Genomic DNA, 56,196 nt, shown 5'->3' on the forward strand with positions numbered 1-56,196 from the left:
CGCCGCGAACGGCAGCGTCCGCGGCCCCTTCGGCAGCACCTGGAGCGCGGCGAGCAGACCGCCACCGAGCAGGAAGACCCCGCCGAGGCCGACTTCGCCGGTGTCGACGAACCCGAGGAAGTACTGCACGAGGCTGAGGCCGGTGACGACCAGGGCGAGCAGCAGCGGCAGGTTCTGCGGCAGGCCGCCGGGGCCCGACGGCGCCGGGTGCGCGTGGGACTGCTGCGCCGGGAAGCCACTGGACGGGGGACCGGGGGGCTGTTGGCCGCCACCCTGCTGGGGGTAGCCAGGCCCGCCGCTGGGGAAGGTCATCGGATGCACTCCTGTCGGTTCGACCGGCACTCCGGGGCACGCGGGCACCCGGGGGAAGACGAGGCGGCTTGTGTGCGCAGAACGCTAGCGCACTCGCAAGCCCTCAGCCCACCAGACGCGTGAATACCTCAGGAGGTTTCGTGCTCCAACGGAGGAGAGCCGGGCACCTTGTGAGTGCCCGGCTCCACCTGCGGTTACCCGCTGTCGTCAGCCGAGGCTGTTGTACAGCTCACGTGCGAGGACGGCGGTCTCGCTCGGGGTCTTGCCGACCTTGACGCCGGCGGCCTCGAGGGCCTCCTTCTTCGCGGCGGCCGTGCCGGAGGAGCCCGACACGATGGCGCCGGCGTGGCCCATGGTCTTGCCCTCGGGCGCGGTGAAGCCCGCGACGTAGCCGACGACCGGCTTCGTCACGTTCTCCTTGATGTAGGCCGCGGCGCGCTCTTCGGCGTCGCCACCGATCTCGCCGATCATCACGATGACCTTGGTCTCGGGGTCCGCCTCGAACGCCTCGAGGGCGTCGATGTGCGTGGTGCCGATGATGGGGTCACCGCCGATGCCGACCGCGGTGGAGAAGCCGATGTCCCGCAGCTCGTACATCATCTGGTAGGTCAGCGTGCCGGACTTCGACACGAGGCCGATCTGGCCCGGGCCGGAGATGTCGGCCGGGATGATGCCGGCGTTCGACTTGCCCGGGCTGATCACGCCGGGGCAGTTCGGCCCGATGATCCGGGTCGTGTTGCCCTTCGCGACGGCGTGCGCCCAGAAGTAGGCCGAGTCGTGCACCGGGATGCCCTCGGTGATGACGACGGCCAGCGGGATCTCGGCGTCGATCGCCTCGATGACCGCGTCCTTCGCGAACTTCGGCGGCACGAAGATGACCGACACGTCCGCGCCGGTCTCCTTGATCGCCTCTTCGACGGTGCCGAAGACCTTGAGGTCCTTGCCCTCGATGGTGACGGTCTGGCCGGCCTTGCGGGCGTTGACGCCACCCACGATGTTCGTGCCGGACTTCAGCATCTTGGTCGCGTGCTTCATGCCTTCGGAGCCGGTGAGCCCCTGCACGATGACCTTGCTGTTCTCGTTGATGAAGATCGACATCTCACGCACCTGCCGCGGCGAGCTCGGCAGCCTTGTCGGCCGCGTTGTCCATTGTGTCCACCACGGTGACGAGCGGGTGGTTCGCGTCCGCCAGGATCTGGCGACCCTCCACGACGTTGTTGCCGTCCAGGCGGACGACCAGCGGCTTGCTGGCCTCGTCGCCCAGGATCTTCAGGGCCTCGACGATGCCGTTCGCCACCGCGTCGCAGGCGGTGATGCCGCCGAAGACGTTGACGAAGACGCTCTTCACGTCGGTGTCGTTGAGGATGACGTCCAGCCCGGCCGCCATGACCTCGGCCGACGCGCCGCCGCCGATGTCGAGGAAGTTCGCCGGCTTCACGCCGCCGTGCTTCTCGCCCGCGTACGCCACCACGTCCAAAGTGGACATGACGAGGCCCGCGCCGTTGCCGATGATGCCGACCTGGCCGTCGAGCTTGACGTAGTTGAGGTTCTTGGCCTTGGCCTTCGCCTCGAGCGGGTTCTCGGCTTCCTTGTCCACCAGGGCTTCGTGACCCGGCTGGCGGAAGTCCGCGTTCTCGTCGAGGGTGACCTTGCCGTCGAGGGCGATGATCTTGTCCTGCGGGTCGCGGACCAGCGGGTTGACCTCGACGAGGGTGGCGTCCTCGGAGACGAAGGTCTCCCAGAGCTTCACGACGACGTCGGCGGCCTCGTCGATGATGTCGGCCGGGAAGTTGCCGGCCTTCAGGATCTCGAGCGCCTTCGCCTTGTCGACACCGGCGATCGAGTCGACCGGGATCTTCGCGAGCGCTTCGGGGCGCTCGACGGCGAGCTGCTCGATCTCCATGCCGCCCTCGGAGGACGCCATCGCCAGGAACGTGCGGTTCGCGCGGTCCAGCAGGAAGGAGAAGTAGTACTCGGACGCGATGTCCGAAGCTTCCGCCACGAGCACGCGGCGCGTGATGTGGCCCTTGATGTCGAGGCCGAGGATGGCTTCCGCCTTCTCCTTCGCCTCGTCCGGCGTCTGGGCCAGCTTGACGCCGCCCGCCTTGCCACGGCCGCCGACCTTCACCTGCGCCTTGACGACGACCTGGTTACCGATCTGCTCCGCGGCGGTCTTGGCTTCTTCGGGGGTGCTTGCCACCGAGCCCGGCAGAACCGGTACTCCGTGGGCGGCGAAGAGATCCCTCGCCTGGTACTCGTAGAGGTCCACTACTCCAGTCTCCTGACGACACGCCACTGTGGTGGTCCGCGTTACCGGACCGCGCTGTCGGACCAGTCGAGGTTAGCGACCTGCGTGAACGGCGGGGACTCCGCACCTGGTGAAGTCGGTCACCGTGCGCGGTCAGACGGTGTTCCCGAGGTGTGAGACCGCCCACCGGGCAGCCATTCCACGGCTTCTTCGGGGGTCGTGAAGACGGCGAAGTCGCTCAGCGCGGCCTCGAGTTCCGCCGAGGGCGCGTCGCCGAGGACGCCCACCGCGTCCGGGTCCTCCTGCTCGGCGGTGCGCAGGATCTGCTCTTCGGTGGCCAGCGGTCCGGCGTGGACGACCTCGACGCCTTCGTCGCGCAGGAGGCGGCCCAGCGCGACGGCGGCCGGGTCGGGCCGGGCGAACTCGACGAGCAGCACCCGGCGGCGCTCACGCGTCACGGCGTCCGCCCGCGGCGGCCAGCCCGGCCGCGATCAGCAGCGCGACGGCGGCGGCGAGGGCGAGCCAGAACCCGGTCGCCGGGCTCGCGCCGCCGAGCGTCCCGCCGACGAGCGGCAGCTCCGCGGCGTGCAGGCCGGTGAGCACGGCGGCGCCGGCCAGCAGCGCCGCCGCGGGCTTCGGCCGGGACCGCAGCGCGAGCGCGGCGGCACCGACGACGGCCACGGCGGCGGTCAGCAGCCCCCACGACGGGGTGTCGAAGTCCGACCACAGCCCGGGCGCGACGTAGCCGGGCACGGTGAAGACGGGCAGCCCGAAGCCGGCGACGGCCAGCACGGCCCCGGCGACGACGGGCGTGAGCACGTTCTTGTCCGCCTCGGCGGCGCTCCCGGCGTCCTCGCGTTCGACGACCCCGGTCCCGACGGCGGCGAGGGCGGTCAGCACGGCGAGCACGAGCGCGGCGAACGTCCAGGCGGCGCCGGCCCCGAGGTCGTAGCTGAAGGCGGGGGCGGCGGTGCCCCCGAAGCCGCCGAGGTTGCCGGCCTGGGTGGCGGTGAGCGCGGTGTTGAGGACGGCGGTGCCCGCGAGGACGATCCCGGCCCAGAGGAGCCCGAGCAGCGGCCGCGCGCCCGGCGCGGTTTTCGGGACGAGGACGCCGAGTGCGGTCACGGCCAGCACGACGGCGGCGACGAGCAGGAACCAGCGCGCCGGACTTTCGGCGGCGGCGCTGACCGGCGCGGTGGCCCCGGGGTTCAGCGCGGTGACGGCGACCTGCGGCGCGAAGCTGCCGATCAGCGCGGCGACCGCGGTGACGAGGCCGAGCAGCCCGGTGACGAGCCGCCACCAGAAGAGGCCGGGGATCTTCAGGTCGGCCTCGTCGTTCGCGGGCCGTTCGGTGAGCCGGGTGAAGGCGAGCGCGCCGATGACAGCCGTCGTGAGGAGGACGAGGACGGGCCCCCAGGTGACGCCGAGGTCGGCCCGCAGGAGCCCGGCGAGCACGGGCGGCACGGCGACGCCGAACGCACCGGCGGCCAGCCCGAGCAGCGCCCCGCGCGCGGTCCGTTCGGCGGGCGCGGCGAGCGCGAGCGCGGCGGCCAGCGGAAGCGCGGCGGCGAGCAGGAGGTAGCCGCCGAGGGCGGGCCAGGGTCCTTCGAAGGACGAGCGCGCGAGGAGGAAGCCGTTGGCGGCGGAGACGGGGGCGGTCAGCAACCCGACCGAAGCGGTGACGGCGAGCAGCGGCACGAGCAGCCGCCACCGCCGCCGTTCGGGTTCTTCGGCGGACCGGCTCGCCCGCCAGGCCGCGACGCCCGCGGCCACGGTGAGCAGGTGCCCGGCGACGAGCAGCCAGAACCCGGCACCGACGGCCGAGCCCCCGACGAACCGGTCGGCGAGGTAGAGCTCCGGCCGGACGGCGAGCGGCCCGTTGACGGCGAACTGGAGGTCGAGGACCAGCCGTCCGGGCGCGAGGGCGGCGAGGCCGAGGATCAGGCCCCCGGCCAGCGCGGGCCGTTTTCCGGCGGCCCAGATGGCGGCGGCGACGGGGGCCAGCGCGAGAACGGCGAGCCAGGGCCAGCTGGTGAACCCGGGAGCGGCGTCCGGTGAGACGTGCGCGACGGCACCGGCGGCGAGCGCGACGGCCCCGGCGGCGGCGAGCCCGAGGGCGAGGGTCTGGGGGCGGTCGTCTTCGGCCCAGGTCTGCGGTGGGGTCCGCTCGCTGGTGGGACGGGCCGCGGGAGCCGGCGGGGTGGCCGGGGCGCCGGGGGTGCTCCGGCCTGGGGGTTCTGAGCGTGGGGGCATTGCTGGCGACGCTAGCAAGGTTGGGCGGAGCGGGAGGGACCAGCGGGCCACGAGTCGGCGAACGGGCCCGGGTGGAGTGACCGTGGACGCGGTGGGGGCAGGCGGAGGAGGGGGTGGGAGGGGCGGGCACGGGAAGCGGCGAACGGCGCGGGCGACCGGCGGGGGGGTGTCCCTATGGGGTTGTCAAGCCGCAGCCGGGGCTGGGGTGGGTTCGGGGTGTCGGTAGTGGGTGCCGTTGCGGAGCATGGCGTAGAGGACATCGCAGCGTCGGCGGGCCAGGCAGATGAGGGCGGCGTTGTGCTTCTTGCCCTCGGCCCGTTTGCGGTCGTAGTAGGCCCGGCTGGTCGGGTCGGACAACGAGGCGAAGGCGGCGAGGAAGAACGCCCGTTTGAGCTGGCGGTTGCCGGTCCGGGCCGGATGTTCGCCCTTGATCGATGTTCCGGAGCTGCGGGTGACCGGGGCGATGCCGGCGTAGGCGGCCAGGTGCCCCGAGCTGGCGAAGTTCGTGGCGTCGCCGACCTCGAGGAGGATGCGGGCTGCGGTCCTGACGCCGATGCCGGGCATCGAGGTCAGGACCCCGGCAAGAGGGTGCGCATCAAGTATCCCCTCAACCTGCTCAGCAACCTGTTTGCGTTGCTGCAGCACGGTTTTCAAGCTGTCCGCCAGCCGCGGCAAGACAGTGTCGGCAGCGGCGGTGCCCGGGACGGTGACGGTCTGCTCGCCGAGCGCGGTCATGATCGCCTCGACCAGCCGCTCGCCCATGCGAGGCGCATGGACCTTCGCGATCGCGGTCAGTTTGCGGCGGCCGGCCTGGGCGATGCCGGCCGGGCCGCCGCAGCGGGAGAGGATCTCCAGCACCGCCGGATGCGAGATCCGCGGGCCGATCGCGTGTTCGAGGGCGGGGTGGATGCCGGTGAGCAGGCCGCGGATGCGGTTGCTGATGCGGGTGGCTTCGCCGGCCAGGTCGTCGTCGAACCCGACCAGTACCTCCAGCTCGGCCAGCGCGTCGTCACCGACGTCGACCGGGCGCAGCGTGTGCGGCAGCGAGCGGGCGGCGTCGGCGATGATGAACGCATCGCGGGCGTCGGTCTTCGCCCGGCCGGGGTAGAGGTCGGCGATGCGGCGCATCGCCAGCCCGGGCAGGTACGCGACCTGGTGCCCGGCGGCGCGGGCGACCGCGACCGGCAGCGCCCCGATCGTGGCCGGCTGATCGACCACGACCAGCAGCGGCCCGTGCCCGGCGAGCTTATCGAACAGGGCTCGCAGCTTCGGTTCGGTGTTGGGCAGCGGCCCGTCATGCAGCCGTTTGCCGGCCGGGTCGAGCCCGACGGCGTGATGGGCGTCTTTGCCGACGTCCAGGCCGAGGAACACGCTGAAAGTGCTGCTCATCCACCATGCCGTTCGTTCGCCGCGGGTGGTCACCGGTCTGGCATCGATGGCCGGCACCCACGTTACGACGAGACCTACCTTCTGGTGGCCGTGTCCCTATTCAGCGGTCCCTCGATGCCACCAGGCCCGGTGACACCACCCCCCGGATCATGGAAGCGACTGGGGGCGTTAGTCATGCCGGACCTGGTGACCACAGCTCCTTGATCAGGAACTACGAAGACGGTAACGGGGGCGGCGGGCCGGAGAGCGCGGGCAACCCGGGGGCGCCGGATCGGCGAAGCCGCAGGGCACAGGCGACCTGGGGCGGGCGGAGCCGGAGAGCACGGGCGACCTGGGGCGGGGGGCCGGCGGAGCCGGAGAGCGCGGGCGCCGGATCGGCGAGGCCGAAGGGCGCGCATGACCGAGAGCGCCAGGCCAGCGAGGCCGAAGGGCGCGCATCACCGAGAGCGCCAGGCCAGCGAGGCCGAAGGGCGCGCATCACCGAGAGCGCCAGGCCAGCGAGGCCGAAGGGCGCGCATCACCGAGAGCGCCAGGCCAGCGAGGCCGAAGGGCGCGCATGACCGAGGACGCCAGGCCGGTGAAGCCAGAGGGCGCGGGCAACCCGGGAGCGCCGGATCGGCGAAGCCGCAGGGCACAGGCGACCTGGGGCGGGGGGCCGGCGGAGCCGAAGAGCGGGCGCCGGATCGGCGAGGCCGAAGGGCGCGCATGACCGAGAGCGCCAGGCCGGCGAGGCCGGAGAGCGCGCATGACCGAGGACGCCAGGCCAGCGAGGCCGGAGGGCACGGGCAATCCGGGGCGCCCGGCCGGCGAGCGCGGACCACCGAGGACGCCAGGCCGGCAAGGCGCGAGGGCGCGGACCGTAGAGGACGCCGGATCGGCGAGACCAGAGGGCGCGGACCGCCGAGGACTCCCGGCTGGCGAGGCCGAAGGGCACGGGCGACCGAAAGCGCCGGACCGGCAAGGCCGAAGGGCGCGAGAGAGCGAGGCGGGTGCGGGAAGCTCCAGGAGAGGTGGGCACAGGGCCTGGCGAGGTCAGGCGAGAGGCGCGGAGCCTGGCTGGCGAAGCCCGTAACGAGAGGAAAGGGCCAGCGGGCTACGAGTCGGCGAACGGGTCCGGGTGAAGTCGCCGCCGGTCAGCTTGAGTCGGGTTGTGCGCGGACCGGCGAGGTGAGGCGCGTACCGGGCCGGTTCGGGCGCGAGTCGATGATCAGGCGAGGTGCGCGAGAAGCCTCGGGCCCGCGAGAGCTGCATCGCGGATCTCGGGCGCACCGCGCGTGCCTCTGGCGCGCGATCACGGGTGCACAAGGGGACAAATCCGGCAGTCAACCGCGATCTTGCTCAATCAGTCGGCGAGCGGTTCTCCTGCGTCGATGAACGGTCGCATCCGCCCGCGGCTCAACCCGCCTGCGAGCAGGCCGGAAAGGCTCCCCGACCGACCCGATGGAGTCGAAGATGTTTAAACATCCCCTGGCAAACCCTTATTCCGACCCTCAGGGGCCTCCCCGGACCTTGGTTGGCTTAAACCGCCCGCAAGAGCTGTAAGGCAAGTCACAACCAATGCAGTAAACCCCCTCTAACTTTGGGTAATTGTCACAGGTGAGCGTCGCCCGGCTGCCACCCGATCGGCCGCCGGATGAGGCAGATCTTGCCGATAGCGGTGCCCCTTCGTTACTGTCCCGGGGTCCCCATTACAGTCAGGTCACGAAGTAGGACACCGAGCGAACCACCCCCGAGGTTGGCTCACCGGGTTCCCCCGCCCGCAGTCCTCGACCCGGCTCCCCGACGATGGAAGGCCCTGTCTTGGCTTCACACCGCTCCCCCGGCGGCCAAGCTCCTTCCCCGGCACTGAAGGACGCACTGGAAGGTGCGGTCGTTCGTGTCCGGGGTGCGCACCGCATCGCCCCGCCCTCCTCGGCCCTTCGCGGCCGTGTCGTGGTCGCCGCTGTTGCTGCCGGAGCGTTCGCTGCCGCAGCGGCAGGGCAGACCCTCAAGACCGTCACCGACTCCGACGCGGCCGTGACGCCGCTGGCCAACAGCCAGGACGCCAGCGCTTCGCTCACCGCGGGAGGTGCGGGCACCGGGGGCGCCCCGGAACTCCTGCCGACCGGCCACGCCGTCGACGCTTCCGCCGAGGCCGCCAAGATCGCGGACTCCGCCTCCATCACGCAGGCCCGTGAGCAGCGCGAAGCCGACGCCGCCCGCAAGGCCGCCGAAGAAGCCGCTCGCCCCAAGACCTGCCTGCCCGCGCACGGCACCTTCACCTCGGGCTTCGGTGCCCGGTGGGGCACGAGCCACCTCGGCATCGACATCGCCAACGCCATCGGCACCCCGATCTACGCCGCCTCCGACGGCACCGTGATCGAGGCCGGCCCGGCCAGCGGCTTCGGCCTCTGGGTCCGCGTCCAGCTCGACGACGGCACGATCCAGGTCTACGGCCACATGAACAGCTTCTCCGTCAAGGAGGGGCAGAAGGTCAAGTGCGGCCAGCAGATCGCCGAGATCGGCAACCGCGGTCAGAGCACCGGCCCGCACCTGCACTTCGAGGTGTGGCAGAACGGCACCAAGAAGATCGACCCCCGGCCGTGGCTGGCCGCGCGCGGCATCGTTCTCTGATCCGTTCCCACCCCGGCCGCCCCTCGAGGCGGCCATACCCCGGCCATCCCTCGGGAAAGCCGTACGCGCAGTGGTCCGGACCTCATCGGACGCGGAACCGGCCTCAGCACCGCCGGAACCCACCGGAACGTCCGGAACCACAGCGGGGCCGCGAAAAGCCCGCCACCGGCTTCTCAGCGCCCGCAACGCCTTAGCGGTACCCGCCCGGCAACCGGCGGAGGAAATACGCCACCGCGACCTGCCGCACCGAGCACAGCTCGGTCGGCCGTCGCACGGGCAGCCAGCCCCAGGGCACGACGCCCCGTGCGCCCCCCGCGGAGCGGACACGCGCGGCACTCCGGGCCCTGGTCGTCCAGCGGCGTCCCCGGCCGCAGGTGACGCAGTGCCCGTCCGCGCCGAGCTCGTGCTGCCTGAGCAGCGCTCGCCAGGCGGCGGCCAGCCGGCACGCCTCCGCTCCCGCACGCGAGGCGCTTCCTGAGGCCCCCGAAGGCTCCGGACCCCGATCCGAAACCGTCGTCCGCAGGACTCCTCGCAGGTATTTTTGTACCCCTTCGGCCAACAGGTGAAACAGCACCGCGTCCACACCACACTACCCCCTCCATCGAACCTTTGTTCGATTACGGGGTCAGTTGTACCGGGTGGGTACGACGATTCCGGCGGCGATCGCGGGGATCGCCGCCGGATTCACTCGTCCGGGTTGCGCTAGAGCTTCACCATCGGGACGCTGCCGATCAGCATCAGGCGGACCTTGCCCGCCGCGCCGAAGTCGATCGTCGCCGTCGCGCGGGGGCCGACGCCGTCGCAGGAGATGACCGTGCCCAGGCCGTACTTGTCGTGGCTGACCCGGTCGCCGACGTCCAGCTTCAGCGCCACCGTGTCCTTCCAGCCCTTGCCGAACGACGGCGTGCCCGACGAAGCCGACGGGGACGAAGTCCGCCTGCCGCCCCACGTCGTCGCCGCGCGCGGGGTGCCACGCGAGCCGCCGCCGAAGCCGAAACCGGGGCTGGACGGTTCCAGGCGCCGCCAGTCCACGAGGTCCGCCGGCAGCTCGTCGAGGAACCGCGAAGCCGGGTTCATCGACGGCTGGCCCCACGCCGAGCGCGTGATCGCGCGCGAGACGTACAGCCGCTTCCTCGCCCGCGTGATCGCGACGTACGCGAGCCGCCGTTCTTCGGCCAGCTCCGTCGGGTCGCCCAGCGCCCGCATGTGCGGGAAAACGCCGTCCTCCCAACCGGTGCAGAACACGACCGGGTACTCCAGGCCCTTCGCGGTGTGCACGGTCATCAGCGTGACCACGCCCGCGCCGCCGTCGCCTTCCTCGCCGCCGTCCGGCGAAGGCACCGAATCGGCGTCCGCCACCAGGGAAACGCGCTCCAGGAACGCGGGCAGCGAACCCGGCGCCGGCACCCCGGGCTCGACGACGAGCTCGGCGTTCTCGTCCGCGACGACCTCGGCGGTGATCTCGGTGAACTCGCGCGCGACCGTGACGAGCTCGTCGAGGTTCTCCACGCGCGTGTGGTCCTGCGGGTCTTCCGATTCCTCGAGTTCGATGCGGTAGCCGGTCTTCTCCAGCACGGCTTCGAGGACGTCGTGCACCTCGGCGCCCTGCTCGACCAGCAGCCCCAGTTCGTCGAGCAGGCCGACGAACCCGGTGATCGCCTTGACCGAGCGCGGGTTCAGCAGCGGCACCTTGCCTTCGACGGCGTCGCGCAACGCGGCCGCGAACGAGATCCGCTCGCGCTCGGCGTGCGTCGCCACGACGGCTTCGGCGCGGTCGCCGATGCCGCGCTTGGGCACGTTCAGCACGCGCCGCAGGCTGACCGTGTCCTCCGGGTTCGCCAGCACGCGCAGGTACGCGATCATGTCGCGGACTTCGCGCCGCTCGTAGAACCGCACGCCGCCGACGACCTTGTACGGCAGGCCGAGCCGGATGAAGATCTCTTCGAAGACGCGGGACTGGTTGTTGGTGCGGTAGAAGACGGCGACGTCGGAGTAGTCGGCCTCGCCCCGTTCCGCCAGCGCGTCGATTTCGCCCGCCACGAACGCGGCTTCGTCGTGGTCGTTGTCCGAGACGTAGCCGACGATCTTTTCGCCGTCGCCCGAATCCGTCCACAGCCGCTTCGCCCGGCGGTTCGGGTTGCGCTCGATGACGGCGTTGGCCGCGGACAGGATCGTCTGCGTGGAGCGGTAGTTCTGCTCCAGCAGGATGGTGTGCGCGTTCGGGAAGTCCCGCTCGAACTCTTCGATGTTGCGGATCGTCGCGCCGCGGAAGGCGTAGATCGACTGGTCCGCGTCACCGACCACGACCAGCTCGGCCGGCTCGACGCCCGCGTCGTTCGGCACGGTCCCGGCCAGCTCGCGGACCAGCGTGTACTGCGCGTGGTTCGTGTCCTGGTACTCGTCGACCAGCACGTGGCGGAACCGGCGCCGGTAGTACTCGGCGACGGCGGGGAACGCCTGCAGCAGCGAAACCGTGCGCATGATGAGGTCGTCGAAGTCGAAGGCGTTGGCCTGGTTGAGCCGCCGCTGGTACTCGGCGTAGACCTCGGCGACGCGGCGCTCGAGGTCGTTGCCCGCGTTCGCCGCCGCCGTCTCCGGGTCGGTGAGCTCGTTCTTCAGGTTCGAGATGTGGATGGCGAGCGTGCGCGCGGCGTACCGCTTCGGGTCGATGTCGAGGTCCCGCGCCACCAAGGTGATCAGCCGCTTGGTGTCGTCGGAGTCGTAGATCGAGAAGCTCGACGACATGTCGAGCGTTTTGGCTTCACGGCGCAGGATCCGCACGCACATCGAGTGGAACGTCGACACCCACATGGCGTTCGCGCGGCGCCCGACGAGCGCGGCGACGCGCTCGCGCATTTCGGCGGCGGCCTTGTTGGTGAACGTGATCGCCATGATTTCGCCCGGGTGCACGCGGCGTTGCCCGAGCAGGTAGGCGATCCGGCGGGTCAGCACCCTGGTCTTGCCCGATCCCGCGCCCGCCACCACCAGCAGCGGGCCACCGGCGTGGGTGACGGCTTCGCGCTGGGCGGGGTTGAGGTCGTCGAGCAGCTCGGCCTGCCCGCCGGCGGCGGGCTTGCGCGCAGGGGTCGCGGCGGGGAGATCGAAGAGGGTGTCCATCGTCCGTCCACGCTACCCCGGGCGGGCAGGAGGACGGCAGAGCGTGCCCGGCGCGGGGCCGCGGTGTCGGGGTTCGCGCGGGGGCGCGTGTGCGGGCGGACGCGTGTCCGCGCGCGAGGCGGCGTGCGCCGCTCGGTTGCGGGCGCGGGGCGAAAGGTGGCCGGGCTTGGAGTACCGAGGCGGTCGGGACGCGGGCTGGCGGCGGCCCGGCGAGGCGGGCGCCACGGGGTGCCCATCCGGCGCCGGAAACCCGGGTACCGCGCCGGGCGTAGCGGGGGAATGTCGCCTGCTGCCCGACGCGCCGACGCCGCGCCGCGCGGAGCATCGGTGGGCATGAACGCACCGAACCCCGCCCGCATCCGGGCCGCCGACGCCGATCGCGAGCGCGTCGCCAAGACCGTCCAGTCCGCCGGTTCCGAAGGCCGGCTCACCCTCGAAGAGGTCGAAGAGCGCCTCTCCGGCGTCTACGCCGCGCGGTTCACCGACGAACTGACCGCGCTCACCACCGACCTGCCGCGGCCCGCGCCGCCGCGGCCGGGGTTCCCGCTCACCCGGGACGCGTTGCGGCGGCACCCGGCGCTGCGCTTCCACCTCGCCGTCGTGGTCGCGCTTTCGGTGGTGGCGATCGTCCGGTGGGCGGTGCTCGGCGCCGGCTTCTTCTGGCCGGCCTTCCCGATGTTCTGGCTCACCGTCAGCCTCGTGGTGCACGCGGGCGCGCGGTCGTTCCGGGAGCGCGCCGGTGCCCCTGTGCCATACTGAGCGCATGCGGCACCACGCTGAGCGATTTTTTTACGGGACCCGGACTCCGGCTCCCGTGATCGCGTAGTGCCACTACCGCCATCACCGCCAGCCCCGGAGTCCACGGACCCGGGGCTGTCGCCGTCCCTGGGGCCGGGTCCGGGATTCGAGGAAGAGGTCCCGATGAACGCACAAGCGACGAACGCCGACGGCCAGCCCGCCGAGCACACCCCCGCGGGCGACGACATCTCGGCGCTGCGCGAGGAGATCGACTGGCTGGACAAGGAGATCCTGCGGCTGGTGAAACGCCGGGTCGAGGTGTCCAAGACGATCGGGGCCGCGCGGATGGCCGCCGGCGGCACGCGCATCGTCTACAACCGCGAGATGGACGTGCTCGCGCGCTACCGCGAACTCGGGCCGGACGGCCGCCAGCTCGCCATGGCGCTGCTGAACCTGGGCCGGGGCAGGCTCGGCCGGTAACGGTTGGCCGAATTCGGGGACTTCCCGGAGGCACCGGTGGCCCGGGCACAGGCAGACTGGGCACATGGACTCGCTCGTGAACCTCATCGCCGTCATCGTCGCGCTCGCCGGCGTGCTGGCCGCACTGGGCCATGTGGGTTATCTGGCGCTGCTGAACAGCGCGGCGGGCAAGCGCGGTGCCAGCGGGGCCCCGGTCGGGCAGTACGTCCGCAGCCGGTGGGCCGTCGCCGGCGGCACCACCGCGGCTTCGCTCTTCGCCTGGTTGCTCACGGCCGGGGGAACGACGCTCGACATCGTGGCGATCCTCATCGCCGCGGGTAGCGGTGCGGTGGCCACGAAGGCCCTGCAATCCACCCGGGACCGTTACCGCACCGGCGGCTGAATCCCCTGAACTGGCCTGATGGCGCAGCGTGAAACTTCATAGCGTCACCTTCGCCCGATCGGTCGCGCCCGACCGAGTGAAACCTCTGCAACTTGCAGGTTTGGGGGCGACTTTCGCCGCCGGATGCTTTTAGGGTTGGCGTCGTGAGGACCCTTGCGTCTGGGTCGGGCGATGCCCGGAAGACGCGCGGGGGCACCGGCCCCGCGCGTCCACTGTCGCATGCGCGTGCATCTGCGCAGGATTCCGAACGCGATTCCGCTCGTGAGGGTGCTCCGTTCGGGTCGTCCCGCCGCCGGATGGCGTCAGGACTCGTCGGCCGGGTGGTCGAGCCCACATGAGCAACGGCACGGAGTTCCACGGACGCGGCGCCGCTCCCGCGCACCCCGGACGGCACCGGCCCGGCGGCGCGGAAGACTGGACGCCGCCGCTGCCGCCGCACCGCCCGGTGCGCCACCGCGCGACCCCGGTCGACCCGCCGGTGTCCGGCTCGCTCCCCCTGTACCGCGCGGCGGCGCCGGACCCCGGCTCACGTCCCTTTCGGCGGCAAGGCGGACCGGGCACCCTGTCCGCCACGCAGCCGTCCGGCTCACTCCCGCTGCTCCCGCAGCCGGGGGGCGGTTCGCTCTCGGGCTCGCTCCCGCTGCCCCAGCCGCGAGACGGCGGGCCGCTGTTCCCCGCCGCGCACGGCAGCCTCCCGGTGGACACCGCCGCCGACGACCACGACGACTTCGAGCCCCCACCGGCCGAGTCCCGCGCCGACCAGGCCGCGCGCCGCACCCGCGTCTCGCTGGCCGCGCCGCCGCCGCGCGGCGTCGACCTGGACGAAGACGACGTCCGCATCTACAGCGCGCCCCCGATCGACGGGCTCGGCGGCTTCACCATCGGCTCGGTGCCCGCGTCCGTGACGCCGCCGAAGACGTGGCGCAAGGCCGCCTGGTTCGCCACCGGCGCGTCCGGCGCCGTCGTCGTCGGGCTGCTGTGCGCCGGGTCCTTCCTCGTCGGGAAACCGCCGGTGGACCAGGCCGTCCAAGGGTCGTGGCCCGGTTACCAGGGCGTGCCGACGGTCGTCGACCCGACGGGCGGGGACCAGCCGCCTTCCGAGGGCGGTTCCGCGCCCGGGCCGGAGAGCTCGCCCCGGCCGGACAACGACAACGCCGGCGAGAAGAAGACCAGTGGCGGCAGCGGCCCGGGGCCGGTCGACGACTCGGCCTCCGCGCCGGGCAGCACCACCTCCGCCGGCCCCTCGGGGACGACGTCCGGCACGACCACGCCGACCAGCGCGCCGCAGAAGCCGCCGGTCACGCCCGCCCAGCGCGAGAACCCGGTCAAGCCGCCGTGGTGGTACTCCTTCCCGCCGGACGCCCAGACGATGGGCGACAACTCGGAGAAGTTCTTCAACACGGTCACCACCGACCCCGCATCGGCGTCGTCGGTGACCACCGGCGACCTGCACGACCAGGGGCCGCACGCGCTCGCGGAGCGGTACGCCGGCATCGCCTACTTCGAGGTCAAGAAGGTCAGCATCGACCAGCAACGCGGCGTCACCGTCAACACCGTCGAGGTCACCCACACAGACGGGACCAAGACGATCGAGGAGCGCACCTTGACGTTCGGCGACGGCGACAAGATCGCGGCTGACGGCCAGTAACCGTACGTGCACGTGCGGTTCGCCCGTTCTGATGCACGTGCGGATCGCCGAACGGTTATGCCTGGTCCGGGTGGGTGACATAAGCTGCCGCTCGTCGTATCGCGACGGCATTCCGGCGACAGAGCCTGGTGGTCGCCGTCCGCACAGGGTTACCTGACGACAGCGGATCCGGAACCGGCCACGAGTCGGCCGACCGGACCAACGGACGCTCAGCTGAACGGCCGAGCGACCGTCCCCGGAACCCAGAGCGAGGACTTTCGTGCTTGATCGGCAGCGCACACGGCGGGAAACACCCCACGCCGTCCGCGTCGAGGACGTCATCCCGGCCGAGATTCTCGACGGCGTCGGCGACGCCGACCGCGACTATCTCGAGCAGGTCTTCCGCGACCCGCAGAAGTTCCTGCCGCCGCGGCCCGAGCCGGTGCGCGAACCGGAGCAGGCCGTGGACGACGGTGAGCCCGAAAGCCGGTTCGCCCGCCGCGCCAAGCTGACCGGCCTCGTCGCCGCGGGCGCGCTCGTCGCCGGCGCGGTGATCGCCGCGCCGATGCTGACCGGTTCGCACCGCGCGGTGTCCGCCGGCGGCCAGTCCACCCCCGCCGGCTTCAGCGGCGCCGCTGAGCTCGGCGGCCTCGCCGTGCCGCAGCACCAGGCCGGTGGCGGCACCCCGGCGCGGCCCGGGCAGTCGACGGAGAGTTCGCCCGCCGACGGCGGCACGACTGCCACCAAGACGACCGAGGACGCGCGGCAGGAAACGACGCCGAGCACCGCCGAGCCGGTTCCGGACAAGGCGGCCGACGCGCGCAGCGCGAGCCGGAAGATCCAGGCGGTCAAGGACTTCTACGCCGCCATCGCGCGGGACTCGAGGGGCGCGCTCGCCCTGCTGAGCCCGGACCTGGCGGGCGGCGCGGCGGGCGAGCTCGTCCGCACCTGGAGCTCGATGGACGCCATCGACGTGCAGGAAGCCGACACGCAGATCAAGCCGGACGGCTCGATCCTCGCGGTCGCCACGCTGCACCGGCCGGACGGCGCGCTGGTGCGCGTCACCCAGCTGTTCCGGGTCGCCGACACCGGCGGGCTGATCACCGAGGCCGAGCTCGTTTCGGCCCAGTACATGTAGCCCTCGGCGATCATCCCTTCACCCCTGGTTCAAGTGCCCGTGCCGGATTCGTGTGCGCAGAGTGAGCGCCTAGCCTTGTCACGGGCCGGTCTCGGAAAAGCCGGCACAGAGCCCACGACATGTGCATACGCTCCAGCGACGCGGCGTGTTCGCGGCCGCGTCACCAGGCACCTATCCTCACGCCCTGGTGAAGTCGGAGCCCAAAGGGAGGTCGCGTGAGCGACGAGGGTCGTCTGGTCGCCGATCGATACCGCATCGTCGGCCGGATCGGCACGGGCGCGATGGGGGCCGTCTGGCAGGCGCACGACGAGGTCCTGGGCCGCACGGTGGCGATCAAGCAGCTCCTGCTCCAGCCGCACCTGGACGAGCACGACAAGGAAGACGCCCGGCAGCGCACCATGCGCGAGGGCCGGATCGCGGCGCGGCTGCACCACCCGAACGCCATCTCCGTCTTCGACGTCGTCACCGACGACAACGGCCAGCCCTGCCTGATCATGGAGTACCTCAACTCCACCAGCCTGGCCGCCGTGCTGCAGGAACGCCGCACGCTGCCGCCGACCGAGGTGGCGCGCATCGGCGCCCAGGTCGCCGCGGCGCTGCGCGAGGCGCACGCGGTCGGCATCGTCCACCGCGACATCAAGCCGGGCAACATCCTGCTCGCCGGCAACGGCACCGTGAAGATCACCGACTTCGGCATCTCCCGCGCCAAGGACGACGTCACGGTCACCAAGACCGGGATGATCGCCGGCACGCCCGCCTACCTGGCCCCCGAGGTCGCCATCGGCGGCGACCCCGGCCCGGAGTCCGACGTCTTCTCGCTCGGCTCCACGCTGTACGCCGCGTGCGAGGGCCAGCCGCCGTTCGGGCTGTCCGAGAACACGCTGAGCCTGCTGCACGCGGTCGCGGCCGGGCAGATCAACCCGCCGCGCCAGTCCGGGCCGCTGGCCAGCGTGCTGGCCGTGCTGCTGCACCCGGACGTCGAGCACCGGCCGACCGCCGAGGAGTGCGAGGAGCTGCTCGCGGCCGTCGCGCGCGGTGAGACGCCACTCGGCGGCCCGGCGGAGGAGACCATGCTGGCGCCGGCCGCCGGCGTCCTCGGCGGGGCCGCGCTCGCCGACCCGAACGCGACCCAGATGTTCGACGAGATCCCCGCCGGGCACTCGGGCAGCCTGCTCGACGGGCAGGCGCCGACGCAGGCCGTCCCGTACTACGACGAGGACGACTACCCGGAGGGCACCGGCTACCCGGAAGACGACTACGACGGGTACGACCCCTACCCCGAGGACAACCGCCACGGAGGCGTGCCGCCCGGGCTGGCCGCGACCCGCGCGGTGCCGGTGCCGCCGCACGGCCAGGACGCGTACGCGGACGACTACGACGATTACGACGACGAGCCGGCCCCGCCGCCCCCGCCGCGGCCCCGCCCGCAGCAGCGGCCCGAAGACGACGACGAGAAGCCCGGCGCGTGGAAGCGCCCGGCGATCATCGGCGGCGTCGTGGTCGTGGGCCTGGTCGCCCTCGTCGTCTGGCTGCTGAGCCCGAACAACCCGGAGGCCCCGGCCGCGCCGGTGTCGAGCAGCAAGCCGAAGCCCGCCGCGACGTCGGAGTCGCTGCCGTCGACGACGGACCTGCCGACCAGCACGGTCGACCTGCCGTCGAGCACGGAGGAAGCGACGTCGTCGTCGAAGAAGACGACGTCGCGGGCCACCGAGACGGAGAGGCCGACGACGCCGAAGACGACGCCGAAGTCGACTCCGCCGGAGACAACCACACCCACCACGCCGCCTGACACGACAACGCCGGCCGGGTCGACCACACCAGCCGCCGGCGGATGACCGAGGATCCGACTTGAGTTCTGAAGGCACCATCGTCGGCGGCCGGTTCCGGCTGGACCAGCCGATCGGCCGCGGCCGCGCGGGCATCGTGTGGCTGGCGTTCGACACGCGGCTGTTCCGCACCGTCGCGATGAAGCGGATGTACCTGCCCGTCGGCGGCGGTGACCGCGCCGAGCAGGCGCGCGCGGCCGCCATGCAGGAGGGCAAGGACGCGGCCCGGATCGAGCACCCGAGCGCGATCAAGGTGTTCGACGTGCTGCCGGAGGGCCAGGACGTCTGGCTCGTGATGGAGTACATCCCCTCGCGCAGCATGGCGACGTTCCTCGCCGAGCACGGCAGGCTCACCTCGGACCAGGCGGCGGCGCTGGGCATCCAGCTCGGGAACGCGCTGGCCGCGATCCACACCGCCGGGTTCGTGCACCGCACGCTCGAGCCGGGCACGGTCCTGCTGGCCGACGACGGCGGCGTGAAGCTCACCGACATCGGCATCAGCGGCGGCGGGCCCCACGCGGCGTACGTGGCGCCGGAGGTCGTGCGCGGGCTGCCGCCGACGCCGGCCGCGGACGTCTTCTCGCTCGGCGCGACGCTCTACACCGCGGTGGAGGGCGTGCCGCCGTTCGGCGACGACGGCCAGTCGTCCGAGCGCCCGCCGCAGAACGCGGGCGTGCTCACCGAGGCGCTGCGCAAAATGCTGCGCCCGGACCCGAAGACGCGCCCGACGATGGCGGACACCGTCCGCTCGCTGAAGGCGATCACCGAAGGCCGCGAGACGGCGTTCATCCCGCCGACCGCGCCCGGGATGCCGCCGCCCCCGCCCCCGCCGGCCCCGCCGTTCAACCCGGGGCTGGTGCCCGCGGCGCCGCCGATGCCGCCGTCGGGCCCGCAGTTCCAGCAGCAGATCCCGGTCCCCCCGCCGCCCCCCGGCTTCTCCGCGGCGGAGGAAACCCAGCGGATGCAGCCGGTTCCGCCGCCGGCGGCGCAGTACGCGCCGGCACCCGCCGCGCCGGCCCGGCCCGCCGAGGCTTGGAACCTGCCGGTGTCGAAGAAGACGCTGGTCACCGTGGCCGCGATCCTCGCGGCCGTGCTGGTCGGCATCCTCGTTTCGGAGCTGTTCTTCGTCTAGGCCACCTTGGCGGTCGCCGCACGCATGGCATCCAGCAGCGTGCGGACGGCCGGGTGGCCCGCCGCGCGCGACGCGACGGCGGCGTGGATCGCGCGGACCGGCTCCGGGTTGCGGATCCGGCGGACGACGACGCCGGGGTGCAGCGCCCCGAGGCCGAGTTCCGGGATCAGGCCGACGCCGATGCCGGCAGCGACGAACCCCTGCGCCGTCTGGTAGTCCTCGGACTCGACGACGACGTTCGGCGCGAACCCGGCGGACGCGCAGGCGCTGTCCAGGATGTCGCGGCAGATGCCGGGCAGGCCGTCGACGCCGACCCACGGCTCTTCGGCGAACTCCGTCAGGTCCAGCACGCGCTTGCGGGCCAGCGGGTGCGCCTTCGGCAGCACGGCGCGGTACGGGTCGTCGAGCAGGTGCATCAGCTCGACCCCCTTGCCCGGCGGGGTCTTGCGCGGGAAGACGGTGATCGCGACGTCGGCCTTGCCCGCCTCGACGTCCGTCATCGGGTCGTCGGGTTCGACGAGCTTGAGGTCGAGGTGCACGCCGGGGTGTTCGCGGCGGACCGCGGCGATCGCGGGCGGCACCAGCGACGCGCCCGCCGTGGCGAAGTAGCGGATCGAGACGCGGCCGGTGCGGCCCTCCTTGAGCTCGGCCAGCGCCGCCTCGGCCCGGGCGAGCTCGGTGCTCAGGGTCTCGGCGTGCTGGGACAGCAGCGCGCCCGCCGGCGTCGGCCGGACACCGCGGCCGACGCGTTCGAGGAGTTCGGTGCCGGCTTCGCGTTCCAGCGCGGACAGCTGCTGGCTGATCGCGGACGGCGTGTAGCCCAGGTTGCGGGCCGCGGCGGTGATCGACCCGCTGGTGATCACGGCGCGGAGGACCTGCATGCGGCGGACGTCGAGCATGGCCCGATCGTACAGCTGAGCTTAAGTGTTCCTGCAGTTAATTTCGCTTGTCCTTACGTCTGGTTGGCGTGAAGCTGACGTCGGATCATGAAGGAGGACCGGGTGGGCGAGACGAAGACCCTGCTGCGGATCGGCGCGCTGGCGTTGATGTGGGGCTCGAGCTTCTTCTGGATCAAGCTGGGGCTGGGGATGTTCTCGCCGGTCCAGCTGGTGCTGGCGCGGCTCGTGCTGGGTGCGGCGATGCTGCTGGTGCTGTGCCGGCTGCAGCGGGCGAAGCTGCCGCGCGACCGCCGGATGTGGGGGCACCTGGCCGTCGCGGCGTTCTTCCACAACGCGCTGCCGTTCCTGCTGTTCGCCATCGGCGAGACGACGGTCGATTCGGGGATCACCGGCGTGCTGAACTCGACGACGCCGCTGTGGGTGCTGCTGGCGGCGCCGCTGATGGGGACGTCGTCGCGGATGAGCGGCGCGCGGCTGGCGGGGCTGCTGATCGGGCTGGGCGGGATCCTGCTGATCTTCGCGCCGTGGCAGGCGTCGGGCCTGCTGAGCTGGGGCGCGCTGGCGTGCCTCGCGGCGGCGGCCAGCTACGGCTTCGCGTTCGTCTACGAGGGCAAGTACCTGTCGGACTCGTCGCTGTCGCCGTACGCGACTTCGGCGGGCCAGATGCTGCTGGCCAGCGGGATGCTGGTGCTCGCGCTGCCGGCGGGCGGGTTCACGCCGGTGCACGTGTCGACCGGGCCGCTGCTCGCGATCCTGGTGCTGGGGATCGGGTCGACGGGCTTCGCGTTCGCGCTCAACTACCAGCTGCTGGCGAGCGAGGGCGCGGTCGCGGCGTCGGTGGTGGGTTACCTGCTGCCGATCGTGTCGGTGCTGCTCGGCGCGCTGTTCCTGGGCGAGCAGCTGCACCTGCGGGTGATCGCGGGCATGGTGGTCGTGCTCGGCGGGGTCGCGTTGACGCGGCTCCCGAAGCGGGCGCCGGTGGAGCCGGTGCTGGAACGGGTCTAGACGAGGCGGCGGTCGGAGGCCCAGCGGGAGAGCTCGTAGCGGTTCGAAAGCTGGGTCTTCCGCAGCACGCTCGAGACGTGCGTCTCGACCGTCTTCACCGAGATGAACAGCTCCGACGCGATTTCCTTGTACGCGTAGCCGCGGGCCAGCAGGCGCAGGACGTCGCGCTCGCGGGGGGTCAGCAGGTCGAGCTCGGGGTCGTTGATCGGGGCCGAACCCGGGCGGTCGGCGAACGCGTCCAGGACGAAGCCGGCCAGGCGCGGGGAGAACACCGCGTCGCCGTCGGAGACGCGGACCACCGCGCGGACCAGTTCCTTCGACGAGATCGTCTTCGTCACGTAGCCGCGGGCGCCGGCGCGGATGACCGCGATGACGTCCTCGGCGGCGTCCGAGACCGAAAGCGCCAGGAAGACGACGTCCGGCAGCTCCGGGCGGACGCGGCGCAGCACTTCGGCGCCACCGCCGTCGGGCATGTGGACGTCGAGCAGCACGACCTGCGGCTTCGTCCGCGCGATGCCGGCGACCGCCTCCGCGACCGACCCGGCTTCACCGACGACGCGGACCTCGTCGGTGATCGAGTCGAGCTCGGTGCGCACCCCCGCGCGGAACAGGGCGTGGTCGTCGACGAGGAACACCTTGACCGGTTCACGCTGGCTGTCCGTCACGTCGTCGAGCATAGCCGCCTCACGCCGCTCCCTTGCCCGCTTTCACCGGCATGGCGAGCTGCACCTCGGTGCCCTCGCCCGGCGCGGTCCGGACCTTGCAGGTGCCGCCGTGCCGCGTCATCCGGCCGCGGATGGAGTCGGCGAGGCCGTGGCGGTCGTCCGGGACGAGGTCGGGGTCGAAGCCCTTGCCGCGGTCGCGGACGAACACCGTGACCGCGGTCGGCTCGACCTCGGCGTAGACGCTGACCTCGTCGACCCCGGCGTGCTTGGCGGCGTTGACGATGGCCTCGCGGGCGGCCTGGACGAGCGCGACCAGCGCCTCGTCGAGTTCGGCGTCGCCGACGACGACCTGGCCGACGGAGATGGCGAAGGTGTCCTCGACCTCGCCGCACGCCGTGGCGAGCGCTTCGGACAGCTGGCCGGTCGCTTCCTCCGCGTTCTCGACCGGCTTGCCGTAGCCGTTGGGGCCGTAGAGCCAGCCGCGCAGTTCGCGTTCCTGGCTGCGGGCCAGCCGCGCGACCTCGCGGGGCTGCTCGCTCTGCTTCTGGATGAGGGCGAGGGTCTGCAGCACGGAGTCGTGCAGGTGGGCGGCAATCTCGGCGCGCTCGTCGGTGCGGATGCGGGCCTTGCGCTCGTCGGAGAGGTCGCGGACCAGCCGCAGCCAGAACGGCACGGTCAGCACGGCGACGCCGATCAACGTCGCGAGGACGGCGATCAGCGCGAACTGGACCTGGTCGAGCGTGCCGCTGCGCAGCACGACGACGGTGATGCCGGTGATCACGAGCGCGACGCCGGCGACGATCCGGATGGCGGCCGACCAGCCGCCCCCGCCGAGGAAGGCGCCCGCGAAGCCGTCCTTCGCCCCGACCCGCCAGCGGCGGCGCTGCGACTCGTCGGCCTCCCGCCAGACGACCGCGAGACCGATCATGGCCACGGCGAGCGGCACGGCCACCCAGCCGCTGATGAACCCGGTGAGCGTCCCGCTGGCGACGGCGAGGCCGACCCCCAGCGCGATCAGGCCGAACGCCTGCTGCCGTTCCTTGGGCGCCGGTGCTTCCGCGGCTTCCTGAGCCTGCTGCTGCACGAACACCCAGAGCAGCCCGTAGGCGAGCAACCCGGCCCCGTTGAGCGCGGCGAGCAGCGCGAACGCCGTCCGCACCCAGAGCACCGGCACCCCGAGGTGATCGGCGAGCCCACCGGCGACCCCCGCGATCGCCCGCCCGGACCGCCGCCGGAACATCTTGGGCCTGTCCGAGACGACGACCGCCTGGTCGGTGGGCACGAGGTCGAGGGAGTCCTGCACGTGCTCCATGGTCACACGCAGGGGCGTGGGGTTGCATCGGGGAAACCCCTGATCCATTGCGTGGCCCTTCGTGAACGTCGAAGTCGTGACGACAGCGGCGGCGCGGGCGCCGTGCACGGAGTAGCAGGTACCGCCGAAGCGTCCGTGGGGTACGCAGGCACGCCTACCGCGCTTAACGGGCCTGTTTTCGCCGCCACAGCACGATCCCCCGGATCGTCGCGCCGGGGAGCCGGCCGTTGCGCGACCCTCTCCGGGAAACCTCAGGGACCATCCCGGATGTCCCGCCGCGGCCCGTGCCGCATGCTCTTCGGTATGAGTGGTGCGAGTGAAAGCCGGTCGTCGAAGCCGGGGGTGCTGAACGGCTTCGAGGAGACCGTCAAGGACTTCTGGGTCAGCCGGCCGCGGCGGCCGCAGGCGGGGCGGAAGGTCGCCGGGGTGGCGGCCGGGATCGGGTACCGGTACGGGGTGGATCCCGTCGTCGTGCGGATCGCGCTGGTGGTCGCGACTGTCTTCGGGGGCTTCGGGCTGACCTTCTACCTGCTGGCGTGGCTGTTCCTGCCCGGCGAAAACGACGAGGTGTCCGGCTTCGAAGGCCTCATCGGTCGGGGCCGGTCGTCGGTGTCGCCCGCCTTCGCCGTCGTGCTGGCCGTGCTCACCGTCGTCAGTGCCGGCGGGATGTTCAGCTCCACCTGGTTCGACGGGGGCGGCCTGATCGGCTTCGCGCTCATCTCCACCGCTCTCTACCTGCTGCACCGCAGCCGCGGGCACCTGAACCGGCCGGCGCCGGTCGTGACCGGGGCGCGGACCGAGGCCTTCACCGGGAACGGAGCCTTCACCATGACCGACACCGCCGAGGCGCCGTCGCCGTCGCGGGGGTTCGACCCCCTCGCCGCCGACCCGGCCGGCTGGGACCTGCCCGACGCGGCGCCCGAGCCGCCGCGGCCGACGCCGCCGCCGTCCTACCGGGCCCCTGAGCGGCGGCCGCACTCCAAGGTGGGTTCGGTGACCTTCGCGGTCGCCGTGCTGACCGCCGGCGCCGGCGTGCTGCTGAACCTCAACGGCGCGGACTGGTTTTCCGCGCAGCACATCATCGGGCTCGTGCTCGGCGTGGTCGGCATCGGCCTGGTCGCCGGTGCCTTCGCCCGCGGCGGGGGCGGCCTGATCGGGCTCGCGGTGCCGCTGGCGATCGTCGGGATGGTCCTGACGACGGCGCCGTTCGAAAACCTCGACTTCCGCGGCGGCGTCGGCGACATCACCGAGACCCCGCGCACGGTGGCCGACGTCCGGCCGCTCTACCAGCACGCGGCCGGCGACATCGACATCGACCTGACCCAGCTGCCCCTCGGCGACCCGTACTCGACGACGATCACCAACGGCGCCGGCGACACCAAGGTCATCGTGCCGAAGGACGCCGACGTCACCTACGAGTGCCACACCGGCGCCGGCTCGGCGGACTGCTTCGACCACTCGACCGACGGCATCAGCCAGGGCGCGCTCAAGGGCACGGACAACGGCTCCGACGGCGTCGGCGGCCAGAAGATCACCCTGAAGGTGGACAACAGCGTGGGCAGCGTGGAGGTGCGACGTGGCTGAGCAGAACCCCTACGTCTACGACGAACCGGCGGACACCCAGCCCGCCAAGCGCGGCGGCGTGAACGTCTTCACCCTGATCGTCGGCATCGCGACGCTGCTGGTCTCGGCCTACGTCCTCTCGGACGGCGCGAGCTGGCTGCCCTCGTTCGACTTCCGCTGGGTGATCGCCGGCGGCGCGGTGTTCGTGGGGCTGCTGCTCCTCGGCGCTTCCTTCGGCGGCAAACGCCGACGCTGATTCAGGAACACCACTCACTCTCGAGGCCCCGGATCCCACGCCGGGGCCTCGAGTCCTGTCTACAGTGGACTCATTCCCACTCGATGGTGCCCGGCGGCTTGGACGTCACGTCCAGTACCACCCGGTTGACCTCCGCCACCTCGTTGGTGATGCGCGTGGAGATCCGCTCCAGGACGTCGTAGGGCAGGCGTGTCCAGTCCGCGGTCATCGCGTCCTCGGACGACACCGGCCGCAGCACCACCGGGTGCCCGTAGGTCCGGCCGTCGCCCTGGACGCCGACGCTGCGGACGTCCGCGAGCAGCACCACCGGGCACTGCCAGATGCTGCGGTCCAGCCCGGCCGCCGTCAGCTCCTCGCGCGCGATCAGGTCGGCCGCGCGCAGGGTGTCCAGGCGCTCCTGGTCGACCGCGCCGATGATGCGGATGCCCAGGCCGGGGCCGGGGAACGGCTGGCGCTGGACGATCGTCTCGGGCAGGCCCAGCTCCGTGCCGACCTTGCGGACCTCGTCCTTGAACAGCAGCCGCAGCGGCTCGACCAGCTCGAACTCGAGGTCGTCCGGCAGGCCGCCGACGTTGTGGTGGCTCTTGATGTTGGCCGCGCCCTCGCCGCCGCCGGACTCGACGACGTCCGGGTAGAGCGTGCCCTGGACCAGGAACTTGTAGTCGCCCTGGGCCTTGAGGTCGCGTTCGGCCTGCTCGAAGACGCGGATGAACTCGCGGCCGATGATCTTGCGCTTCTGCTCCGGGTCGGTGACGCCGGCGAGCGCGCCGAGGAAGCGCTCGCGCGCGTCCACGGTCACCAGGTTGACCCCGGTGGCGGAGACGAAGTCCTGCTCGACCTGGGTGCGCTCGCCCGCCCGCAGCAGGCCGTGGTCGACGAACACGCACGTGAGCCGGTCGCCGATGGCGCGCTGGACCAGCGCGGCCGCGACCGCGGAGTCGACGCCGCCGGAGAGGCCGCAGATCGCCCGGCCGTCGCCGATCTGGTCGCTGATCCGCTGGACCTGGTCCTCGACGATCGACGACGTCGTCCACTGCGGCTCGATGCCGGCGATGTCGCGCAGGAACCGGCGCAACACCTCCTGGCCGTGCGGCGAGTGCGCGACCTCCGGGTGGTACTGGACGCCCGCGAAGCGACGCTTGACGTCCTCGAAGCCGGCGACCTCGGCACCGTCGGAGGAGGCCGTGACGACCGAGCCCTCGGGGGCCTTCGTGACGCTGTCGTTGTGGCTCATCCACGCGGGCTGGTGCGCGGGCAGGCCGGCGTGCAGGACGCCGCCGTCGCCGGTCACGCGGACCTCGGTGCGGCCGAACTCGCGGACGCCGGTCGGCTCGACGACGCCGCCGAGCGCGCTGGCGAGCAGCTGGTGGCCGTAGCAGATGCCGAAGATCGGGACGCCCGCTTCGGTGAGCTTCGGGTCCATGCCCGGGGCGCCTTCGGCGTACACGCTCGAGGGGCCGCCGGAAAGGATGATGGCCGCGGGGTTCTTCGCGAGGATCTCTTCGGTGGACGCGCTGTGCGGCACGACCTCCGAGTAGATCTGCGCCTCGCGGACGCGCCGGGCGATCAGCTGCGCGTACTGCGCCCCGAAGTCCACGACGAGAACCGGACCGGTGGGGTTGGGCACCTGACGACCTCCTGGCGAGAAGCGGGAATCGAGGTCCATCGTCCCAGGTGGGCTGGGTCACCCGGGATTCAGGGCCGCCCCTGTCCGCGATCGGGCCTACGGTCCGCGTATGGCTGTGAACTGGACCAAGGAACTGACCGACCAGCTCGACTTCCACTGGAACGTGCACACGCGCCCGAAGCTCGAGGGGCTCACCGACGAGGAGTACCTCTGGGAGCCGGTCGCGGGCTGCTGGACCGTGCGGCCGCGCAAGTCGGACGACGAGCCCGGCACCGGCCCGTTCACCATCGACTTCGCCTTCCCCGAACCGGCTCCGCCGCCGGTCACGACGATCGCGTGGCGGCTCAACCACGTCCTGGTCGGCGTCCTGGGCATGCGGACGGCGTCGCACTTCGGCGGCCCGGCGATGACCTACGACGGCTACCCGTACCCCGGGACGGCCGCGGAAGCGATGGCGGCGCTGGACGAGTGCTATGCCCGGTGGGTCGAAGGGGTGAAGTCACTCGACGAGGGGGCCCTGGCGCGCCCGTGCGGACCGGCCGAAGGGCCGTACGCCCAGTACCCGATGGCGACGCTGGTGCTGCACATCCACCGCGAAATGATCCACCACTGCGCCGAAGTCCTCCTGCTGCGCGACCTGTACCGCAGCCGTGAGCTGTAACGGGGAGTCACCGTCGGCCCGATTCACGGGTATCGAGAACGGCTTCCGAGGGGGACCTGCGCATGCTCTACCGACTCCGCCCGAAAGGCGCGCTGACCTGGTGTGACGTGCCCGGCTACGTGGTCTGCCGCGCCGACGACCAGCCCCCGCCCGACTGGGAGCGGCTGTCGTGGGTGCCCGCGGAGACGCGCGAGTTCAGCGCCGACCTCCTGCGGATCGCCGTCCGGTACGGCGCGCGCTCGGGCAGCGGGATCATCCTCGACGCCCGGCACACCGAGGACCTGGGCCGGGCGGACGAGCTGCGCTGCGACCGGATCGCCGCCGCGCTGGCCCGGGCGGACCGGTGCGAGAGCGCGGACGAGGACCTGGAGTGGACCCGCGCCGAGGCCGCGGCCCGCCAGGCCGAAGCGGACCTCGCCGAGCTCCTGGCGGTGCCGCCGCAGCCGCACCTGGTCGCGCACTGGTGCCGGCTCGGCGGCCACTACCCCGACTGACGGACCGCCTCGTGGGTGTTCAGAAGGGTGCTAACCCTCCTGAACACCCACGACCGGGCGGCGGGGCAGGACCAGGAAGCCGAGGGCCAGGCCGAGCAGGGCCGGGACGCCGTGGTTGTCGTGCGCGACCGTGTCCACCACGGCCAGCACCGGCACCGCGAACGCCATGACCCGGAACTGGATCGGCAGCACCACGCCGTAGCGGCGCAAAGCCGTCATCACCACCGCCGCCAGGCCGCCGATCAGGCCCGCCACGCACATCGAGTTGCCCGCCCCGACCGGGTTGAGCCAGACGTAGCTCGTGAACTGGCCGAACAGGCCGCAGCCGAAGTACAGCAGCAGCCAGCGGGCGCGGCCGAACACGCGCTCGGCGAGCGTGCCGAACACCGCCAGCCAGAGCAGGTTCGAGACCAGGCCGAACGCCCACGCGTCCTGGAAGAACATGCCCGTCACCAGGCGGTACCACTCGCCCGCGTCGATGCCGGCCGCGTCGCGGACGACGTGGTCGTAGAGCCCGCGGACTGCCAGCTGCGCGATCCCGCACGCCAGTGTCACCGCGAACACCGCGGCCGTCAGGTACGGACGGCGGGTGGGCCCGGTGAGGGCCGCGAACGGGTTGCGGGATGCGGCGCGCGCGCTCATGGACGAAAATCTAGGCGCGTCCCCGCCGCCACACCCCCGACGTTTGTCACGTTCAGCCCAGGGAAGGCACCACCATGCGAGCGACAGTCATCTACGGCGCCGGCGACGTCCGGGTCGAGACCGTGCCGGACCCGAAACTGGCCGAGCCCACCGACGTCATCCTGCGGGTCGTGCGGTCCTGCATCTGCGGCAGCGACCTCTGGCCCTACGCCGACATGCCGCCGCGCGAGCACGGGCGCCGGATCGGCCACGAGTTCCTCGGCGTCGTCGAAGAGACCGGCGCCGACGTCACCACCCTCAAGAAGGGCGACCTCGCCGTCGCGCCGTTCGTCTGGTCCGACAACACCTGCGAGTTCTGCCGCGAAGGCCTCCAGACGTCCTGCCTGCACGGCGGCGGCTGGGGCGCGAAGGGCGTCGACGGGGGCCAAGGCGAGGCCGTGCGCGTGCCGCAGGCCGACGGCACCCTGGTCAAGCTGCCGCACACCGAGGACGACGACCTGCTCGCGTCCCTGCTGACGCTGTCGGACGTCTTCTCCACCGGCCACCACGCCGCCGTGAAGGCGGGCGTGCGCGAAGGCCAGAACGTCACCGTGATCGGCGACGGCGCGGTCGGGCTCTCCGCCGTCCTCGCGGCGAAACGCCTGGGCGCCGACCGGATCGTCCTGATGGGACGGCACCGGGCCCGCACCGACCTCGGCCGCGAGTTCGGCGCGACCGACGTCGTCGCCGAGCGCGGGGACGAAGGCATCGAGAAGGTGCGCGAACTGACGAACGGCCAGGGCACGCACGCCGTGCTCGAGTGCGTCGGCACGAAGGGCGCGTTCGAGATGGGCGTCGGCGTCGTGCGCGCGGGCGGCGCGGTCAGCCGCGTCGGGCTGCCGCAGTACGAAGACGCGCCCGCCGGCGTCGGCGTCTTCCGCCGCAACGTCACCATCACCGGCGGCGTCGCGCCCGCCCGGCACTACATCCCCGAGCTGCTGCCGGACGTCCTCGAGGGCAGGTACCGGCCGGGTCGCGTCTTCGACCGGACCATCGACGTCGAGGGCGTGCCGGACGGCTACCGCGCGATGGCGGACCGCGAAGCGCTGAAGGTGCTCATCAAGCCGTGACCCGTCCGGGTGGGGGTCCCACGCCCGGCCCGCCACCCGGATTACGTTGGTGCGCATGGACATGATCACCCCCGAGCCGCGCCCCGCCTGGATCGCCGGCCGCCCCGAGGCGGGCGCCACCACCCTCGTCGTGCACCACCCGTACGACGGCAGCGAGGTCGCCACGGTCGCCGTGCCCGGGCCGGAGCAGGTCGAGCGCGCGGTCGCGGCCGCGGCGTCGGTCGCGCGCGAGTTCCGCGGTACGCCCGCGCACGTCCGCGCGGGCGCGCTGGACCACGTCTCCCGGGTGCTCGCCGCGCGTGCCGAGGAGATCGCCGAGGTGATCACGGCCGAGAACGGCAAGCCGCTCAAGTGGGCCGAGGCCGAGGTCACCCGCGCGGTTTCGGTGTTCCGCATCGCCGCCGAGGAGGCCCGCCGGTTCACCGGCGACGTCCAGCGCCTCGACACCGACCCCGCGGGCGAGGCGCGGCTGGCGCTGACCCGCCGCGTCCCGCGCGGGCCGGTGCTCGGCATCGCGCCGTTCAACTTCCCGCTGAACCTGGTGGCGCACAAGGTCGCGCCGTCGCTGGCGATCGGCGCGCCGATCATCGTCAAGCCCGCGCCGCGGACCCCGTTGTCGGCGCTGGTCCTCGGCGAGATCCTGGCCGAGACGGACCTGCCGGAAGGCGCGTTTTCGGTGCTGCCGCTGGGGAACGAGGAGACCAAGGCACTCGTCGCCGACCCGCGGCTGCCCGTGGTGTCGTTCACCGGCTCGGGCCCGGTCGGCTGGTCGCTGAAGGACGCGGCGCCGCGCAAGCACGTCGTGCTCGAACTCGGCGGCAACGCGGCGGCCGTCGTGCTGCGCGACTGGCCCGACCCCGAAGGCGCCGCGCACCGCATCGCCACCTTCGGCAACTATCAGGCCGGCCAGTCCTGCATCGCGGTGCAGCGGGTGATCGTGGACGCCGCCGTGGCCGAGGAGTTCGTGCCCGCCCTGCTGGAAGCCGTCGAGGCGCAGCGCACCGGCGACCCGTACGACCGCAACACCGACGTCGGCCCGGTCGTCGACGAAGCCGCCGCGGAACGGATCGTCGCGTGGGTGGACGAAGCCGTCGAGGCGGGCGCGAAGGTGCTGACCGGCGGCACCCGCGACGGCGCGACCGTCGCCCCGACCCTGCTCACCGAGGTCCCGCCGGACACCAAGGCGTGGAACGAAGAGATCTTCGGCCCGGTCCTCGCGGTGTCCGTTGTGGACGGTGTGGACGCCGCGTTCCGGTCGGTCAACGACTCCGCGTACGGCCTGCAGGCCGGCGTCTTCACCACCGACGTCCAGCTGGCGTTCCACGCGTCGGCCGAGCTCGAGGTCGGCGGCGTGATCATCGGCGACGTGCCGTCCTACCGCGCGGACCAGATGCCGTACGGCGGGGTGAAGGGCTCCGGCGTCGGCCGCGAAGGCGTGCTCGCGGCGATGCACGACCTGACCGAGGAGCGCGTCACGGTCTTCACCGGCATCGACCTCTAGTCCATCCATGCCCCCGCCACCACCCTCAACGGAGGAGCTTCGCTCCGCTGGTCAGCTCCTGACGCTCTGCCCGAACCGGAAGACGTTGTCGGGGTCGTACTTCTTCGCGACGTCCTGCAGCCGCTTGGCGTTGTCGCCGTAGTAGGCGGTCTTCCAGTCGGCCAGAGCCGGGTCGATGTAGTTGACGTACCCGCCACCGGCACCGGCCGCGGCGAGCCCGGCGGCGACCTCCCCGACCGACTGCGTGACCTTCTGCTGGGTCTTCGCCGTCGCGGGCGCGTAGATCTGGACGCTGGCCAGCGCGTCGCGGTGCCAGAACGCCGTCGCGTCCTTCGCCGGTTCGCCCACCTTGCCGCCGAGGCCGTCGATGAGCAGGTCGGTGCCGGTGCGGCCGTCGGCGAGCGCGACGACCTTCGCGGCGTCCACCGGGCTCGTGACGATCCGCGACGACGCCACGAACGACTGCCGGTTGGAGCTGCCGGAGAAGTAGTTCATGGCGCCGAGGTAGTCGAGGCTCTTCACGGTGCGCTGGGTCGGCCGCGCGCCGGCGTTGGTGGTCAGGTTGGTGAGCAGCGTGTTCAGCCCGGCCGCCCCGCCGACGTAGCAGCCGCCGACGCGGCACTGGACCGGCGAGCCGCCCGAAAGCACGCAGTTCGCCCAGAGCTCCGGCGGCATCGCGGCGATCCACTGCTGCCACGCGTTCAGCACGTCGGCCGCGGACCCGGCCGGGAAGTGCAGCGAGAAGACCGTCAGGTCCGGCGCCGGGTCGGTGTCGAAGGTGAACTCGGTGACGATGCCGAAGTTGCCGCCGCCCCCGCCGCGCAGCCCCCAGAACAGGTCGGGCTCGGTGTCGGCGGACGCCTTGACCAGCCGGCCGTCGGCCATGACGACCTGCGCCGAACTCAGGCGGTCGCAGGTCAGGCCGTACTTGCGGGAGAGCACGCCGATGCCGCCGCCGAGGGTCAGCCCGGCGATCCCGACCGTCGGGCAGGACCCGGCGGGCAGCGCGCGCCCGGCGCGGCCCAGCGCGGCGTAGACGTCCTTGAGCTTCGCGCCCGCGCCGATGACGGCCTGGCTGCCCTGGACTTCGACCTTGTCCAGCCCGGCGACGTCGACGACCAGCCCGCCGTCGGGCACCGAGTAGCCGGCGTAGCTGTGGCCGCCGCTGCGCGCGGCGATGGACGCGCGCCCGGCCACGGCCTGGACGCTCGCCTGGACGTCCTGGGCGGTCGACGCCGTCACGACCGCGACCGGGTTCTTGTTGTCGAAGAGCTGGTTGAACGCGCGCTTGGCGGTGTCGTAGCCGTCGGCGCCCGGGCGCAGCAGGTTCCCGGTCAGCTTGCCGCGCAGGTCGTCCCAGTTCGGCGGCCCGGTGGGCAGCCGCGAGCTGGGCGGCGCGGAGGTCGTGGGCACCGGCGCGCTCGAGGCGACGGGCGACGGCGAGCCGCCCGGCCCGCACGCGGCGGCGACGGCACCGGCGGCCGACACCCCCGCCACCCGGAGGAACGTCCTTCTGTCCACACGGTGGTGGACGCGCGGCCGTCCGGCGGGTTGCGCCTGGTCGTGCTCACTGTCCACAGCGGACTCCTCGGGGCCGGGACGCCCAGTCTAGGTCGGCGGCAGGGCGGCCCGCACCACGGCGGCGCCGGGCGGTGGCGGTCAGGACCAGGCGGGGATCCGCGGCACGGCGCCGTCCAGCGCCGACCCGTCGGAGCGCCCGCTGAGCCAGGCCAGCAGCTGCCCGCCGGTCCCGGTGACGGTCGCGCCGGGCGTGGCACCCATGGTCCATTCGAAGCCGTCGGCGACCAGGCGCAACGCGGGCAGGTGCGCGCTGCGGGAGCTGATGGCGTGCTGCACGACGTCTTCGGTGAGCGGGCCGAGCAGCCCGAGCACGCGATCGAGGTCGTACCCGCGGTCGAGGTCGGCGAGGTGGATGGTCAGCTCGGACAACCGCATCCGCGCGACGACGGCCCCGGTGACCGGCGCCCCCTGCCGGTTGCGGGCCTCACGCGCCCAGGCATCGTCCGGCATGCCCGCGGCGTACTGCTCGAACCGCCCGGCGGAGGCGACGAAGTCGGCCAGGATCTCGGCGGCGGAGTGCTGGGAACTGGCCTCGATGTCGGCTTCCCGGGCTTCGACGCTGGCGTACATCGGCGTCTCGACCCCGGTTTCCGCCCAGCTCAGCAGGTTCTTGAGACCGTCGGCGTTGCGGGCGAGGTGGGCGAGCACGTGCGCCCGCGACCAGCCGGGCAGCGCACTGGGTGCGCGCAGCTCGGGCTCGCCGAGGCCACCGATGGCCCGGGCCCATTCGTCGTCGAGTGTGCGCACTCCGTCGAGGAGCGCGTGCGCCTTTTCCGATGCCGTCGTCACGGCCCCGAGTCTAGGAGGCAAACCGATCGGTGACGCCGCCGTTCGTGGACCAGCAGGTCAGTGCGATCAGGGGCGGGGTGCTGGAAAGCGCGCCCCTGATCACCACCAGAAGCCTGTGTGTGCTGCTGCACATCCTGCAGCGCGTCCTGCTCGGGGCCGTGTCTTCCTCCGCTTGCGCACTTCCGAGCGATGCCATGTCCTGTTGCGTGAACAAAATCTGCCGCCTGAGCTGCAGGTTTCGCCTGATGGTGGAGGCCATCGGGTCACCCAGCCCGAACAGCTGCCGGTGTTCTCGGTCACGGGCAGGTTGCAGGCACGATCAGCTAACTCCGCCGCAGGGCTGCCGGGGCGTCCGCGGGCACCGCCGGGTTCTTCGGGGCCACCGGCTCCAGCCGGGCGTAAGCCGCGTCCTGCGGGGGCCGGGCGTCCGCCTCGCCCTTGTTCGGCCAGAACGAGAACGCCCGCTCCGCCTGCGCCGTGATCGTCAGGGACGGGTTCACGCCGAGGTTGGCCGTGATCGCCGCGCCGTCGACCACCGACAGGCCCGGGTAGCCGAAGACCCGGTGGTACGGGTCGATGACGCCCTCGTCGGGGGTCGCGCCGATCGGGACGCCGCCGATGAAGTGGGCCGTCAGGGGGATGTCGAAGATCTCGCCCCACGTGCCGCCCGCGATGCCGCCGATGTGGCCCGCCGTGCGCTCGTTGGCCTCGTGGCCGGCTGGGATGAAGCTCGGGTTCGGCTCGCCGTGGCCCTGCTTGGACGTGTACTTGCGGCGGCCGAACAGCCCGCGGCGCGTGTACGTCGTGATCGAGTTGTCCAGGCTCTGCATCACCAGCAGGATCACCGTGCGCTCGGACCAGCGGTAGCCGTTGAGCAGCTTCGCCGTCTGGAACGGGTGCTTGACCATGAAGCTCACGGCCTGCCGCCAGCGCGGCACCGGCGAAGCGCCGTCCGTGGCGATCGTCTGCAGCAGGCTCATCGCGTTGCTGCCCTTGCCGTAGCGGACCGGCTCGATGTGGGTGTTTTCGTCCGGGTGGATCGACGACGTGATCGCGACCCCGCGGCTGAAGTTCCGGCTCTCGTCGACGTCGGTCCGGGCGGCGCCGATGATGGCCTCGGAGTTCGTCCGGGTCAGCTCGCCGAGCCGGCGCGAGAGCTTCGGCAGCGTGCCGGTGTCCTTCATCTTGTGCAGCAGGTTCTGCGTGCCCCAGGTGCCCGCCGCGAAGACGACCTTCTCGGCCGTGATCGTCGTCCGGAACCGCTTCGACGTCGTCCCGGTCTTCTTCAGGTCGACCTCGTAGCCACCCTCGACCGGGCGCACGGACGTCACCGTCGTCAGCGGGATGACCTGCGCGCCGTCCTGCTCGGCGAGGTACAGGTAGTTCTTGACCAGCGTGTTCTTCGCCCCGACGCGGCAGCCGGTCATGCACGAGCCACACTCGGTGCACCCGACGCGCTCGGGTCCGGCGCCGCCGAAGTACGGGTCCTTCGCGCGCTCCCCCGGCTTGCCGAAGTACACCCCGACCGGCGTCGGGTGGAACGAATCGGCGACGCCCATGTCCTTGGCGACGGCGCGCATCACGACGTCCGACGGCGTGATCGTCGGGTTCGTGACGACGCCCAGCATCCGGCTCGCCTGGTCGTAGTGCGGCGCGAGCTCGGCCTCCCAGTCGGTGATGTGGGACCACTGCCGGTCGCGGTAGAACGGCTTGAGCGGCCGGTACAGCGTGTTCGCGTAGACGAGCGACCCGCCCCCGACGCCGGCGCCCGCGAGCACCATGACGTCGTTGAGCATGTGGATGCGCTGGATCCCGTAGCAGCCGACCTGCGGCGCCCAGAGGTAGCGCTTGAGGTCCCACGACGTCTTGGCGAACTCGTCGTCGGCGAACCTCCGCCCGGCCTCGACGACGGCTACCCGGTAGCCCTTCTCGGTGAGCCGCAGCGCCGCGACGCTGCCGCCGAACCCCGACCCCACCACGACGACGTCGTAGTCGGGGCCACCCGCACTGGTGGTGGTGTTACTGGCAGTCACACCTAGGAGCGTAACCCGGGGTCCCAGTTCTGACCAGAGGTAAGTTACTCGCCAGTCACTCTTCTGGACGCTTACATGAGCGCCGCGGGTGGGTACTTATCAGAGTGCTCGATGTCCACGTCGGCGATTCACCGCCGAGCGGGACACGATCCCAGGAGGCACCACGATGAGCCCACGAAAGCTCACCGGTTGGCGCAAGTCGAGCCACAGCCACTTCGAGGAGAACGCCTGCGTCGAGGTGGGCACCGGCCCGGGTGTGGTCGGTGTGCGGGACACCAAGCAGGCGGCAATGGCCGCCCGCCCGGTGCTCGTGTATTCGGCGAGAGCGTTCACCGCGTTCCTCGACCACCTCACCGACGGACGGTGAGGCCGGCTCCCCGGACAGCCCGTCTTCGCCACCGCGCGGCGGAGGCGGGCCCGAACCAGTGAGGCTCGCGATCACCTCCGCCCGGCACGGCGGTGGGCGGGGTGGTCGAGCGCGGCCTCGACCAGGACGGCAACGCCGTCAGCGACGGACGGTGAGGCCCACCCGCTGGAATTCCTTCAGGTCCGAGTAGCCCGTCTTCGCCATCGCCCGGCGCAGCGCCCCGAACAGGTTCACCACGCCCTCCGCGTCCGACGACGGGCCGAACAGCAGGGTCTTCAGGTCGACCGCGTAATCCGGCCCCGCCGCCACACGCGAACGCGGCAGGGACGGGTGCGCGGCCGCCGCCGTCCAGTACAGGCCCTGCCCGGGTGCGTCCGAAGCCGCGGCCAGCGGTGAGCCCAGCATCACGGCGTCCGCGCCGCACGCGATCGCCTTCGCGATGTCGCCCGACGTCGTCATGCCGCCGTCGGCCAGGACGTGGACGTAGCGGCCGCCCGTCTCGTCGAGGTAGTCGCGGCGGGCCGCTGCCGCGTCGATGATCGCCGTGGCCATCGGGACGCCGATGCCGAGGACGCGGTCGGTGCTGGTGACGCCCGGTGTGTAGCCGTGGCCGACGATGACGCCGGCCGCGCCCGTGCGCATCAGGTGCATCGCCGTGCGGTAGTCGCTGACGCCGCCCGCGATCACCGGGACGTCGAGGCGGCCGATGAACTCCTTGAGGTTCAGCGGCTCCGCGTCGCGCTGGACGTGCTCGGCCGAGATGATCGTGCCCTGCACGACCAGGATCTCGACGCCCGCCGCGATGAGGTCCGGGGTCAGCTCGGCGGCGTGCTGCGGGCTGACGCGCGCGGCCACCGTGACGCCGGATTCGCGGACCGTCTTGATGGCCTCGCTCAGCAGGTCGAGCCGGACCGGGGCGGCGTGCAGCTCCTGCAGCACCCGCCCGACCGCGGTCGGGTCCTCGAGGTCCTCGGCCGCGCGGACCAGCTGGAAGATGGCTTCCTCGACGTTCGCGTGCCGCGCCCAGAGTCCCTCGGCGTTCAGCACGCCGAGGCCGCCCAGCTCGCCGACGGCGACCGCGGTGCCGGGCGAGACGATCGCGTCCGTCGGGTGCGTGACGAGCGGCAGGTCGAAGCGGTAGGCGTCGATCTGCCAGGAGGTGGACACCACCGAAGACGACCGGGTCCGCCGTGACGGCACGATCTCGACGTCGTCGAGGTCATACGCCCGCCGCGCGGTGCGGCCCATCCCGATCTCGACCAGGTCCCGCACGTGAAGCCTCCTCCGACGACGACAATCTGCCGTGCCCCATTGTCGCTAGTCCGCGTGGGTGACCTGCGCACGGGGGTGGCACTACACCCGGACGAAGACGGCGATCGGCGCCAGCACCGCCCCCAGCGCGAGGGCCAGCCACGTCGCCACCGGCGGGTAGACGTTGAGCCGGACCGCGCCGAAGTACACCGCACCCAGGGCGAGCAGGGCCGCGGCGATCAGCAGGACCGGCCGGACGACGCCCTGGCGCAGGTCGACCACTCCGCCGCCCGCGTGCAGGTAGGCGATGCCGCCGTCCGCCGTGGAGACGTCGAGCGCCACCGTCTGCCCGGCCGGCAGGTCGAGGCCGGGGTCGACGGCGGTGACGCGGTACGCCCGCCCGCCGGCGACGATCGAGAGCGTGTGGCTGATCCCACCCTCCCCGCCGACCGGGAGCGCGCCCCGCTCGTGGGACACGATGTACCCCTCGACGCGGTCGGTCGGCGCGTCACGACCGGCCAGCACCTGGCACATCAGGCAGACGATGCCGCCGAGGAACAGCGACACCAGGGCGACGGCCGTGAAGAACACCGTGCGCAGCACCCGCGTCAAGCGGCCGACCGTCATGCCCCACAGTGCACACCACGAGCACCACGCAAGGCGATAGGCCGATTACCGTAAGCACGCTAGGTCACGGTGACTCAAAAGGAGACCTGCTCCACGGAGTCCGAACGCAGTACGGATTCCTGCCGGAACTGCTTCCGGTAATCGGCGCGGATCCCTTCGATCTCCCGTTCGGCCGCACGATCGGCGAACGGGTACAGCAGCACGATCACGTGGGTGTGCTCGCGCACGATCGCGCCGGACCCGCCGCGCCACTGGCCACTGCCGTCGAGGCGGGTGAAGCCGTCCGGGAACGCCGGGGTGATCTCCCGGTCGGAGAACGCGGCGAACTCCTTATCGGTCACCTCGGTGCCGTCCGGCTTGCCGGTGCCGAAGAACAGCTCGGTGCGCTTCCAGAGCTCCCCCGGCGACTGCACCCGCGCGGGCGCGGCCGGGGTGTCGGCGGCGGACGCCGTGATGCCGCCGCCCAGCCCGACGAGCGCCGCCGCCACCGCCGTCACCAGAGTCCGTCGTGGCATCGCCATGCGTTCCCCTCCTCGGTCGCCGCGGCCGAGTCTCCCGGCCGCGGCGACCGGGGGGAATGCCCGGAAGGGCGGACTAGCGGGTCGTGTAGTTCGGCGCCTCGACCGTCATGGTGATGTCGTGCGGGTGGCTCTCCTTGAGCCCGGCCGCGGTGATCCGCACGAGCTGCGCGTCCTGCAGCTGCGCGATCGTCTCGGCACCGGCGTAGCCCATGCCCGCGCGCAGGCCGCCGACCAGCTGGTGCACCACGTTCGCCAGCGGTCCGCGGAACGGGATCCGGCCTTCGATGCCCTCCGGGACCAGCTTGTCCTCGTTGAGCACGTCGTCCTGGGCGTAGCGGTCCTTCGAGTAGGACTTGCCCTGCCCACGCGACTGCATCGCGCCCAGCGAGCCCATGCCGCGGTAGACCTTGAACTGCTTGCCGCCGACCAGGATCAGGTCGCCGGGCGACTCGGCGGTGCCGGCGAGCAGGCTGCCCAGCATCACCGTGGACGCGCCGGCCGCGATGGCCTTCGCGATGTCGCCCGAGTACTGGATGCCGCCGTCGCCGATGACCGGGATGCCCGCCGGGCGCGCGGCCAGGTCGGCCTCGTAGATGGCCGAGATCTGCGGCACGCCGACGCCCGCCACGATCCGGGTGGTGCAGATGGAGCCCGGGCCGACGCCGACCTTGATGCCGTCCGAGCCCGCGTCGACCAGCGCCTGCGCGCCCGCCCGCGTCGCGACGTTGCCGCCGACGATGTCGACCGAGTCGCCCAGCTCCTTCTTCAGCAGCGCGACGGTCTCGACGACCGAGCGGGAGTGCCCGTGCGCGGTGTCCACCATCAGCACGTCGACGCCCGCGTCGGCCAGCGCCATCGCGCGCTGGTGCCCGTCCACGCCGACGCCGACCGCGGCGCCGACGATGAGCCGGCCGTCCGGGTCCTTCGTCGCCTTCGGGTACTGCTCGGTCTTCACGAAGTCCTTGACCGTGATCAGGCCGCGCAGCTTGCCCGCGCCGTCGACGATCGGCAGCTTCTCGATCTTGTGGCGGCGGAGCAGCCCGAGCGCCGCGTCCGCCGAGACCCCGACCTGCGCCGTGACCAGCGGCGGCTTCGTCATCACCTCGGACACCGGGCGGCTGTGGTCGACCTCGAACCGCATGTCGCGGTTGGTGATGATGCCCACCAGCGCGCCGGCCGCGTCCGTCACCGGCACGCCGGAGATGCGGAACTTCGCGCACAGGGCGTCGACCTCGGCCAGCGTCGCGTCCGGCGAACAGGTGACCGGGTCGGTGACCATGCCCGCCTCGGAGCGCTTGACGACCTCGACCGCGGCGGCCTGCGCGTCGATCGGCAGGTTGCGCTGGAGGATGCCGATGCCGCCCTGGCGGGCCATGGCGATCGCCATCCGGGCCTCGGTGACGGTGTCCATCGCCGCGGACACCAGCGGGACGCCGAGGGTGATGTTCCGGCTCAGCCGAGAGCTGGTGTCGACGGCACTGGGGACGACGTCCGATTCGGCGGGCAGCAGCAGCACGTCGTCGAAGGTCAGGCCGAGCATGGCGAACTTGGCCGGAACGGGGGTGGTGCCGTCGCTGGTCATAGCGGGTGAAGGGCCTTCCTGGCGCGGGATGAGCGGGGTCGCTGTGGCGACTCGGAGCCTTCTCCTCATGGTATCCGGGCGCCGTGCCCGCCCCGGGCGGTGGGCGAGCCGTCGTGACCGCCGGGTACCGTGCAGGCCGTGGCGCACGATGTCCTGCCCCCAGACCCGTTCGCGGACGACCCGGACGACCCGGCCCGCGCCTTCGGTGACGACGAGGACCGGCTGGACGAGCCGATCAGCGATTCCGAACGCACCGAACTGCTGGCCGACCTTTCGGATCTGGCCGTCTACCAGGCCCTGCTCGAACCCCGCGGAGTCCGCGGGATCGTCGTGGACTGCGGTGAATGCGACGAACCGCACTACCACGACTGGCACCTGCTGCGGGCCAGCCTCGAGCAGCTGCTGGCCGACGGGCGGATGCGCCCGCACGAGCCGGCCTACGACCCGAACCCCGGCGACTACGTGAGCTGGGACTACTGCCGGGGCTTCGCCGACGGCGTGACAGCCAACGAAAGCGCGTACTGAGCGCCCCTGACCCACGAAAAAGCCCTGGTGAGATTGCTCACCAGGGCTTTTTCGTACGTCCTACTGGCCTTCGCCGACGCTCTGGGACTGCCCGCCGGCGGACTCGCTGCGCGGCGTGCCCGGGTCGTTCCCCGTCGCGCCGGTGGTGGTCGGCGGCGGGGTGGGCGTCGGGGTCGGGGTCTCGCTGGTCGGCGGCGGGGGCGTCGGGGTCGGCGTCCCGCTGCCGGGCAGGCTGGTGGTGCCGCTGCCGCTGCCCGGGATCGACGTCGCCGAGCCCGCCGGCGGTACCTGCGTCGACGACGCGCCGGGCGGCACCGACGGCACCGAGGTCTGGATCGGGCCCTGGACCGGGGCCTCGGGGTTCTGCAGCTGCGCGGCGAGCTGCCGGTGCTGTTCCATCAGCTGGTCGCGGTTGTCTTCGTCGCTGACCTGCGACAACGCGGCCTGGGCGGCGTCGAGGGCCTCGCGCGCGGCGTCGAGGTTGCCGCCGGCGATGGCCAGGTTCGCCTTCTCGAGGTCGAGCTTCGCGTTCGCGGCGGCCTCGACCGAGCGGGCGTGGTCGGAGTACAGGACCTTCGCGAGGCCCCACAGGGTGTCGCCCGGTTCCGCGGAGCGCGCGGCCAGCCCGGTCCCGGTGAACGCGATCGCCAGCACGGCGGCGGCGACGGCGATGGGGACGAGCAGCCTGCGGCGGCGTCCGCTCGAGGCGTGCCGCTTCGCGAGAGCGGCGGTGCTGACGGTGCGCACGGCGGTGTCGACGTCGACGAGCTCGGCCAGCGGCTCGCTGTCGATGTCTCTTCGCCACGCCACCAGCAACGCGTTGAGCTCCTGGTCGCCGAGGCCGTCGGCCAGCGCCGGGTCGGACCCGCCGAGCGCGTCGAGCAGCGCGTCATCGGCTTGCACGGCTGACAGGTCGGCGGCGAATTCCGCCTCCGAAGCCGACAAGCCACTACCGAAGACGTCGTCCGGCTGGAAACCTCTGTCATGACCGGTCACTCAGATCACCTCCTCCGCGGCCAGGACCTTTCTCAGCCGCGCGAGGGCGCGGTGCTGGGCGACGCGGACGGCGCCGGGAGTGGAGCCGACCGCGTCCGCGGTCTCCTCCGCCGACAGTCCGACAACCACGCGAAGCACCACGATCTCCCGCTGCTTGTCCGGCAGCACCTGCAACAACTGGGACATCCGCTCGTTCAGTTCACCTTGCAGCGCCCGCTGCTCGGGGCCGACCCCGCCTTCGACTTCGTCGGGGATCTCGGCCACCGGCTCGGCCCGGTTGCGCGCCGCCGCGCGGTGCGCGTCGGCCACCTTGTGCTGGGCGATCCCGTAGACGAAGGCCAGGAACGGGCGGCCTTGGTCGCGGTACGAGGGCAATGCCGTTAGCACCGCGAGACACACCTCCTGCGCAACGTCGTCCGCCGAAGCGAACGATCGCTCCTGCCTGCCAACCCGGGCGCGGCAATACCGCACTACCAGTGGACGGATAGCAGCCAGCAGCCGCTCCACTGCCTGGGGATCTCCCTCGACAGCAGCGGCGACCGGTTCATCCAGTCCATCCCCCACATTGGCCATCGCAGACAACAGTCCCAGTGTTACGTGTAGGTGTGCAAAGAACCCGGCCCGTGGTCGCCTCCGCCTCGAACCGGTGACCGCTACCGTACCGTCGGCCCGCTCCGGACCGACGCGCGCGGTGCTCCCCGGCGCGCCGTACTCGCCGGAGCCGCGAAAGTACGGATTTTCCTGCAGACCCGCGGCCGGATCCGACGATTCAACGAGCGAGCGGGGCCACGGGTACGAGATCCGTCGGAGGGACGGGTGCCACGGCGTCGATCCGCCGTGGCGGCTGCCTCAAGGGGCGCCGGAGTGTGATGGGGACCACGCAGGTACGGGCCAGGGCGGTGCGCCCTGGCCCGTCGTCACCTGTGTTCCGGCCGTGTCAGGATCGAGGAGAACTGCCGCGGGGACGGGTCAGCTGACCAGACCGCGGCGGAAGCCGTGGGCCACGGCCTGCGCGCGGTCGCGCACACCGAGCTTCCGGAACAGCCGCCGGGCGTGGGTCTTCACCGTGTCCTCGGACAGGTACAGCTCGCGGCCGATCTGGCCGTTGCTCTTGCCCTGGCTCATCCCCCGGAGCACCTGGAGCTCGCGCTCGGTCAGCTGGACGCCCGGGTCGGACGGCTGACGGGGCGCGGGCACCGAAGTGCTCGCGAGGGTGTGGGCGAGGGCGGCGACCAGCTCCGGCCGGGACGCGTCCCAGCGGAGGTAGCCGCGCGCGCCGCCGGCGATCGCGGCGGCGATGCTGCCCGCGTCGTCGGGGGCACCGAAGACGATGACGTTCGCCTGGGGGTTGGCCGAGACGAGCCGCCGGGTGGCTTCGACACCTGTCGGGACCGCGCGTTGCGTTCCGACCAGCACGACGTCGACGGGCTGACGGGAGTACCGGGCCAGCAGCTCGTCACCGTGCGCTACGCAGTCGATGCGACTGACCCCAGGGACCGCGGACATCACTCGGGTGAGCCCTTCACGGACACTGCGTCGGTCATCGCAGATCAAGACCGTCGTCACGGGGTTTCCTTCCTGCAGCCGGGTGACATTCCTCTTCCCCTATCGGACGCTTTAGCCCGAACCTTGACACGATCCGGTGGCTTTTTTTGAAGTTTCTTAGCCCGGATGCCGGAACACCCCATTCCGACGGCTCAACCACCCGGGTCGGGCACCCATGGCGATTCCCCCGCGATCCTCCTCCCGCAAGGATCTGCGCTTCGTAACACTGCGTGCAACACCTGAGCCACTCTGAATCGATACTCCTCGGCGTGTCCTGGGCGCAGGTCGGCCGCGACGAGGGCTGCGGGCCACAAAAGTGAAAGCAGTTCGCATTCCTCGGCGGTCGCCATCGCATTTCCGACAAGACCGTCCGAAATCTCCCGGTGATCGGGACACCCGGCCGCCGACACGGCGACAGCCAGCACAATCCCGGATTTCACCGCGTGCCGCCGCGCATCCCGCGCGACCGCCGTTTCGAATGCGCGCTCGGCGTGCGGCACGGCGGCAGCGCCCTGACCTGCGGCGAGCTCGATCTCGGCACCGACCCAGCCCCCGCGCACGCCCGCCCGCCAGCCGGCGCGCTGTTCGGCGGCCCTCGCGGCGAGCCTGCGGGCGGCGGTGAGGCGGCCGAGGGCGAGGTTGTCGGCGGCGAGCCCGAGGAGCGCGTCGGCCCTCGCACCGGCGGCGTCGAGGCCGTCCGGGTCGGAGTTTCCGGGGTCGGGGTCGCCGGTGCCGGAGTCGCCCGGGGCAGGGTCGCCGGGGTCGCCGGAGAGGGAGGCGGCCGCTTCAAGGCCGGCCGGGGCGGAGGCGCCGGTCAGCGAGGCGGCCGCTTCAAGGCCGGCCGGGGCGGGGTCGGCGGAGAGCGCGGCCGCCGCAACGAAGCTTCTCCGGTCGGAGGCCCCGGAGAGGGAGGCGGCCGCGTCAAGACCGCCGATGAGCAAGGCGGCTGTGTCGAGGCCGTCGGGGTCGGAGGCGCCGGAGAGCGAGGCGGCCGCGTCGAGGCCGCTCGGATCAGGGTCGCCGGTGAGCGCGGCAACCTTCGCGAAGGCCTCGCCGTCGAGCGCGCGAGCCTGCCTGTGCCCGCCCAGCTGCCGCCGGTGCGAAGCGAGCGTGCTGGCGGCGAGGGACGCCGTCACCGGGTCGCTATCGCCCCGGAGCCGCTCCAGGAGGGCAGCGGCGGCCGCGTACCGGCCCTGGGCGCCGAGCACAATGGCGGCGAGCAGCCGCTCCCGCGGGGTGCCCGCGCCGCGCAGGACGGCGGGATCGGGCAGCGGATCGCTCCCGAACGCGGCGGCCCTCAGGGCGGGTTCGTGCACCCGTCCTTTCTAGCGGTTCGCACCGACAAAAACATGATCGAAGTGCCCGGGCACGAGCTCGGACGTCATGAACGGGTCGTTCATGGCGTTTCGGCGCCGGCCACTGCCGACACCGGGCGAAAGCCGGCTAGCCCCGGCCGCCCACCAGGACGTGCTCGATGCGGTCCGCCGCGCCCGGGAGGTCCGTGAGCAGCTCCACCTTGTCCGGCAGCGCCGCCGGGTCCCAGCCCGGGCCGCACGCGAACAGCCGGCTCCGCTGGCGCCCCCGCGAGACCCGGGCGAACAGCCGCGTGTCCGCCACCCCGCGCCGGTGGGCCCACAGCACCACAGCGGCCGGCGCGCTCCGGCGCACCGCGACCGCCAGGACGTCCGCCGGCAGCGGCACCCCGAACAGCTGGGCGCCGATCCGCCGGCCGGCCAGCGACGCCGCCAGCGCGTACATCGGCATCGAGTCGCGTTCCTCCGGGACGCAGCCGAGCAGCACCGGGCGGGTGTTGCGGGGCTCGTCCAGCACCGGCGTCGCGCGCACCAGTGCCGCGAACACGCACTCCGCGAGCAGGTACTCGACCTCCGCCCCGGCGCTCGCGCCGCGCCAGCGGGCACCCAGTGCCGACAGCACCGGCTCGATCACGCCCGCCCACGCGGGGAGGACGCCGAGCTCGGTGATGGTGTCCGCGAGCATGCGCTGGACCGCGCCGACGTCCATCGCCAGCGCCGCCGTGCTCAAGCGGCGGGCGAGCCGGGAGCGGACCTCCAGCCCGTCGTCGGCCGCGGCCGCGTCGGCGGGCGCCGAAGGCTCCTCCGGCTGCGGGGGCCCGGAGCGCGGCATCTGCTCGAGGGCGTACTTCGCGGCTTCGGCCGTCGAAGCGCCGCTGAGGAGCGCTCGCTGCATCAGTTCGAGGCGGCCGATGTCGGAGCTGCCGTAGCGGCGGTGGCGGCCGTCAGTGTGGCGGCTGGGGCCCAGTCCGTAGCGGCGGTCCCAGGTTCGGAGGGTGGACGGGGCGACCCCGAGCCGGCGGGCGACCGAGGCCACCGGCAGGGTGGGTTCTTCGGTGCCCGACCCAGCTCCCACGAGCCTCAATATCCAGGCACCCAGCGCAGTCGGCAACCGGAGGCGAAACCCCTGCTCACACATCCGGGGGATGCCTAACGGCTGAATCGGGCCGGATCGCTTGAACAACTATTGGCGCGCTTCTAACGTTACCGCCGTTGCACCGAATGGAGTATCGGCACCACAGCAGAGCAGCTAGCGGCATCGACCGGATGACGGAGGCGGTCAGGATGGCAGACACGCGCAGGCTCCCAGGACCCAACGCCGACATGTGGGACTGGCAGCTCGAAGGGTCGTGCCGGGGGATGGACAGCGCGTCCTTCTTTCACCCGGACGGCGAGCGCGGCCCGGCGCGCGCACGACGGGAGGCGAGGGCGAAGGCGGTCTGCCTGAGCTGCCCGGTCCTGGAGATGTGCCGCAGCCACGCGCTGGCGGTGCACGAGCCGTACGGCATCTGGGGCGGGCTCTCGGAGTCCGAACGCGAGCACCTCATCAAGGCGGACAAACGCGCGCTCAGCATGTCCGGCGGCTGAGCGGCCACAGACATCGGAGGGCGGCACCGGGTGGGGTGCCGCCCTCCGTGCTTTCCGGGTGTTCCCCGGGAACGGAACGGGGCGGCACCCCAGCAGGAGTGCCGCCCCGTCTCGCCCGCAATCAGTGCAGGTGGCCATGGCCCGCGCCAGCAGACCCGAGACAGAACTCGCGCCTCGAGTAGAGGAACGGCCGGCACTCGGCGTAGCTCGCGAAGTCGGCCGGCGCCACTGCGCAGGCGCCGGTCTCCGGGAACGGAACGGGGCGGCACCCCAGCAGGAGTGCCGCCCCGTCTCGTCGGAAATCAGTGCTCGTGCCGCGCGGCCTCGGCGCGGCCCGCACCTCGGGCAAATGAACGGGCGCCACTCGGCGTAGCTCGCGAAGTCGGCCGGCGCCACTGCGCAGGCGCCGGTCTCCGGGAACGGAACGGGGCGGCACCCCCGCAGGAGTACCGCCCCGTCTCGTCGGAAATCAGTGCGAGTGGCCGTGGCCCGCGCCGGCGGGCTCCTCTTCGACCGGCTTCTCGACGATCGACGACTCCGTCGTCAGCACGAGACGCGCGATCGAGGCGGCGTTCGCCACCGCGGACCGGGTCACCTTGACCGGGTCGACGATGCCGGCGGCCAGCAGGTCGGTGAGCTCGCCGGTGGCGGCGTTGAAGCCGTGGCCCCAGCTCTGCTCGCGCACCTTGTTGACGATGACCGCGCCCTCGTGGCCCGCGTTGGTCGCGATCCAGAACAGCGGGGCGGACAGCGCGTCCTTCACGATGCGCACGCCGGTGGCCTCGTCGCCTTCGAGGCCGAGGCCGCCCTCGAGCTCCTTGACCGCGTGCACCAGCGCCGAACCGCCGCCGGGCAGGATGCCCTCCTCGACGGCCGCCTTGGTCGATGCCACGGCGTCCTCGATGCGGTGCTTGCGCTCGTTCAGCTCGGTCTCGGTGGCCGCGCCGACCTTGATGACCGCGACGCCGCCGCCGAGCTTCGCGAGCCGCTCCTGCAGCTTCTCGCGGTCCCAGTCGGAGTCGGTCGTCTCGATCTCCTTGCGGATCTGCGCGACCCGCCCGGAGATGGCGTCCTTGGTGCCGCCGCCGTCGACGATCGTGGTGTCGTCCTTGGTGACGACGATCCGGCGGGCCTTGCCCAGCGCGCCGAGGTCGACGTCGGCCAGCTTGCGGCCGATCTCCGCGGAGATGACCTCGCCGCCGGTGACGACCGCGAGGTCGTCCAGGAACGCCTTACGGCGGTCGCCGAAGAACGGCGCCTTGACCGCGACGGCGGTGATCGTCTTGCGCAGCGAGTTCACCACGAGGGTGGACAGCGCTTCGCCGTCGACGTCCTCGGCGATGATGAGCAGCGGCTTCTTGGCCTCGACGACCTTCTCGAGCACCGGCAGCAGCTCGGCCAGCGACGAGACCTTCTCGCGGACGAGCAGGATGTAGGCGTCCTCGAGGATCGCCTTCTGCTCCTCCGGGTTGGTCGCGAAGTGCGCCGAGAGGAAGCCCTTGTCGAACTGGACGCCCTCGGTGATCACCAGCTCGGTCGCCAGGGTCGACGACTCCTCGATGGTGATGACGCCGTCCTCGCCGACCTTCTCGACGGCTTCGCCGAGGAGGGCGCCGATGTTGGCGTCGCGCGAGGTCACGGTGCCGACCTGGGCGATGCTCTCGCGGCCCTTGACCGGGGTGGCCTTGCTCTTGAGGACCTCGATGACCTTCTCCGCGGCGGCTTCGATGCCACGGCCGATCGAGGTCGGGTTCGCGCCGGCCGCGACGTTGCGCAGGCCGACCTTCACCAGCGACTGCGCGAGCACGGTCGCGGTCGTGGTGCCGTCGCCGGCGACGTCGTTGGTCTTGGTGGCGACGCTCTTGGCGAGCTGCGCGCCGAGGTTCTCGAACGGGTCGTCGAGCTCGACCTCACGGGCGACGGTCACGCCGTCGAGGGTGATGGTCGGGCCGCCGAACTTCTTGTCGAGCACGACGTGGCGACCGCGCGGGCCGAGGGTGACCTTGACCGCGTCGGCGAGCTTGTTCACCCCGCGCTCCAGCGCGCGACGAGCGTCCTCGTCGAAACTGATCTGCTTGGGCATAGCGGTTTCCGCTTACCTTTCGGTGGGTCTGAAACGCAAGAACGCCCCGCTCCCCGGCGTTGTGCGGGGCCCGGGGCGTCATGCGCTGCGAGCGGACGTCAGTTGATGACGGCCAGCACGTCGCGGGCGGACAGGATGAGGTAGTCCTCACCGTTGTACTTGACCTCGGTGCCGCCGTACTTGGAGTAGATGACGACGTCGCCGACGTTCACGTCGAGCGGGACGCGGTTGCCCTTGTCGTCGATCCGGCCCGGGCCCACGGCCAGAACCTTGCCCTCCTGGGGCTTCTCCTTGGCGGTGTCGGGGATGACGAGGCCGGAAGCGGTCGTCTCCTCGGCCTCGCTCGTCTGGACAACGATCTTGTCCTCGAGCGGCTTGATGTTCACGCTCACCGGGTTGACCTCCACGGTCGTCGAAAGCGTTGGCAGGTTGTGGTTACGGCTCTACCACCCCCGCCGTCGCGGGTGCCGGGGCTGTCGGGCCGTGCGATTAGCACTCTAGCCACGTGAGTGCCAGTCGTGCAAGGAGGGTCCACCCGACATGCCGAAAGAGCCCTGACCCGCGGTTTCAGCCCAGGTCGCGCCGAACCGTCGGCACGGACCGGACCGCGGCGCCCCGGGCGTGGGCCGGGTCCATCAGCTTGACGAACAGCTCGGCGGTCCGGAGGTCGCGCTCGAGCTCGGCCGCGGCGCTGAGCCTCGCTCCTTCGCGGCGCTTGACACGGCAGGTCACCCAGGAGCCGACCACGGCCGACAGCACGGTTTCGCCGGCCCTTACCCCCAGCGTGAGTTTCTGGTTAGGTTCTGACGTCTGGCACCTGAACCCTGGGGGTTTATGCCCATGTCCCTCCCAAGATCGGCCGCGCTCCTCGCCGCCGTCGCCCTCACCACCGGCCTGGCCGCCGCGCCCGCGCAAGCCGCCACCACCGATCAGCGCCAACGCGACTTCACCGCCGCCGCGGCCGAGTTCGGGGTCCCGGTGAACGTCCTCCTCGGCGTCTCCTACCTGGAGTCACGCTGGGACTTCAACGCCGGCACACCCAGCACGTCCGCCGGTTACGGCCCGATGCACCTCACCGACGTCCGCGAAGCCGGCGTGGCCACCACCCACCACGACGAAGGCACCGAGGACCCCCGGGGCGACGACGCCCGTCCGGCCCTGCACCCGAAGGCCGGGCCGGCGACGCCCCCACCGGGCCTGCAGACCGTCGACGAGGCCGCCCGGCTCGTCGGCCGAACCGCCGAAACCCTCCGCACCGACCCCGCGGAGAACATCCGAGGCGGCGCCGCTCTCCTCGCGAAGTACCACGCCGGCAACACCTGGTACGACGCCGTCGCGAAGTACAGCGGATCCACCGGAGACGCGGCACGGACCTTCGCCGACGAGGTCTACGACACCATCAAGACCGGCGTCGCCCGCACGACCGACGACGGCCAGCAGGTCAGCCTGAGCCCCAGCCCGGGCACGACGGTGCCGCAGCACGGCGGGAACCCGGCGAACGTCGAGTGCCCGCGGACCGTCACCTGCGAGTCCGTCCCCGCTCCCTACCAGGAGCTGCCGGACGACGACTACGGCAACCACGACCTCGCCAACCGGCCGGTCAGCCAGAAGATCGACCACATCGTCATCCACGACACCGAGGGCTACTGGGACAACGTCCTCGACCTCGCGCAGGACCCGACCTACGTCAGCTGGCACTACACGATCCGCTCCAACGACGGCCTGATCGCGCAGCACGTGCCGACCAAGGACGTCGCCTGGCACGCCGGCAACTGGTACGTCAACGCCAAGTCCGTCGGCATCGAGCACGAGGGCTTCGCCGCCAAGGGCACCTGGTACACCGAGGCGATGTACCGCTCGAGCGCGAAGCTCGTCGGCTACCTCGCGCGCAAGTACGGCATCCCGCTCGACCGGGCGCACATCATCGGCCACGACAACGTGCCGGGCACGATCCCGTCGACGATCAAGGGCATGCACTGGGACCCGGGCCCCTACTGGGACTGGTCGCACTACTTCGACCTGCTGGGCGCGCCGCTCGGCGGGTTCGGCCTGCCCGGCTCGTCGCTGGTCACCATCGACCCGGACTTCGCGAAGAACCAGCCCGCGTTCACCGGCTGCGACAGCCCCGGGACGCCGTGCGCGCCGCGCGGTTCGGAGGCCGTCGTGCTGCACTCGGAGCCGAGTGAAGCCTCGCCGCTGCTGAAGGACATCGGCCTGCACACCGACGGCACGCCGTCCACAATGGACGTCTCCGACGTCGGCAGCCGCGTGGCGACCGGGCAGCGGTACGCCGTCGCGGAGGTCCGCGGCGACTGGACGGCGATCTGGTACCTCGGGCAGAAGGGCTGGTTCCAGAACCCGCGCGGCGCCCGGGTGGTGAAGCCAGCGATCGGGCTCGTGGTGACCCCGAAGCCGGGGCTGGCGACGATCCCGGTGTACGGCCGCGCCTACCCCGAGCCGGAGGCCTACCCGGCGAACGTCACCGTGCAGGCCATCACTCCGCTGCCGTACACGCTCTCCGCCGGGCAGAAGTACTCCTCGGCCGGGACGGTCGGCTCGGAGTACTACTCGGCCACGACGTTCGACCTGGCCGACCACGTGGTGGTGAAGGGCAAGCTCAAGTACGTGCAGATCCAGTTCGGGCACCGGATCGCGTTCGTCAAGGCGGACGACGTCCGGCTCGTGCCGGCGTTCTGACCGCTGGTGGGGGTCGCGCTCACGCGTCGAGCGCGACCTTCACCCCGGCCGCCTGTTCGGTGTTGCGGCGCGTCTTCGCCCAGCCGTTGCGGCCGCGGACCAAGCGGAACAGCGCGCGCCACGACGTCACGTAGAACGTGTAGATGTAGGCCGCGTAAGCGAAACCGAGACCGATCCCGCGCAGCACGTTGCGGCTGCGCAAGCACTTCAGCTGGTAGATCGGGCCCCACACCAGGAACGGCAGCAGCCCGAACGAGCCGTAGATGGCGAAGAGGATCCACGCGCCGCCGGTGAACCACGTCCACATCTGCGCCGGGTCGCCCGCGGTGCTCGTCACCAGCAGGATGAACGGGATCGGGTACAGCAGCGAGCCGAGCAGCTGCAGCCACGGCTGGGCGAGGTAGTACATCATCTCCGCCGCCCCGAGCGTGCTGACGTGCGGTGAATCCCAGATCCGGCGCAGGTACCGGGCGCACTGCATGGTGCCCTGCCCCCACCTGGTGCGCTGCACGAGGAAGCGCCGCAGGCTGTACAGACCCTCTTGCGCCACATGGGAATCCGGCGTGAACCCGGTGCGCCAGCCGGCCGTGAGCAGGTGGACGCCGAGTTCGAAGTCCTCCAGCAGCGAGCCGCGCCACGGCTGTTCGTCGGCGCCCGCGATGGAGTCCAGCGCGGTGAGCCGGGTGAACTGGCCGTTGCCGCCCATGGAGATCGTGCCGGTGAAGCCGCGGGAGGTCTGGATCGCCGCGATCGCCGTCCGGAACTCGAGGTCCTGCAGCTGCGCGAGCTTGAGGCCGAACCAGCGCCCGACCGGGTTCCGCGACGGCGGCGGCGTTCCGACGTTGCTCATCCGGACGTCCAGCTGGACCGCGCCGATCCCCTCGTCGCCGAAGAGGTGGTCGGCCGCGCAGACCTCGAGGCAGTTCGGCGCCGGGCGGCCGTCGGCGTCGACGACCACCACGACGACGTCGTCGCGCGAGGCGTCCGGGCCCATCCAGTCGTTCAGCGCCCGGTAGGCCGCGTTGAGGGCGTCCCCCTTGCCGGTCCGCGCCTCGGGCCGCGTGCGCGGCACCAGGTGCAGGTACGGGTCGTAGCCGCCGTGGCGGCGCCACAGCATCCGGACGACGCGGGCGGTGCGGTCCTCCGAGTCGTCGTCGACGACCCAGACGTGCGCCTTGCGGAACGTCGTGCGCAGGTAGCGGATCGTCTCGCGGATCACCGTCTGCTCGTCGCGGCACGGGACGAAGAAGTGCCACGTGTAGTCGGCCGGGTCGCCGACCGGCGCGGGCTTGCGCCGCAGGTACGGCACCACGATGACGACGACGTACACCAGGAACGCCACGCTCATCGTGAGCGCGAACGCCTGCGTGATCGCCAGCAGGACCTTGATGCTCATGCCTTCTTCTTCCGCGTGGCCAGCCAGACGAACAGGACCAGCGAGACGGCACCGCCGAACACGCTGACCATCGAGCCGAGCAGCGTGTGCCCCCAGTAGTAGCCGTCGTCGGTGCCGAGCCCGCGCACGAGCCCGACGATCGTGAGAATGCGCAGCTGGTTAACCAGCACGACGACGACCGCGGCAATACCGAGCGAAAAGAAGAGCCGCTTCGCATTCGCGGGCCGGAAGTACAGCATGATCATCGTCACAACGAGCAACGGAAGCAAAAGGAACGCCGAAGAACATTCCGGTGTCATTCTCAACCCGAACGGAGTAGTGCTCGTCAACCCAAAGTAAACAGACTCCCGATCGGGTGCCACATAAACACCCGATGTAGTGATCACCTCGAGGATCGCACCGGCGAGCCGCACTTCCAGTTCGCGGTAGAACCGCTCGGCCAGCACCACCACGGCACCCGCGGCCGCCAGCGCGCTCAGCGCGATGACCAGCGGGAACCGTGCCATACCTGCGTTCGGAGCGCTCGCTACGGCCACGACGGTCCTCTCGGTGTCGGTTGTCGGATCAAGCTGCGGACCCCGGGCGAGCGTAAAACACCACCGGCCGTCACTTCCACTCGGAGGCGTGGTTTAGCGGCCCATTCGGCAGCTCCACCCGCAAACTTGCTAGGCCATCCGAGTGATGCGGAAACGACCTGCGGAAACTCCGCCACGTTGTACCCGATCCGGTGGTTCGGGAAATATCGTGTGCCATTCGGGCCGCTCTTCGCGATAGTCGATTCGCGTGCCGACTCGAAGCAAGCCGGTTTATCCGCGCCGCCGTCACGCACCCCCGATTAACTCCAGCGAATTCGGAGGAAAGTTTGATGAAGAGCTCCCTCGTGCGCCGTGGCGGCCTGCTCGCCGCGGTCGTGGCGAGCGTCGTGCTCGCCGGCGCGACCCCCGCGTCGGCCGCTCCCGGTGACGGGTCGGCCTACGGCGTGAACGTCGACGTGACGCTGCTCGGGCAACCGGCGGTGAAGGCCGGCCCGCTCGCGGCCGCGAACACCGCGGGCCCGACGACCAACAGCTTGGCCTCGGCGAACCTGACCGGGATCCTGACCACCGGCGTGATCAACACCGAGGCCAAGCGCGACGACAACTCCGGCGCGGTGACGGCCAAGGCCAGCACCGCCGACGTCGGGCTGCCGCTGCTCAAGGCCCTCGGCAACAACGTCGGCGCCAAGGCCGTCGAGGCGGTCTGCACGGCGACCCAGGCGGGCGTCACGGGCAGCACCACGCTGGTCGGCGCGAACCTCGGCAGCGCGGGCGCGGTCGACGCGACCCCGGCGCCGAACACCCAGGTCAAGGTCGCGATCGCCGGGATCAACGTCGCGACGGTCATCCTCAACGAGCAGATCAAGAACAAGGACGGCAGCCTCACGGTCAACGCCATCCACGTGAAGCTGCTCGGCGGTGTGGTCGGCGCGCTCGGCTCGGGTGACGTGATCGTGTCGTCGGCGACCTGCGGCCCGGCCGCGCCGCCGATGCCGCTCGCGTCCGGCGCCGGGCTGTGGATCGGCCTCGGCCTGCTCGGCGCGGTCGCGGTGCCCGTGGGCACGCGCATCTTCCGCCGCCGTTCCGCACAGGCCTGAGCGGAGGCCCGGATGTACAAGATGCCGGGCGCGGGTGTCGGAGTCGCCGGTGGCGGGGTGGGCACCCTCGCCGCCACCGGCGCCGACATCGGGTGGTGGCTGGCCGTCGGCGTGCTCCTGGTCCTGCTCGGGACCGTGGCGCTGATCGCGGTCCACCGCCGCAACCGCCGCCTCTCCCAGGCGCGGGATTGAGGAACGGGCCGTCGGCGTGTGCCCCTCGCACGCCGGCGGCCCGCGGTGGAAATTTTCGTGGAGACTGGACTATGTGGAGAAGGGGTACCGCCGGGTGGACGTGATGGTGCTGGCCGGGACGCGGCCGGAAGCGCTGAAGCTCGCGCCGCTGGCACTGGCGCTGGACGCGCACCCGGCGTTGCGGCCGGTCCTGGTGCACAGCGGCCAGCACCCGGGCATGGTCGAGCAGGCGCTCGAACCGTTCGGGCTGACCGCCGATGTGTGGCTGGACGTGCCGCCGCGGGTCACCGGCGGGCAGGCGGAACTCGTGGCCGGCCTGCTCCCCGCGCTGGACGACCTGCTGCGCCGGCACCCGCCGGCCGCGCTGGTCGTCCAGGGCGACACCACGACGACGCTCGCGGGCGCGCTGGCCGCGTTCTGGCTGGGCATCCCGGTGGTGCACCTGGAAGCCGGGCTGCGCACGCACGACCTCGCGGCGCCGTTCCCCGAGGAGGGCGCGCGCCAGATGGTGTCGCGGCTCGCGGCGCTGCACCTGGCCCCGACCCTCGGCGCCGCGGCCGAGCTGCGCGCGGAAGGCGTTGCGCGGCAACGCATCGCGGTCACGGGCAACACGGTCGTCGACGCCGTGCTGGAGATCGCGGCCCGCGACCTGCCGGCCCGCGACACGGCGCTGGCGTTGCTGGAGATGGAGCTCGCCGAGGCCGGCGAGCGGCTGGTGCTCGTCACTTCGCACCGCCGCGAGTCCTGGGGCGAGCCGCTCGAGCGGACGCTGGCCGCGGTGCAGCTGATCGTCGCCGAGCACCCGGACGTACAGGTGCTGTTCCCGGCGCACCCGAACCCGCAGGTCCGCGCCCAGGTCGAGGCGGCGCTGGCCGGCCTGCCGCGCGTGACGGTGACCGACCCGCTGGAGTACCCGGACCTGGTCCGCGCCCTGCGGGCCGCGTCGCTGGTGCTGACGGACTCGGGCGGCATCCAGGAGGAGGCGCCGACGTTCGGCACCCCGGTGCTGGTGCTGCGCGACGTGACCGAGCGCGTCGAGGTCGTGGAGGCGGGGTGCGCGTGGCTGGTCGGCACGGACACCGAGCGCATCGCCGACACGGCGGCCCGCCTGCTGAGCGGCGAGCTGCGGCCGGCGCAGGTCGGAAACCCCTACGGCGAAGGCAATGCGGCCACCCTGGCGGTGGCGGCGATCGAGGAACTGCTCGGTGTCGCCGCGACGACCCGCAACGAGGTCGCGGCTACGTAGGCCCGGACCCGTCGTGAGTTGTCCAGGGCGGTTCTAACCGCCCTGAACACTCACGAGAGCGAGACCACGTTCACGGGCAACGCCGGGTTCGCGCTGAAGTCCAGCTTGGCCGTCGGGCGCTTCGCCGCCACCACGTGCGCGCCCAAAGCCGCGATCATCGCGCCGTTGTCCGTGCACAGGCGGGGGCGCGGGACGCGCAGCTCGATGCCCGCCGCCGCGCAGCGTTCCGCCGCCAGCGCCGACAGCCGCGAGTTCGCCGCCACGCCGCCGGAGATCACGATGGTGCCGATCCCCTGCTCCTTCGCGGCGCGGATCGCCTTCATCGTCAGCACGTCCGCGACGGCCTCCTGGAACGACGCCGCGACGTCGTCCACCGGGATCTCCTCGCCGCGCCGGGCGGCGCCTTCGACCCAGCGCGCGACCGCGGTCTTCAAGCCGGAGAAGGAAAAGTCGTTCTTCGCGTCGCGCGGGCCGGTCATGCCGCGCGGGAACGCGATCGCCGCCGGGTCGCCGTTCTTAGCCGCCTTGTCGATCGGCGGGCCGCCCGGGTAGGGCAGGCCGAGCACGCGTGCGACCTTGTCGTACGCCTCGCCCGCCGCGTCGTCCACAGTGGACCCCAGCTCGGTGATCTCCGACGCGATGTCGTCGACGCGCAGCAGCTGCGTGTGCCCGCCGGACACCAGCAGCGCCAGGCACGGCGTGGGCAGCGGCCCGTGCTGCAGCGTGTCCACCGCGATGTGCCCGGCCAGGTGGTTGACGCCGTAGAGCGGCACGTCCAGCGCCGTCGCGTACGCCTTGGCCGCCGAGACGCCGACGAGCAGCGCGCCCGCCAGGCCCGGCCCGGCCGTCACCGCGATGGCGTCCACATCGGACAGTGCCAGCCCGGCTTTCTCGAAGGCGCGCGTGGTCGTCGGGACCATCGCTTCCAGGTGTGCCCGGCTGGCGACCTCGGGCACCACGCCGCCGAAGCGGGCGTGCTGCTCGACGCTGGACGCCACCTCGTCGGCGAGCAGCTCGACCGTGCCGTCGTCGTGCAGGCGGACCAGGCCGACGCCGGTCTCGTCGCACGAGCTCTCGATGCCCATGATGATGCGTGACATCAGCCCGCCACCCCGTCTCGCGTCCGCGCGGGGCGGACCATCGTGTACGCGTCGGCGCCGGAAGGCTGGTAGTAGCGCTTCCGTATGCCGAGCCGTTCGAAACCGTGGCTCTCGTACAGGCCGAGTGCCGTCGTGTTGTCCGT

52 protein-coding genes and 2 pseudogenes (2 of these 54 only partly in view) are annotated in these 56,196 nt (G+C 72.0%); 22 read left to right on the forward strand and 32 right to left on the reverse strand.

Features of this window, described 5'->3' with window-relative positions; all coding sequences use genetic code 11:
* The 6 genes from MUY14_RS32800 to MUY14_RS32825 form a co-directional block, all read right to left on the reverse strand.
* Positions 1-312 carry the 5' end (the start) of a DUF5336 domain-containing protein gene (locus MUY14_RS32800; protein WP_247014918.1) on the reverse strand. Its footprint begins 477 nt before the window's first position, so 312 of the gene's 789 nt are visible here — the first part of the coding sequence; its start codon is at positions 310-312; its stop codon lies beyond the left edge, outside the window.
* 207 nt (positions 313-519) lie between these two features.
* Complete coding sequence (sucD, locus tag MUY14_RS32805; protein ID WP_247014920.1) at positions 520-1,410, reverse strand: succinate--CoA ligase subunit alpha; 891 nt, start codon at positions 1,408-1,410, stop codon at positions 520-522.
* A gap of 1 nt (position 1,411) precedes the next feature.
* Positions 1,412-2,581 (reverse strand): ADP-forming succinate--CoA ligase subunit beta, encoded by a 1,170-nt coding sequence (gene sucC, locus MUY14_RS32810; protein WP_247014922.1) that lies wholly within the window; start codon positions 2,579-2,581, stop codon positions 1,412-1,414.
* A 119-nt stretch (positions 2,582-2,700) separates the two neighbouring features.
* The gene (locus tag MUY14_RS32815; protein WP_247014924.1) at positions 2,701-3,018 is read right to left on the reverse strand and encodes a hypothetical protein; all 318 of its coding nucleotides are present in this window, start codon (positions 3,016-3,018) and stop codon (positions 2,701-2,703) included.
* The gene (locus tag MUY14_RS32820; RefSeq protein WP_247014926.1) at positions 3,008-4,813 is read right to left on the reverse strand and encodes a hypothetical protein; all 1,806 of its coding nucleotides are present in this window, start codon (positions 4,811-4,813) and stop codon (positions 3,008-3,010) included. The genes MUY14_RS32815 and MUY14_RS32820 overlap by 11 nt, the downstream gene beginning before the upstream one ends.
* A 183-nt stretch (positions 4,814-4,996) precedes the next feature.
* Positions 4,997-6,202, reverse strand: a complete 1,206-nt coding sequence (locus MUY14_RS32825) for an IS110 family transposase (RefSeq protein ID WP_247014928.1) — start codon at positions 6,200-6,202, stop codon at positions 4,997-4,999.
* Between the two features lie 1,932 nt (positions 6,203-8,134).
* Between MUY14_RS32825 and MUY14_RS32830 the strand changes: the two genes are divergently transcribed.
* Positions 8,135-8,815, forward strand: a complete 681-nt coding sequence (locus MUY14_RS32830; protein WP_247014930.1) for a M23 family metallopeptidase — start codon at positions 8,135-8,137, stop codon at positions 8,813-8,815.
* A 702-nt stretch (positions 8,816-9,517) separates the two neighbouring features.
* Here MUY14_RS32830 and pcrA read toward each other — a convergent pair.
* Complete coding sequence (gene pcrA, locus MUY14_RS32835; protein WP_247014932.1) at positions 9,518-11,932, reverse strand: DNA helicase PcrA; 2,415 nt, start codon at positions 11,930-11,932, stop codon at positions 9,518-9,520.
* Between the two features lie 333 nt (positions 11,933-12,265).
* Here pcrA and MUY14_RS32840 point away from each other — a divergent pair, with 333 nt between their 5' ends.
* From MUY14_RS32840 to MUY14_RS32870, 7 genes are all read left to right on the forward strand, one after another.
* Positions 12,266-12,691, forward strand: a complete 426-nt coding sequence (locus MUY14_RS32840) for a DUF1707 domain-containing protein (RefSeq protein ID WP_247014934.1) — start codon at positions 12,266-12,268, stop codon at positions 12,689-12,691.
* Positions 12,692-12,853: 162 nt separating this feature from the next.
* Positions 12,854-13,150: a chorismate mutase gene (locus MUY14_RS32845; protein ID WP_247014936.1), complete on the forward strand. Its 297-nt coding sequence runs from the start codon at positions 12,854-12,856 to the stop codon at positions 13,148-13,150.
* A gap of 64 nt (positions 13,151-13,214) precedes the next feature.
* The gene (locus MUY14_RS32850; RefSeq protein WP_247014938.1) at positions 13,215-13,532 is read left to right on the forward strand and encodes a hypothetical protein; all 318 of its coding nucleotides are present in this window, start codon (positions 13,215-13,217) and stop codon (positions 13,530-13,532) included.
* A 334-nt stretch (positions 13,533-13,866) separates the two neighbouring features.
* The gene (locus MUY14_RS32855) at positions 13,867-15,180 is read left to right on the forward strand and encodes a hypothetical protein (RefSeq protein ID WP_247014940.1); all 1,314 of its coding nucleotides are present in this window, start codon (positions 13,867-13,869) and stop codon (positions 15,178-15,180) included.
* Between the two features lie 259 nt (positions 15,181-15,439).
* On the forward strand, positions 15,440-16,297 hold the full coding sequence (locus MUY14_RS32860) for a hypothetical protein (RefSeq protein ID WP_247014942.1): 858 nt from the start codon (positions 15,440-15,442) through the stop codon (positions 16,295-16,297).
* Positions 16,298-16,512: 215 nt separating this feature from the next.
* The gene (locus MUY14_RS32865; RefSeq protein ID WP_247014944.1) at positions 16,513-18,132 is read left to right on the forward strand and encodes a serine/threonine-protein kinase; all 1,620 of its coding nucleotides are present in this window, start codon (positions 16,513-16,515) and stop codon (positions 18,130-18,132) included.
* A gap of 13 nt (positions 18,133-18,145) precedes the next feature.
* Positions 18,146-19,255 carry a serine/threonine-protein kinase gene (locus tag MUY14_RS32870; RefSeq protein WP_247014946.1) on the forward strand — a complete coding sequence of 370 codons (1,110 nt, stop codon included), beginning with the start codon at positions 18,146-18,148 and terminating at the stop codon, positions 19,253-19,255.
* On the opposite strand, the gene MUY14_RS32875 is transcribed toward MUY14_RS32870, so the two are convergent.
* Positions 19,252-20,154 (reverse strand): LysR family transcriptional regulator, encoded by a 903-nt coding sequence (locus MUY14_RS32875; RefSeq protein ID WP_247014948.1) that lies wholly within the window; start codon positions 20,152-20,154, stop codon positions 19,252-19,254. The genes MUY14_RS32870 and MUY14_RS32875 overlap by 4 nt on opposite strands.
* 102 nt (positions 20,155-20,256) lie before the next feature.
* Between MUY14_RS32875 and MUY14_RS32880 the strand changes: the two genes are divergently transcribed.
* Positions 20,257-21,159, forward strand: a complete 903-nt coding sequence (locus tag MUY14_RS32880; protein WP_247014950.1) for a DMT family transporter — start codon at positions 20,257-20,259, stop codon at positions 21,157-21,159.
* On the opposite strand, the gene MUY14_RS32885 is transcribed toward MUY14_RS32880, so the two are convergent.
* Positions 21,156-21,836 carry a response regulator transcription factor gene (locus MUY14_RS32885; RefSeq protein WP_103353375.1) on the reverse strand — a complete coding sequence of 227 codons (681 nt, stop codon included), beginning with the start codon at positions 21,834-21,836 and terminating at the stop codon, positions 21,156-21,158. The two genes, MUY14_RS32880 and MUY14_RS32885, sit on opposite strands and share 4 nt — an antisense overlap.
* A gap of 7 nt (positions 21,837-21,843) precedes the next feature.
* Positions 21,844-23,136, reverse strand: coding sequence for an ATP-binding protein (locus tag MUY14_RS32890; RefSeq protein ID WP_247014952.1), 1,293 nt, complete (start codon positions 23,134-23,136; stop codon positions 21,844-21,846).
* Positions 23,137-23,439: 303 nt separating this feature from the next.
* Here MUY14_RS32890 and MUY14_RS32895 point away from each other — a divergent pair, with 303 nt between their 5' ends.
* Together MUY14_RS32895 and MUY14_RS32900 are read left to right on the forward strand one after the other, a co-directional pair.
* Positions 23,440-24,720, forward strand: coding sequence for a PspC domain-containing protein (locus tag MUY14_RS32895; RefSeq protein WP_247014954.1), 1,281 nt, complete (start codon positions 23,440-23,442; stop codon positions 24,718-24,720).
* Positions 24,713-24,955: a hypothetical protein gene (locus MUY14_RS32900; RefSeq protein WP_086856211.1), complete on the forward strand. Its 243-nt coding sequence runs from the start codon at positions 24,713-24,715 to the stop codon at positions 24,953-24,955. Before MUY14_RS32895 ends, MUY14_RS32900 begins: the two co-directional genes overlap by 8 nt.
* Before the next feature lie 70 nt (positions 24,956-25,025).
* On the opposite strand, the gene guaA is transcribed toward MUY14_RS32900, so the two are convergent.
* Positions 25,026-26,582 carry a glutamine-hydrolyzing GMP synthase gene (guaA, locus tag MUY14_RS32905; RefSeq protein WP_247014956.1) on the reverse strand — a complete coding sequence of 519 codons (1,557 nt, stop codon included), beginning with the start codon at positions 26,580-26,582 and terminating at the stop codon, positions 25,026-25,028.
* Positions 26,583-26,691: 109 nt separating this feature from the next.
* On the opposite strand from guaA, the gene MUY14_RS32910 reads away from it, so the two are divergent.
* Both MUY14_RS32910 and MUY14_RS32915 read left to right on the forward strand, forming a co-directional pair.
* Positions 26,692-27,243 (forward strand): DinB family protein, encoded by a 552-nt coding sequence (locus MUY14_RS32910; RefSeq protein WP_247014959.1) that lies wholly within the window; start codon positions 26,692-26,694, stop codon positions 27,241-27,243.
* A 62-nt stretch (positions 27,244-27,305) separates the two neighbouring features.
* On the forward strand, positions 27,306-27,737 hold the full coding sequence (locus MUY14_RS32915; RefSeq protein WP_247014961.1) for a hypothetical protein: 432 nt from the start codon (positions 27,306-27,308) through the stop codon (positions 27,735-27,737).
* Between the two features lie 30 nt (positions 27,738-27,767).
* On the opposite strand, the gene MUY14_RS32920 is transcribed toward MUY14_RS32915, so the two are convergent.
* Positions 27,768-28,379, reverse strand: a complete 612-nt coding sequence (locus MUY14_RS32920; protein ID WP_247014963.1) for a rhomboid family intramembrane serine protease — start codon at positions 28,377-28,379, stop codon at positions 27,768-27,770.
* Positions 28,380-28,453: 74 nt separating this feature from the next.
* Between MUY14_RS32920 and MUY14_RS32925 the strand changes: the two genes are divergently transcribed.
* Complete coding sequence (locus MUY14_RS32925) at positions 28,454-29,488, forward strand: zinc-dependent alcohol dehydrogenase family protein (protein ID WP_247014965.1); 1,035 nt, start codon at positions 28,454-28,456, stop codon at positions 29,486-29,488.
* A gap of 55 nt (positions 29,489-29,543) precedes the next feature.
* Positions 29,544-30,989: an aldehyde dehydrogenase family protein gene (locus MUY14_RS32930; RefSeq protein WP_247014967.1), complete on the forward strand. Its 1,446-nt coding sequence runs from the start codon at positions 29,544-29,546 to the stop codon at positions 30,987-30,989.
* A 51-nt stretch (positions 30,990-31,040) separates the two neighbouring features.
* Here MUY14_RS32930 and MUY14_RS32935 read toward each other — a convergent pair whose 3' ends face one another.
* The 3 genes from MUY14_RS32935 to MUY14_RS32945 form a co-directional block, all read right to left on the reverse strand.
* Positions 31,041-32,567, reverse strand: coding sequence for an FAD-binding oxidoreductase (locus MUY14_RS32935; protein WP_247014969.1), 1,527 nt, complete (start codon positions 32,565-32,567; stop codon positions 31,041-31,043).
* A gap of 81 nt (positions 32,568-32,648) precedes the next feature.
* Positions 32,649-33,359 carry a maleylpyruvate isomerase family mycothiol-dependent enzyme gene (locus MUY14_RS32940; RefSeq protein ID WP_247014971.1) on the reverse strand — a complete coding sequence of 237 codons (711 nt, stop codon included), beginning with the start codon at positions 33,357-33,359 and terminating at the stop codon, positions 32,649-32,651.
* A 323-nt stretch (positions 33,360-33,682) separates the two neighbouring features.
* Positions 33,683-35,392 carry a GMC family oxidoreductase gene (locus tag MUY14_RS32945; protein WP_247014973.1) on the reverse strand — a complete coding sequence of 570 codons (1,710 nt, stop codon included), beginning with the start codon at positions 35,390-35,392 and terminating at the stop codon, positions 33,683-33,685.
* A gap of 166 nt (positions 35,393-35,558) precedes the next feature.
* Here MUY14_RS32945 and MUY14_RS32950 point away from each other — a divergent pair, with 166 nt between their 5' ends.
* Positions 35,559-35,759: a DUF397 domain-containing protein gene (locus MUY14_RS32950; RefSeq protein ID WP_247014975.1), complete on the forward strand. Its 201-nt coding sequence runs from the start codon at positions 35,559-35,561 to the stop codon at positions 35,757-35,759.
* Between the two features lie 138 nt (positions 35,760-35,897).
* Here MUY14_RS32950 and MUY14_RS32955 read toward each other — a convergent pair whose 3' ends face one another.
* From MUY14_RS32955 to guaB, 4 genes are all read right to left on the reverse strand, one after another.
* Positions 35,898-37,031, reverse strand: coding sequence for a GuaB3 family IMP dehydrogenase-related protein (locus MUY14_RS32955; RefSeq protein WP_247014977.1), 1,134 nt, complete (start codon positions 37,029-37,031; stop codon positions 35,898-35,900).
* A gap of 81 nt (positions 37,032-37,112) precedes the next feature.
* Complete coding sequence (locus MUY14_RS32960) at positions 37,113-37,637, reverse strand: hypothetical protein (RefSeq protein ID WP_247014979.1); 525 nt, start codon at positions 37,635-37,637, stop codon at positions 37,113-37,115.
* Between the two features lie 74 nt (positions 37,638-37,711).
* Entirely contained in the window at positions 37,712-38,158 is a 447-nt protein-coding gene (locus tag MUY14_RS32965; protein ID WP_247014981.1) for a DUF3574 domain-containing protein, read from the reverse strand.
* A 73-nt stretch (positions 38,159-38,231) separates the two neighbouring features.
* Positions 38,232-39,740 (reverse strand): IMP dehydrogenase, encoded by a 1,509-nt coding sequence (gene guaB, locus MUY14_RS32970; protein ID WP_247014983.1) that lies wholly within the window; start codon positions 39,738-39,740, stop codon positions 38,232-38,234.
* Positions 39,741-39,869: 129 nt separating this feature from the next.
* Here guaB and MUY14_RS32975 point away from each other — a divergent pair, with 129 nt between their 5' ends.
* Positions 39,870-40,265: a DUF5319 domain-containing protein gene (locus tag MUY14_RS32975; protein ID WP_086856224.1), complete on the forward strand. Its 396-nt coding sequence runs from the start codon at positions 39,870-39,872 to the stop codon at positions 40,263-40,265.
* Between the two features lie 60 nt (positions 40,266-40,325).
* On the opposite strand, the gene MUY14_RS32980 is transcribed toward MUY14_RS32975, so the two are convergent.
* From MUY14_RS32980 to MUY14_RS33000, 6 genes and pseudogenes are all read right to left on the reverse strand, one after another.
* On the reverse strand, positions 40,326-41,261 hold the full coding sequence (locus MUY14_RS32980) for an anti-sigma-D factor RsdA (RefSeq protein ID WP_247014985.1): 936 nt from the start codon (positions 41,259-41,261) through the stop codon (positions 40,326-40,328).
* Positions 41,262-41,834 carry a sigma-70 family RNA polymerase sigma factor gene (locus MUY14_RS32985; protein ID WP_026468912.1) on the reverse strand — a complete coding sequence of 191 codons (573 nt, stop codon included), beginning with the start codon at positions 41,832-41,834 and terminating at the stop codon, positions 41,262-41,264.
* A 396-nt stretch (positions 41,835-42,230) separates the two neighbouring features.
* Positions 42,231-42,827 (reverse strand): response regulator transcription factor, encoded by a 597-nt coding sequence (locus MUY14_RS32990; RefSeq protein ID WP_003073605.1) that lies wholly within the window; start codon positions 42,825-42,827, stop codon positions 42,231-42,233.
* A 131-nt stretch (positions 42,828-42,958) separates the two neighbouring features.
* A pseudogene (locus tag MUY14_RS47370) lies at positions 42,959-43,516 on the reverse strand (hypothetical protein); the annotation flags it as partial.
* 237 nt (positions 43,517-43,753) lie between these two features.
* Positions 43,754-44,122, reverse strand: a pseudogene (locus MUY14_RS47375) (hypothetical protein); the annotation flags it as partial.
* A gap of 127 nt (positions 44,123-44,249) precedes the next feature.
* Positions 44,250-45,155, reverse strand: a complete 906-nt coding sequence (locus tag MUY14_RS33000) for a MerR family transcriptional regulator (protein WP_396126872.1) — start codon at positions 45,153-45,155, stop codon at positions 44,250-44,252.
* Between the two features lie 230 nt (positions 45,156-45,385).
* Between MUY14_RS33000 and MUY14_RS33005 the strand changes: the two genes are divergently transcribed.
* Positions 45,386-45,706, forward strand: coding sequence for a WhiB family transcriptional regulator (locus tag MUY14_RS33005; protein WP_013222678.1), 321 nt, complete (start codon positions 45,386-45,388; stop codon positions 45,704-45,706).
* A gap of 469 nt (positions 45,707-46,175) precedes the next feature.
* Here the strand turns inward: MUY14_RS33005 and groL are convergent, their stop codons facing one another.
* The 3 genes from groL to MUY14_RS33020 all read right to left on the reverse strand — a co-directional run bounded on the left by groL (position 46,176) and on the right by MUY14_RS33020 (position 48,521).
* Positions 46,176-47,789 carry a chaperonin GroEL gene (gene groL / locus MUY14_RS33010; protein ID WP_247014991.1) on the reverse strand — a complete coding sequence of 538 codons (1,614 nt, stop codon included), beginning with the start codon at positions 47,787-47,789 and terminating at the stop codon, positions 46,176-46,178.
* A 98-nt stretch (positions 47,790-47,887) separates the two neighbouring features.
* Positions 47,888-48,181, reverse strand: a complete 294-nt coding sequence (groES, locus tag MUY14_RS33015) for a co-chaperone GroES (protein WP_004559922.1) — start codon at positions 48,179-48,181, stop codon at positions 47,888-47,890.
* 175 nt (positions 48,182-48,356) lie between these two features.
* Positions 48,357-48,521 (reverse strand): hypothetical protein, encoded by a 165-nt coding sequence (locus tag MUY14_RS33020; RefSeq protein ID WP_247014993.1) that lies wholly within the window; start codon positions 48,519-48,521, stop codon positions 48,357-48,359.
* 108 nt (positions 48,522-48,629) lie between these two features.
* Between MUY14_RS33020 and MUY14_RS33025 the strand changes: the two genes are divergently transcribed.
* Positions 48,630-50,486, forward strand: a complete 1,857-nt coding sequence (locus tag MUY14_RS33025) for an N-acetylmuramoyl-L-alanine amidase (protein WP_396126605.1) — start codon at positions 48,630-48,632, stop codon at positions 50,484-50,486.
* Positions 50,487-50,505: 19 nt separating this feature from the next.
* Here MUY14_RS33025 and MUY14_RS33030 read toward each other — a convergent pair whose 3' ends face one another.
* Positions 50,506-51,882, reverse strand: a complete 1,377-nt coding sequence (locus MUY14_RS33030; protein ID WP_247014997.1) for a glycosyltransferase family 2 protein — start codon at positions 51,880-51,882, stop codon at positions 50,506-50,508.
* The gene (gene xrtP / locus MUY14_RS33035) at positions 51,879-52,388 is read right to left on the reverse strand and encodes an exosortase P (protein ID WP_247014999.1); all 510 of its coding nucleotides are present in this window, start codon (positions 52,386-52,388) and stop codon (positions 51,879-51,881) included. The genes MUY14_RS33030 and xrtP overlap by 4 nt, the downstream gene beginning before the upstream one ends.
* Before the next feature lie 359 nt (positions 52,389-52,747).
* Between xrtP and MUY14_RS33040 the strand changes: the two genes are divergently transcribed.
* The 3 genes from MUY14_RS33040 to wecB all read left to right on the forward strand — a co-directional run bounded on the left by MUY14_RS33040 (position 52,748) and on the right by wecB (position 54,953).
* Positions 52,748-53,515 carry a choice-of-anchor P family protein gene (locus MUY14_RS33040; RefSeq protein ID WP_247015001.1) on the forward strand — a complete coding sequence of 256 codons (768 nt, stop codon included), beginning with the start codon at positions 52,748-52,750 and terminating at the stop codon, positions 53,513-53,515.
* Between the two features lie 12 nt (positions 53,516-53,527).
* Positions 53,528-53,707, forward strand: coding sequence for an LPXTG cell wall anchor domain-containing protein (locus MUY14_RS33045; protein WP_247015003.1), 180 nt, complete (start codon positions 53,528-53,530; stop codon positions 53,705-53,707).
* 94 nt (positions 53,708-53,801) lie between these two features.
* Complete coding sequence (gene wecB / locus MUY14_RS33050; RefSeq protein ID WP_247025364.1) at positions 53,802-54,953, forward strand: non-hydrolyzing UDP-N-acetylglucosamine 2-epimerase; 1,152 nt, start codon at positions 53,802-53,804, stop codon at positions 54,951-54,953.
* A gap of 50 nt (positions 54,954-55,003) precedes the next feature.
* Here the strand turns inward: wecB and tsaD are convergent, their stop codons facing one another.
* Both tsaD and rimI read right to left on the reverse strand, forming a co-directional pair.
* Positions 55,004-56,053 (reverse strand): tRNA (adenosine(37)-N6)-threonylcarbamoyltransferase complex transferase subunit TsaD, encoded by a 1,050-nt coding sequence (tsaD, locus tag MUY14_RS33055; protein ID WP_247015004.1) that lies wholly within the window; start codon positions 56,051-56,053, stop codon positions 55,004-55,006.
* Positions 56,053-56,196: the 3' end of a ribosomal protein S18-alanine N-acetyltransferase gene (gene rimI, locus MUY14_RS33060; RefSeq protein ID WP_247015006.1), read on the reverse strand. It continues 336 nt past the right edge of the window; 144 of the gene's 480 nt are visible here — the last part of the coding sequence; its start codon lies off the right edge, out of view; the stop codon is at positions 56,053-56,055. Before rimI ends, tsaD begins: the two co-directional genes overlap by 1 nt.

The sequence above is a fragment of the Amycolatopsis sp. FBCC-B4732 genome, from assembly GCF_023008405.1.
In the GTDB taxonomy this organism is placed as follows: domain Bacteria; phylum Actinomycetota; class Actinomycetes; order Mycobacteriales; family Pseudonocardiaceae; genus Amycolatopsis; species Amycolatopsis pretoriensis_A.

What these genes read in the sequence shown, in the direction of transcription:
- groL (WP_247014991.1), bottom strand. Translation starts at nt 47,789, where the DNA reads ATGCCCAAGCAGATCAGTTTCGACGAGGACGCTCGTCGCGCGCTGGAG.
- MUY14_RS32850 (WP_247014938.1), top strand. Translation starts at nt 13,215, where the DNA reads ATGGACTCGCTCGTGAACCTCATCGCCGTCATCGTCGCGCTCGCCGGC.
- MUY14_RS32965 (WP_247014981.1), bottom strand. Translation starts at nt 38,158, where the DNA reads ATGGCGATGCCACGACGGACTCTGGTGACGGCGGTGGCGGCGGCGCTC.
- xrtP (WP_247014999.1), bottom strand. Translation starts at nt 52,388, where the DNA reads ATGGCACGGTTCCCGCTGGTCATCGCGCTGAGCGCGCTGGCGGCCGCG.
- MUY14_RS32820 (WP_247014926.1), bottom strand. Translation starts at nt 4,813, where the DNA reads ATGCCCCCACGCTCAGAACCCCCAGGCCGGAGCACCCCCGGCGCCCCG.
- MUY14_RS32885 (WP_103353375.1), bottom strand. Translation starts at nt 21,836, where the DNA reads ATGCTCGACGACGTGACGGACAGCCAGCGTGAACCGGTCAAGGTGTTC.
- MUY14_RS32910 (WP_247014959.1), top strand. Translation starts at nt 26,692, where the DNA reads ATGGCTGTGAACTGGACCAAGGAACTGACCGACCAGCTCGACTTCCAC.
- MUY14_RS32875 (WP_247014948.1), bottom strand. Translation starts at nt 20,154, where the DNA reads ATGCTCGACGTCCGCCGCATGCAGGTCCTCCGCGCCGTGATCACCAGC.
- MUY14_RS32985 (WP_026468912.1), bottom strand. Translation starts at nt 41,834, where the DNA reads ATGGCCAATGTGGGGGATGGACTGGATGAACCGGTCGCCGCTGCTGTC.
- MUY14_RS33025 (WP_396126605.1), top strand. Translation starts at nt 48,630, where the DNA reads ATGTCCCTCCCAAGATCGGCCGCGCTCCTCGCCGCCGTCGCCCTCACC.
- MUY14_RS32825 (WP_247014928.1), bottom strand. Translation starts at nt 6,202, where the DNA reads ATGAGCAGCACTTTCAGCGTGTTCCTCGGCCTGGACGTCGGCAAAGAC.
- MUY14_RS32895 (WP_247014954.1), top strand. Translation starts at nt 23,440, where the DNA reads ATGAGTGGTGCGAGTGAAAGCCGGTCGTCGAAGCCGGGGGTGCTGAAC.
- MUY14_RS32950 (WP_247014975.1), top strand. Translation starts at nt 35,559, where the DNA reads ATGAGCCCACGAAAGCTCACCGGTTGGCGCAAGTCGAGCCACAGCCAC.
- MUY14_RS33030 (WP_247014997.1), bottom strand. Translation starts at nt 51,882, where the DNA reads ATGAGCATCAAGGTCCTGCTGGCGATCACGCAGGCGTTCGCGCTCACG.
- MUY14_RS33005 (WP_013222678.1), top strand. Translation starts at nt 45,386, where the DNA reads ATGACGGAGGCGGTCAGGATGGCAGACACGCGCAGGCTCCCAGGACCC.
- tsaD (WP_247015004.1), bottom strand. Translation starts at nt 56,053, where the DNA reads ATGTCACGCATCATCATGGGCATCGAGAGCTCGTGCGACGAGACCGGC.
- MUY14_RS32915 (WP_247014961.1), top strand. Translation starts at nt 27,306, where the DNA reads ATGCTCTACCGACTCCGCCCGAAAGGCGCGCTGACCTGGTGTGACGTG.
- pcrA (WP_247014932.1), bottom strand. Translation starts at nt 11,932, where the DNA reads ATGGACACCCTCTTCGATCTCCCCGCCGCGACCCCTGCGCGCAAGCCC.
- MUY14_RS32845 (WP_247014936.1), top strand. Translation starts at nt 12,854, where the DNA reads ATGAACGCACAAGCGACGAACGCCGACGGCCAGCCCGCCGAGCACACC.
- MUY14_RS32840 (WP_247014934.1), top strand. Translation starts at nt 12,266, where the DNA reads ATGAACGCACCGAACCCCGCCCGCATCCGGGCCGCCGACGCCGATCGC.
- MUY14_RS33045 (WP_247015003.1), top strand. Translation starts at nt 53,528, where the DNA reads ATGTACAAGATGCCGGGCGCGGGTGTCGGAGTCGCCGGTGGCGGGGTG.
- sucD (WP_247014920.1), bottom strand. Translation starts at nt 1,410, where the DNA reads ATGTCGATCTTCATCAACGAGAACAGCAAGGTCATCGTGCAGGGGCTC.
- MUY14_RS32930 (WP_247014967.1), top strand. Translation starts at nt 29,544, where the DNA reads ATGGACATGATCACCCCCGAGCCGCGCCCCGCCTGGATCGCCGGCCGC.
- MUY14_RS32960 (WP_247014979.1), bottom strand. Translation starts at nt 37,637, where the DNA reads ATGACGGTCGGCCGCTTGACGCGGGTGCTGCGCACGGTGTTCTTCACG.
- MUY14_RS32890 (WP_247014952.1), bottom strand. Translation starts at nt 23,136, where the DNA reads ATGGAGCACGTGCAGGACTCCCTCGACCTCGTGCCCACCGACCAGGCG.
- MUY14_RS32920 (WP_247014963.1), bottom strand. Translation starts at nt 28,379, where the DNA reads ATGAGCGCGCGCGCCGCATCCCGCAACCCGTTCGCGGCCCTCACCGGG.
- MUY14_RS32855 (WP_247014940.1), top strand. Translation starts at nt 13,867, where the DNA reads ATGAGCAACGGCACGGAGTTCCACGGACGCGGCGCCGCTCCCGCGCAC.
- MUY14_RS33040 (WP_247015001.1), top strand. Translation starts at nt 52,748, where the DNA reads ATGAAGAGCTCCCTCGTGCGCCGTGGCGGCCTGCTCGCCGCGGTCGTG.
- MUY14_RS32925 (WP_247014965.1), top strand. Translation starts at nt 28,454, where the DNA reads ATGCGAGCGACAGTCATCTACGGCGCCGGCGACGTCCGGGTCGAGACC.
- guaB (WP_247014983.1), bottom strand. Translation starts at nt 39,740, where the DNA reads ATGACCAGCGACGGCACCACCCCCGTTCCGGCCAAGTTCGCCATGCTC.